54 protein-coding genes and 1 pseudogene (2 of these 55 only partly in view) are annotated in these 56,475 nt (G+C 66.3%); 38 read left to right on the plus strand and 17 right to left on the minus strand.

Annotation, left to right across the window (positions count from 1 at the left end):
- From tkt to ABD729_RS09510, 4 genes are all read left to right on the plus strand, one after another.
- Positions 1-516: the end of a transketolase gene (tkt, locus tag ABD729_RS09495; protein WP_344710000.1), read on the plus strand. The gene continues 1,524 nt to the left of window position 1, outside the view; the window shows 516 of its 2,040 coding nt (coding positions 1,525-2,040); the start codon falls outside the window, past its left edge; its stop codon occupies positions 514-516.
- Positions 517-626: 110 nt separating this feature from the next.
- The gene (gap, locus tag ABD729_RS09500) at positions 627-1,634 is read left to right on the plus strand and encodes a type I glyceraldehyde-3-phosphate dehydrogenase (protein ID WP_344710001.1); all 1,008 of its coding nucleotides are present in this window, start codon (positions 627-629) and stop codon (positions 1,632-1,634) included.
- 99 nt (positions 1,635-1,733) lie between these two features.
- A complete protein-coding gene (locus tag ABD729_RS09505) occupies positions 1,734-2,936 on the plus strand; it encodes a phosphoglycerate kinase (protein WP_344710003.1) in 1,203 nt (400 codons plus the stop codon).
- A 71-nt stretch (positions 2,937-3,007) separates the two neighbouring features.
- Positions 3,008-3,895, plus strand: a complete 888-nt coding sequence (locus ABD729_RS09510) for a fructose bisphosphate aldolase (RefSeq protein WP_344710004.1) — start codon at positions 3,008-3,010, stop codon at positions 3,893-3,895.
- A 7-nt stretch (positions 3,896-3,902) separates the two neighbouring features.
- On the opposite strand, the gene ABD729_RS09515 is transcribed toward ABD729_RS09510, so the two are convergent.
- Positions 3,903-5,060 (minus strand): winged helix-turn-helix domain-containing protein, encoded by a 1,158-nt coding sequence (locus ABD729_RS09515; protein ID WP_344710005.1) that lies wholly within the window; start codon positions 5,058-5,060, stop codon positions 3,903-3,905.
- Positions 5,061-5,156: 96 nt separating this feature from the next.
- Between ABD729_RS09515 and ABD729_RS09520 the strand changes: the two genes are divergently transcribed.
- Both ABD729_RS09520 and thiE read left to right on the plus strand, forming a co-directional pair.
- The gene (locus ABD729_RS09520) at positions 5,157-5,678 is read left to right on the plus strand and encodes a hypothetical protein (RefSeq protein ID WP_344710006.1); all 522 of its coding nucleotides are present in this window, start codon (positions 5,157-5,159) and stop codon (positions 5,676-5,678) included.
- 14 nt (positions 5,679-5,692) lie between these two features.
- A complete protein-coding gene (gene thiE / locus ABD729_RS09525) occupies positions 5,693-6,373 on the plus strand; it encodes a thiamine phosphate synthase (protein ID WP_344711393.1) in 681 nt (226 codons plus the stop codon).
- Here the strand turns inward: thiE and ABD729_RS09530 are convergent.
- Positions 6,360-7,016: an HAD family hydrolase gene (locus ABD729_RS09530; RefSeq protein WP_344710007.1), complete on the minus strand. Its 657-nt coding sequence runs from the start codon at positions 7,014-7,016 to the stop codon at positions 6,360-6,362. The two genes, thiE and ABD729_RS09530, sit on opposite strands and share 14 nt — an antisense overlap.
- A 112-nt stretch (positions 7,017-7,128) precedes the next feature.
- Here ABD729_RS09530 and ABD729_RS09535 point away from each other — a divergent pair, with 112 nt between their 5' ends.
- From ABD729_RS09535 to ABD729_RS09655, 25 genes are all read left to right on the plus strand, one after another.
- Entirely contained in the window at positions 7,129-8,253 is a 1,125-nt protein-coding gene (locus tag ABD729_RS09535) for a L,D-transpeptidase family protein (RefSeq protein WP_344710009.1), read from the plus strand.
- Between the two features lie 7 nt (positions 8,254-8,260).
- The gene (locus tag ABD729_RS09540; RefSeq protein ID WP_344710010.1) at positions 8,261-8,947 is read left to right on the plus strand and encodes a M23 family metallopeptidase; all 687 of its coding nucleotides are present in this window, start codon (positions 8,261-8,263) and stop codon (positions 8,945-8,947) included.
- Between the two features lie 60 nt (positions 8,948-9,007).
- Complete coding sequence (gene efp, locus ABD729_RS09545; protein WP_344710011.1) at positions 9,008-9,571, plus strand: elongation factor P; 564 nt, start codon at positions 9,008-9,010, stop codon at positions 9,569-9,571.
- Positions 9,572-9,674: 103 nt separating this feature from the next.
- Positions 9,675-10,490 carry an inositol monophosphatase family protein gene (locus ABD729_RS09550; RefSeq protein WP_344710012.1) on the plus strand — a complete coding sequence of 272 codons (816 nt, stop codon included), beginning with the start codon at positions 9,675-9,677 and terminating at the stop codon, positions 10,488-10,490.
- 157 nt (positions 10,491-10,647) lie between these two features.
- Positions 10,648-11,025, plus strand: a complete 378-nt coding sequence (gene ndhC, locus ABD729_RS09555; protein ID WP_344710013.1) for an NADH-quinone oxidoreductase subunit A — start codon at positions 10,648-10,650, stop codon at positions 11,023-11,025.
- A gap of 98 nt (positions 11,026-11,123) precedes the next feature.
- Positions 11,124-11,597 carry a NuoB/complex I 20 kDa subunit family protein gene (locus ABD729_RS09560; RefSeq protein WP_344711395.1) on the plus strand — a complete coding sequence of 158 codons (474 nt, stop codon included), beginning with the start codon at positions 11,124-11,126 and terminating at the stop codon, positions 11,595-11,597.
- Positions 11,594-12,484: an NADH-quinone oxidoreductase subunit C gene (locus ABD729_RS09565; protein ID WP_344710014.1), complete on the plus strand. Its 891-nt coding sequence runs from the start codon at positions 11,594-11,596 to the stop codon at positions 12,482-12,484. Before ABD729_RS09560 ends, ABD729_RS09565 begins: the two co-directional genes overlap by 4 nt.
- Complete coding sequence (locus tag ABD729_RS09570; protein ID WP_344710015.1) at positions 12,484-13,758, plus strand: NADH-quinone oxidoreductase subunit D; 1,275 nt, start codon at positions 12,484-12,486, stop codon at positions 13,756-13,758. The genes ABD729_RS09565 and ABD729_RS09570 overlap by 1 nt, the downstream gene beginning before the upstream one ends.
- A complete protein-coding gene (locus tag ABD729_RS09575) occupies positions 13,758-14,444 on the plus strand; it encodes a complex I 24 kDa subunit family protein (RefSeq protein ID WP_344710016.1) in 687 nt (228 codons plus the stop codon). Before ABD729_RS09570 ends, ABD729_RS09575 begins: the two co-directional genes overlap by 1 nt.
- Positions 14,441-14,578 carry a hypothetical protein gene (locus ABD729_RS09580; protein WP_344710017.1) on the plus strand — a complete coding sequence of 46 codons (138 nt, stop codon included), beginning with the start codon at positions 14,441-14,443 and terminating at the stop codon, positions 14,576-14,578. The genes ABD729_RS09575 and ABD729_RS09580 overlap by 4 nt, the downstream gene beginning before the upstream one ends.
- A gap of 1 nt (position 14,579) precedes the next feature.
- Positions 14,580-15,890, plus strand: coding sequence for an NADH-quinone oxidoreductase subunit NuoF (gene nuoF / locus ABD729_RS09585; protein ID WP_344710018.1), 1,311 nt, complete (start codon positions 14,580-14,582; stop codon positions 15,888-15,890).
- Positions 15,887-16,270: a hypothetical protein gene (locus ABD729_RS09590; protein WP_344710019.1), complete on the plus strand. Its 384-nt coding sequence runs from the start codon at positions 15,887-15,889 to the stop codon at positions 16,268-16,270. Before nuoF ends, ABD729_RS09590 begins: the two co-directional genes overlap by 4 nt.
- The gene (gene nuoG, locus ABD729_RS09595) at positions 16,263-18,275 is read left to right on the plus strand and encodes an NADH-quinone oxidoreductase subunit NuoG (protein WP_344710020.1); all 2,013 of its coding nucleotides are present in this window, start codon (positions 16,263-16,265) and stop codon (positions 18,273-18,275) included. The genes ABD729_RS09590 and nuoG overlap by 8 nt, the downstream gene beginning before the upstream one ends.
- Positions 18,272-19,318 (plus strand): NADH-quinone oxidoreductase subunit NuoH, encoded by a 1,047-nt coding sequence (nuoH, locus tag ABD729_RS09600; protein ID WP_344710021.1) that lies wholly within the window; start codon positions 18,272-18,274, stop codon positions 19,316-19,318. The genes nuoG and nuoH overlap by 4 nt, the downstream gene beginning before the upstream one ends.
- Complete coding sequence (locus ABD729_RS09605) at positions 19,318-19,689, plus strand: hypothetical protein (RefSeq protein ID WP_344710022.1); 372 nt, start codon at positions 19,318-19,320, stop codon at positions 19,687-19,689. The genes nuoH and ABD729_RS09605 overlap by 1 nt, the downstream gene beginning before the upstream one ends.
- A complete protein-coding gene (nuoI, locus tag ABD729_RS09610) occupies positions 19,686-20,168 on the plus strand; it encodes an NADH-quinone oxidoreductase subunit NuoI (protein WP_344710023.1) in 483 nt (160 codons plus the stop codon). The genes ABD729_RS09605 and nuoI overlap by 4 nt, the downstream gene beginning before the upstream one ends.
- Positions 20,169-20,183: 15 nt before the next feature.
- Positions 20,184-20,786, plus strand: coding sequence for an NADH-quinone oxidoreductase subunit J (locus ABD729_RS09615; protein WP_344710024.1), 603 nt, complete (start codon positions 20,184-20,186; stop codon positions 20,784-20,786).
- Positions 20,783-21,088, plus strand: coding sequence for an NADH-quinone oxidoreductase subunit NuoK (gene nuoK / locus ABD729_RS09620; protein ID WP_344710025.1), 306 nt, complete (start codon positions 20,783-20,785; stop codon positions 21,086-21,088). The genes ABD729_RS09615 and nuoK overlap by 4 nt, the downstream gene beginning before the upstream one ends.
- Position 21,089: 1 nt before the next feature.
- Positions 21,090-23,132: an NADH-quinone oxidoreductase subunit L gene (nuoL, locus tag ABD729_RS09625; RefSeq protein ID WP_344710026.1), complete on the plus strand. Its 2,043-nt coding sequence runs from the start codon at positions 21,090-21,092 to the stop codon at positions 23,130-23,132.
- A gap of 1 nt (position 23,133) precedes the next feature.
- Positions 23,134-24,678, plus strand: a complete 1,545-nt coding sequence (locus ABD729_RS09630) for an NADH-quinone oxidoreductase subunit M (RefSeq protein ID WP_344710027.1) — start codon at positions 23,134-23,136, stop codon at positions 24,676-24,678.
- Positions 24,678-26,105 (plus strand): NADH-quinone oxidoreductase subunit NuoN, encoded by a 1,428-nt coding sequence (gene nuoN / locus ABD729_RS09635; protein ID WP_344710028.1) that lies wholly within the window; start codon positions 24,678-24,680, stop codon positions 26,103-26,105. Before ABD729_RS09630 ends, nuoN begins: the two co-directional genes overlap by 1 nt.
- A gap of 19 nt (positions 26,106-26,124) precedes the next feature.
- Positions 26,125-26,826 (plus strand): biotin--[acetyl-CoA-carboxylase] ligase, encoded by a 702-nt coding sequence (locus ABD729_RS09640; RefSeq protein WP_344710029.1) that lies wholly within the window; start codon positions 26,125-26,127, stop codon positions 26,824-26,826.
- Positions 26,827-26,829: 3 nt separating this feature from the next.
- Positions 26,830-27,615, plus strand: coding sequence for a type III pantothenate kinase (locus tag ABD729_RS09645; protein ID WP_344710030.1), 786 nt, complete (start codon positions 26,830-26,832; stop codon positions 27,613-27,615).
- Positions 27,616-27,725: 110 nt separating this feature from the next.
- Positions 27,726-29,360 carry a ribonuclease J gene (locus ABD729_RS09650; RefSeq protein ID WP_344710031.1) on the plus strand — a complete coding sequence of 545 codons (1,635 nt, stop codon included), beginning with the start codon at positions 27,726-27,728 and terminating at the stop codon, positions 29,358-29,360.
- Positions 29,357-29,617, plus strand: a complete 261-nt coding sequence (locus ABD729_RS09655; RefSeq protein WP_344710032.1) for a DUF1467 family protein — start codon at positions 29,357-29,359, stop codon at positions 29,615-29,617. The genes ABD729_RS09650 and ABD729_RS09655 overlap by 4 nt, the downstream gene beginning before the upstream one ends.
- 3 nt (positions 29,618-29,620) lie before the next feature.
- Here the strand turns inward: ABD729_RS09655 and ABD729_RS09660 are convergent, their stop codons facing one another.
- Positions 29,621-31,915 (minus strand): hypothetical protein, encoded by a 2,295-nt coding sequence (locus tag ABD729_RS09660; protein WP_344710033.1) that lies wholly within the window; start codon positions 31,913-31,915, stop codon positions 29,621-29,623.
- Positions 31,916-31,985: 70 nt separating this feature from the next.
- On the opposite strand from ABD729_RS09660, the gene ABD729_RS09665 reads away from it, so the two are divergent.
- From ABD729_RS09665 to ABD729_RS09675, 3 genes are read left to right on the plus strand one after another with little or no spacing between them, the layout of a single operon-like run.
- Positions 31,986-33,167: a hypothetical protein gene (locus ABD729_RS09665; protein WP_344710034.1), complete on the plus strand. Its 1,182-nt coding sequence runs from the start codon at positions 31,986-31,988 to the stop codon at positions 33,165-33,167.
- Between the two features lie 25 nt (positions 33,168-33,192).
- Positions 33,193-34,227 (plus strand): hypothetical protein, encoded by a 1,035-nt coding sequence (locus ABD729_RS09670; protein ID WP_344710035.1) that lies wholly within the window; start codon positions 33,193-33,195, stop codon positions 34,225-34,227.
- Entirely contained in the window at positions 34,220-35,551 is a 1,332-nt protein-coding gene (locus ABD729_RS09675) for a sensor histidine kinase (protein WP_344710036.1), read from the plus strand. The genes ABD729_RS09670 and ABD729_RS09675 overlap by 8 nt, the downstream gene beginning before the upstream one ends.
- On the opposite strand, the gene ABD729_RS09680 is transcribed toward ABD729_RS09675, so the two are convergent.
- Both ABD729_RS09680 and gltX read right to left on the minus strand, forming a co-directional pair.
- On the minus strand, positions 35,548-36,828 hold the full coding sequence (locus ABD729_RS09680) for a citrate synthase (RefSeq protein ID WP_344710037.1): 1,281 nt from the start codon (positions 36,826-36,828) through the stop codon (positions 35,548-35,550). The two genes, ABD729_RS09675 and ABD729_RS09680, sit on opposite strands and share 4 nt — an antisense overlap.
- A gap of 3 nt (positions 36,829-36,831) precedes the next feature.
- Positions 36,832-38,241, minus strand: coding sequence for a glutamate--tRNA ligase (gltX, locus tag ABD729_RS09685; protein WP_344710038.1), 1,410 nt, complete (start codon positions 38,239-38,241; stop codon positions 36,832-36,834).
- Positions 38,242-38,422: 181 nt separating this feature from the next.
- Here gltX and ABD729_RS09690 point away from each other — a divergent pair, with 181 nt between their 5' ends.
- On the plus strand, positions 38,423-40,411 hold the full coding sequence (locus tag ABD729_RS09690) for a ComEC/Rec2 family competence protein (protein ID WP_425564883.1): 1,989 nt from the start codon (positions 38,423-38,425) through the stop codon (positions 40,409-40,411).
- 1 nt (position 40,412) lies between these two features.
- On the opposite strand, the gene ABD729_RS09695 is transcribed toward ABD729_RS09690, so the two are convergent.
- The 12 genes and pseudogenes from ABD729_RS09695 to ABD729_RS09750 form a co-directional block, all read right to left on the minus strand.
- A complete protein-coding gene (locus tag ABD729_RS09695; RefSeq protein WP_344710041.1) occupies positions 40,413-40,757 on the minus strand; it encodes a VOC family protein in 345 nt (114 codons plus the stop codon).
- Complete coding sequence (locus ABD729_RS09700; RefSeq protein WP_344710042.1) at positions 40,754-41,449, minus strand: cytochrome b/b6 domain-containing protein; 696 nt, start codon at positions 41,447-41,449, stop codon at positions 40,754-40,756. The genes ABD729_RS09695 and ABD729_RS09700 overlap by 4 nt, the downstream gene beginning before the upstream one ends.
- Complete coding sequence (locus ABD729_RS09705; RefSeq protein ID WP_344710043.1) at positions 41,442-41,888, minus strand: c-type cytochrome; 447 nt, start codon at positions 41,886-41,888, stop codon at positions 41,442-41,444. The genes ABD729_RS09700 and ABD729_RS09705 overlap by 8 nt, the downstream gene beginning before the upstream one ends.
- 57 nt (positions 41,889-41,945) lie before the next feature.
- Positions 41,946-42,848, minus strand: a pseudogene (gene mmsB / locus ABD729_RS09710) (3-hydroxyisobutyrate dehydrogenase); the annotation flags it as partial.
- A gap of 1 nt (position 42,849) precedes the next feature.
- Entirely contained in the window at positions 42,850-43,626 is a 777-nt protein-coding gene (locus ABD729_RS09715; RefSeq protein ID WP_344710044.1) for an enoyl-CoA hydratase, read from the minus strand.
- The gene (locus ABD729_RS09720) at positions 43,623-44,678 is read right to left on the minus strand and encodes an enoyl-CoA hydratase/isomerase family protein (protein ID WP_344710045.1); all 1,056 of its coding nucleotides are present in this window, start codon (positions 44,676-44,678) and stop codon (positions 43,623-43,625) included. The genes ABD729_RS09715 and ABD729_RS09720 overlap by 4 nt, the downstream gene beginning before the upstream one ends.
- Complete coding sequence (locus tag ABD729_RS09725; protein WP_344710046.1) at positions 44,675-45,817, minus strand: acyl-CoA dehydrogenase family protein; 1,143 nt, start codon at positions 45,815-45,817, stop codon at positions 44,675-44,677. Before ABD729_RS09725 ends, ABD729_RS09720 begins: the two co-directional genes overlap by 4 nt.
- A gap of 69 nt (positions 45,818-45,886) precedes the next feature.
- Positions 45,887-46,450, minus strand: coding sequence for a hypothetical protein (locus tag ABD729_RS09730; protein WP_344710047.1), 564 nt, complete (start codon positions 46,448-46,450; stop codon positions 45,887-45,889).
- Positions 46,443-46,892: a RidA family protein gene (locus ABD729_RS09735; RefSeq protein ID WP_425564884.1), complete on the minus strand. Its 450-nt coding sequence runs from the start codon at positions 46,890-46,892 to the stop codon at positions 46,443-46,445. The genes ABD729_RS09730 and ABD729_RS09735 overlap by 8 nt, the downstream gene beginning before the upstream one ends.
- Positions 46,832-48,058, minus strand: a complete 1,227-nt coding sequence (locus ABD729_RS09740; protein ID WP_344710048.1) for a hypothetical protein — start codon at positions 48,056-48,058, stop codon at positions 46,832-46,834. Before ABD729_RS09740 ends, ABD729_RS09735 begins: the two co-directional genes overlap by 61 nt.
- 137 nt (positions 48,059-48,195) lie before the next feature.
- On the minus strand, positions 48,196-49,698 hold the full coding sequence (locus ABD729_RS09745) for a CoA-acylating methylmalonate-semialdehyde dehydrogenase (protein ID WP_344710049.1): 1,503 nt from the start codon (positions 49,696-49,698) through the stop codon (positions 48,196-48,198).
- 80 nt (positions 49,699-49,778) lie between these two features.
- Positions 49,779-51,761: a M3 family metallopeptidase gene (locus ABD729_RS09750; protein WP_344710050.1), complete on the minus strand. Its 1,983-nt coding sequence runs from the start codon at positions 51,759-51,761 to the stop codon at positions 49,779-49,781.
- Between the two features lie 91 nt (positions 51,762-51,852).
- Here ABD729_RS09750 and ABD729_RS09755 point away from each other — a divergent pair, with 91 nt between their 5' ends.
- The 3 genes in view from ABD729_RS09755 to rnr are tightly spaced (at most 16 nt apart) and all read left to right on the plus strand, a layout consistent with a single transcriptional unit that may run on beyond the window.
- Positions 51,853-53,295, plus strand: a complete 1,443-nt coding sequence (locus tag ABD729_RS09755) for a M28 family peptidase (protein ID WP_344710051.1) — start codon at positions 51,853-51,855, stop codon at positions 53,293-53,295.
- Between the two features lie 16 nt (positions 53,296-53,311).
- On the plus strand, positions 53,312-54,241 hold the full coding sequence (locus tag ABD729_RS09760; protein WP_344710052.1) for a DMT family transporter: 930 nt from the start codon (positions 53,312-53,314) through the stop codon (positions 54,239-54,241).
- Positions 54,242-54,249: 8 nt separating this feature from the next.
- Positions 54,250-56,475, plus strand: the 5' portion of a protein-coding gene (gene rnr / locus ABD729_RS09765; protein ID WP_344710053.1) for a ribonuclease R. It continues 48 nt past the right edge of the window; the window shows 2,226 of its 2,274 coding nt (coding positions 1-2,226); its start codon is at positions 54,250-54,252; its stop codon lies off the right edge, out of view.

A 56,475-nucleotide genomic window follows, 5' to 3' on the forward strand; every position in this document is an offset into this window, starting at 1 on the left:
TCGCGCCAGAATCTGCGCCCTGTGCGGACCGACAAGGCGAACGAAAATCTATCCGCCCGCGGCGGCTATGTCGTTCGCGACGCGGCCGACCCGAAGGTCATCCTGATCGCCACCGGGTCCGAGGTCGAGCTGGCGCTCGATGTCGCCGAGCGGCTGGATGGGGAGGGCGTCGCGACCCGCGTCGTGAGCCTGCCCAACTGGCGCCGGTTCGAAGCGCAGGACGAAGCCTATCGCGAAAGCGTACTGCCGAGCGCGGCGCCCGAAGAGGTCCTGCGCGTATCGATCGAGGCGGGCACGACCTTTGGCTGGGAACGCCTGACGATGGTGCAGGGGCTTCGCTTCGGCCTCGATGGCTTCGGTGCGAGCGCCCCGGCCAAGGACCTCTACGATCATTTCGGGCTGACGGTCGACAAGATCGTGCCGAAGGTGCTGGCGCGCTTGCTGGATCTTGGGCACGTCCAGCCTGGCGCAACTGAACCTGCTGCACTGGCCGAAACCGAAGCGCATCCAAGTTAACCACGCGCCAAGCCCTCGTTCGCCCTGAGCGAAGTGGAAGGGCGCAGGCGCGAACACAAGAACCGGGTTCGACGTCGCTCAGCCCGAACGAGACTGGGAGAAGAGATACGATGACCAAAGTCGCCATCAACGGGTTCGGGCGGATCGGCCGCCTTGTCGCGCGGGCTATCCTGGAGCGTCCGGACTGCGGGCTCGAACTGGTCGCGATCAACGATCTCGCCGACGCCAAGAGCAACGCCTGGCTGTTCCAGCGCGACAGCGTCCACGGCAAGTTCCCCGGCGAGGTGAAGGCCGAGGGCGATGCCATCATCGTCAACGGCAAGCGTATCGCGGTCACCGCCGAGCGCGATCCGGCCAACCTGCCGCACGCGGAGCATGGCGTCGAGATCGCCCTCGAATGCACCGGCTTCTTCACCGACAAGGCGGGCGGCGAGAAGCACCTCGCGGCGGGTGCCAAGCGGGTGCTCATCTCGGCCCCGGCCAAGGGCGTCGACCTGACCGTCGTCTATGGCGTCAACCACGACAAGCTGACCGCCGACCACAAGATCGTTTCTAACGCCAGCTGCACCACCAACTGCCTGGCGCCGGTCGCCAAGGTGCTGAACGACGCGATCGGAATCGAGCGCGGGCTGATGACCACGATCCACGCCTACACCAACGATCAGAAGATCCTCGACCAGATCCACACCGACATGCGCCGTGCGCGCGCTGCCGGCATGAGCATGATCCCGACCACCACCGGCGCTGCCCGCGCGGTCGGCGAAGTGCTTCCGGAACTGAAGGGCAAGCTCGACGGCTCGGCCGTGCGCGTGCCGACCCCGAACGTGTCGATGGTCGACCTCACGTTCGTGCCCAAGCGCGACACCACGCTCGACGAGGTGAACGGCCTGCTCAAGGCCGCCGCGGAAAGCGGTCCGCTCGCCGGCATCCTCGATTATTCGACCGATCCCCTGGTCTCGATCGACCTCAACCATTCGCCCGCCAGTTCGACCGTCGACAGCCTCGAAACGGCCGTTCTCGAAGGCAAGCTGGTCCGCGTGGTCAGCTGGTACGACAATGAATGGGGCTTCTCGAACCGCATGGTCGATACCGCCGGCGCCATTGCCAAGCTCGCCTGAGGCCAGAGACTGAAGTCGTTCGCCCTGAGCGAAGTCGAAGGGCGCTCGCGCTGACGTGCTTCGACTTCGCTCAGCACGAACGAACGTAAGGATTGCGATTTGCCTTCTTTCCAGACTCTCGACGACCTCCCTTCCGAGCTGACCGGCAAACGCGTCCTCGTCCGTGTCGACCTCAATGTGCCGATGCAGGACGGAGCCGTGTCGGACGCGACGCGGCTCACGGCGGCGTTGCCTACGATCCTCGAACTGTCGGACCGCGGCGCGATCGTGCTGCTGCTCAGCCACTTCGGGCGGCCGAAGGGTCAGTCGCGCCCGGACATGTCGACCGCGCTGCTGGTCAAGCCGCTGGCCGATCTCACCGGCCGTTCGGTCCGATTTGTTGAGGATTGCCAGGGCGAGCATGCGGCGCGGGCGATCTCGACCATGACCCCGGGTTCGGTCGCGGTGCTCGAGAATACGCGGTTCCATGCGGGTGAGGAAAAGAACGATCCCGAGCTCAGCCGCGGCATCGCAGCGCTTGGCGATTTTTACGTCAACGATGCCTTTTCCGCCGCGCATCGCGCGCACAGCTCCACCGAAGGGGTCGCGCACCTGCTGCCGAGCTTCGCCGGGCGGGCCATGGAGGCGGAGCTGAAGGCGCTTGAGGCAGCGCTCGGCTCGCCAGAGCGTCCGGTCGCCGCGGTGGTCGGCGGAGCCAAGGTTTCGACCAAGCTCGCCGTGCTGCTGCACCTGGTCGGCAAGGTCGACCACCTGATCATCGGCGGCGGGATGGCCAACACCTTTCTCGCCGCGCGCGGGGTTAATGTCGGCAAGTCGCTGTGCGAGCATGAGCTCACCGGCCAGGCCGAGGCCATCCTCGAAGCCGCCGACAAAGCGAACTGCACCGTCCACCTGCCTTACGACGTAATGGTCGCGAAGGAGTTCGCCGCCAATCCGCCGAGCTTGCGCACCGTCAACGTCCACGAAGTCGCCGCGGACGAGATGATCCTCGACGTCGGCCCGTCGGCGGTCGAAGCGCTCGGTGACGCGCTCAAGACCTGTCGGACCCTGGTCTGGAACGGTCCGCTCGGCGCGTTCGAAACCCCGCCGTTCGATACCGCCACCGTCGCGCTCGCGCGGATCGCCGCAGCGCTGACGGTCGACGGCAGCCTGGTCTCGGTCGCCGGCGGCGGCGACACCGTGGCCGCACTCAACCATGCCGGCGTGGCGGGGGACTTCACCTTCGTCTCGACCGCCGGCGGTGCCTTCCTCGAATGGATGGAAGGCCGCGAACTGCCCGGGGTCGCCGCGCTAAGCGCCTAGCTTTGTTGCGCCTGGCCTGATGCCCGGTTAGAGCCCGCCGCATACGTATGCAGCAGGTTCAAGGGAGCGTCATGACGAGCGAAGAGATGCGGGCGAAGATTGCCGCGGGCCAAGGTTTCATCGCCGCGCTCGACCAGTCTGGTGGTTCCACGCCCAAGGCGCTCCAGGGCTACGGCGTCGAAGAACACGCTTATTCGAACGATGAGGAAATGTTCGGCCTCATCCACCAGATGCGCAGCCGGATCATCACCTCGCCCTGCTTTTCGGGTGAAAAGGTGATCGGCGCGATCCTGTTCGAAAAGACCATGGACGGCGAAGTCGACGGCAAGCCAACTCCCGCGGCGCTGATCGAGCGGGGCATCGTGCCGTTCATCAAGATCGACAAGGGCCTCGAGGAAGAACGCGATGGGGTCCAGCTGATGAAGCCGATCGGCGGGCTCGACGAGCTGCTGACCCGCGCCAAGGGCCTCGGCGTGTTCGGGACCAAGGAGCGCTCGGTCATCAACCAGGCCAACGAAGCCGGCATTTCAGCCGTAGTCGGTCAGCAGTTCGAGGTTGCGATCCAGGTCATCCGGCACGGCCTGATGCCGATCATCGAGCCCGAGGTGAACATCAAGAGCGCCGACCGCGGTTCTTCGGACGCGCTTCTGCGGGACGAGATCCTCCGCCACCTCGACCGCCTGCCCGAAGGCGAGCAGGTCATGCTCAAACTTTCGATCCCGGCCGAGGCCGGCCTGTTCGGGCCGCTGACCAACCATCCGCGCGTGCTGCGCGTCGTGGCGCTGTCGGGTGGCTTCAGCCGCTCGGAGGCTTGCGAGCAGCTCGCCAGGAACCCCGGAATGATTGCGAGCTTCAGCCGTGCGCTGTTGAGCGACCTTCGCCATCAGCAGTCCGACGAGGAATTCGACCAGACGCTGGGCACCGCGATCAACGAGATCCACGCCGCCTCGGTGGCGTAAACGTCCGCTAAGCCGCGAAGCGACCCCGCAGCACCAGCGCGAAGGCAAGGGTGAGGGCGGCGATGAAGATCGCCCCCTCTACCGCCCCGGCTCCCACCACCAACAGCGGTGACGTCCCGCCGAGGAGGCGGGCGAGCGGAGCGTCGGGGTGGGTCGCCGCCAGTCCGGCCAGGCTTCCGGCCATCAGCCTGCCGCCGCCAAGCGTCACCAGCAGGCCTGCGATTGCGCCAAGCAGCGCACCGCGGCCGACAAGCGCTGGAGTGGGTCCGCTCCGGTCGCGCTCCACCAGCCACAGTGCCACGCCGGCGATCGCGCCGATGATCAGCCCTTCGCTGCCACCGGTGATGGCAAGGGGGCGAGTACCGATCAGCAGCGAGAAGGCGTCGAGGCCGATCAGGCGTCCGAGGGCACCGACCATCAACCCGCCGAATGCCCCGCCGGCCATCAGCGGGAACAGCCGGCCGCGCGCGACCACCCGCCCGAGCGCCGCGCCGCTACCGACCGCCAATCCTCCGAGCAGGCCGATCAGCACGCACAGGCAGGTCATCACGAGGAGGATCGAGATCGCCCCAGTCCCGGACGGCGGATCGGTCGCCGCCAGCATTCCATAGGCAATTCCGCCGACCAGCCCGGCCCCCGCGCCGCCAACCAATCCCGCCGCCGCTATCAGCAACCACTGCGACCTCCCCGACCACGAGTTCAAAGGCGATTCATCTTTCAACTTTGCTGAGCTGTGCGACGATGGAGGGCTTACGGGACTGGTTTGAGTGGAGGGGCTATCCGGGAACAGCGCCGACGGGTCGCATGCCGGCGCCGCAGTAGGGGCCGTTGCGGCGTGCCCCGGAACCAACGCCTGCACGTCGGCAACGAAGCGATAGCCATGGCGCGGGACCGTCTCGATGAAGCGCGGCCGTGACGCCTCGTCGCCGAGTGCGCGGCGCAGGCTTCGAATGCATTGGGTCAGCGCTTCGTCGGTCACCGGCACACCGCGCCAGACCTCGGCCATGAACCTGTCCTTGGTGACGAGCTCACCCGGACGGCGCGCCAGCAGGAGAAGTGCATCGAGGTAGCGGCCGCTGATGTCGACGACAGCGCCATCGCGGGTCAGGCGGCGCTCTGCGGGCTCCAGTCGGAAGCCTTCGAACTCCAGCACGCCATTGCTCATCCCGCTCAGCAAACGCTCATCTCCCGATCATGCCTTTCACCAGAGGAAGGGCCAGCGTGACAAGCATCGAGACAATCAGTCACAGGATGAACAACGATGACCGAGATGACCGCTTCCATGCCCCGCCGCCTCATTACGCCTTGGCGCATTGCCGGATGGGGGCTGATCGCCATCTTGCTGGCGCTTCCGGCCATCCTGCGATTTCCGTGGACCGCGAGCGACTTCGTGCTTGCTGCGGTGATGCTTGGGACGGTGGGCGCGGGGATAGAGTTTCTCGCGCGGCTTTCGGGCAATGTCTTCGTCCGGCTTGGCGGGGTGGTCATGGCGGTAACCTGTTTCCTGACCATCTGGGTCAATCTGGCGGTCGGCATGATCGGCGACGACAACCCCTATAATCTGCTGTTTCTTGGCGTTCTTGCGGTGGCGGTCGGAGGGACGTTGATGGTCCGTTATCGGGCAGCCGCAATGGTCAAGGTGACGCTCGCCTGCGCGGTGCTGCAAGTGGTCGTGGGGCTGGGCGGTTACGGAATGGATCCGCGCGGCGCGATCTTCAGCGCCTTCTTCGGCCTGTTCTGGCTGATCGCCGCGGCCCTGTTCGCCGCCGGAGCGAGGCGCTAGGGCGTCGTCCCATGATGAATGAAGAGCCCGAACTTTCGATCACCGGCTTCAGCGACCGCTTCGAGCCGCAGGGCAGGGGCGATGCCGCACTCTACCTGATCAGCCCGCAGGACGTCGGGGGAGACTTCCCCGATCGCCTCCGCGCGGCGCTGGATGGCGGACCGGTGTCGGCTTTCCAGTTGCGGGTAAAGGGTGTCGACCAGCACCAGCTCGCCCGGCTCGCCGAACCGCTGCAGGGCATCTGCGCCGAGCGGGAAGTCGCCTTCATCGTCAATGACGACATGAGCCTCGCCAAGCGGATTGGCGCAGACGGCGTACATCTTGGCCAGGATGACGGCGATCCGCGCGAGGCACGCGCGTTGCTCGGGCCGACGGCACAGATCGGGGTGACCTGCCACGACAGCCGCCATCTCGCGATGGAAGCGGGCGAAGCCGGCGCCGATTATGTTGCGTTCGGCGCCTTTTTTCCGACCACGACCAAGCCGGTGAAGCACGTCCCGGAACTCGGCATCCTCGGCTGGTGGGCCACCCTGTTCGAGCTGCCGAGCGTCGCGATCGGCGGGATCACGCCCGACAATGGGCGTGGGCTCGTCGAAGCAGGGGCGGACTTCCTTGCTGTCTGCGGCTCGGTCTGGAACGCGGCCGATCCTGCGGCGGTGGTCGCCGCCTTCCAGCCACTGCTCAAGCGCGGCTGAGCGGACTGTCGTCGAAGCGGGCCAGCAGGTCCGCCACATCGTCGTAGATCGCGGCAGCCCCGACGAGTTCCTCGTCACTGAAGAGGCCTGAGCGGACCGCAACGGTGCGTATGCCAGCGGCGCAGGCTGCCTCGATGTCGTAGGGCGTGTCGCCGACCGCAAGCGCTTCGTCAGGCGCGGCTCCGGCTTTCCGTGCCGCGGTCGTGAAGACGTCGGGGCAGGGCTTGGAGCGGCCGACGTCGTCGGCACTGGTATAACCATCCACCAGGTCACGCGCGCCGATCCGGTCAAGATGATGCTGAAGTTCCTCGCCCCCGGCCGAGGTGGCGAGCATGACCTTCATCCCTTCGTCCTTGCACCGTTGGAGAAGTTCGCGGGCATGGGGAAAGGGTTTCACCCGGCGCAGATAGTGCTGCTTGAACAGCCGGCCGTGCGCATCGCCAAGTTCATCGACTTCAGCGTCCGTCGCGTCGGGCAGCAGCGCCCGGACGAAGTTGTCCGCACCCTTTCCGATCTGCACGTGAAGTGCCGCCAGGCGAAAGTCGTGCCCGGCCGCGCGAAACGCCTCCGCCCAGGCAAGCACATGGAACTGGTTGGAGTCGACGAGGGTACCGTCGACGTCGAAAAGAATGGCGCGTGGCATCGTACGTCAACGTAGGAAGACGGCGAAGCGTTTCGCGCCTTCTTTGCTGGAAATAAGCCGCGCGTCGGTCGTTACGGCAGGTAATCGAGACCTTCCCGAGGGATGTTTAGTGATGCGTAAAGCCGTTCTTCTTCTCGCCGCGACCGCAGGCATCGTTGCCGGCGGCCACGCGATCGCCCAGCAACGCCCCGCAGCGCCCGCCGCTGCCGAAACTGTCGCCGGACCCTGGGTGCCGCCCGGCACGCCCGGCTCGCCGATCGACGGCACCGTGTTCCATGCGCAGGTCCTGCTCGACGCCGCCGGTTTCCCGAGCGGCGTGATCGACGGCAAGAAGGGTATGGTATTCGGCCAGGCCCTGCGCGGTTTTCAGCAGAGCCGCGGGCTTCAGATTACCGGCGAACTCGACGGGCCGACGCGCGCTGCGCTGCGGCAGGACGAACGGCCTTCGACCCGAATGCTTCAGCTGACCGACACGGACATTGGCGGCCCCTTTACCTATCCCTTCCCCAAGGAGCCGGAGGATCAGGCCAAGCTAGACGGCCTCAACTATCGCAACATGCTCGAAAAGCTTGCCGAGCGCTTTCACACCACGCCCGCGACGATTGTGGCGCTGAACGGTCCCGACAAAACGATCGGCGCCGGCGCAGTGCTGCGGCTGCCCAACATCCTGCCTGCGTCACGCGACTATGCCGGCGCGATCGACGACAAACAGTCGCAGCTCCTCGGGCTTTACAATATCGACCCCAGTCAGCCGCGCGGCGATTTCGTGGTGGTCGACAAGAGCGAGGGCGTGCTTCGCGTCTACGCGGGCGAGGTCCCTGCGGGCCCCTACAGCAGCGAGAAGAACCGTGGCGCCCCGCCCAAGCTCAGCGACAGCAGCGGCAAGCTGGTGGCGCAGTTCCCGGTAACCATGGGATCGACCCATGACCCGCTCCCGCTGGGCAAGTGGAAGGTGCCGACCTTCGCCTTCAATCCGCCCTTCCACTATCAGCCGGACCTGTTCTGGGATGCCAAGGACAAGGGCGGCGACGACAAGATGCTGCCGCCGGGGCCGAACGGGCCGGTTGGTGTAGCCTGGCTCGACCTGACCAAGGAGCATTACGGCATTCACGGAACGCCCGCGCCCGAGACGATCGGCCGCGCCGAGAGCCATGGTTGCATCCGCATGTCCAACTGGGACGTGATCAGGCTGTCGCGCATGATGAAGCCGGGCTTCACGGCGATTTTCCAGGGGTGAGGCGAAGGTGAGGAGCCGTTCCTTCAGCGTCCTTGGCAATGCGGTGGTGTTCGCCGTGCTGGCCTTCGGGGCGTGGCTATGGTGGCGCAACGTCACCGACACGCCCGACCCGCCGTCTGGCGCTGGGGCGCTGATCGCCGAGACGGCCGCCAGGATCGGGGTCGATGCGGCCGGACGCGCTCCTCGGGCGCAGCCCCGGCCGACCTCGGCGCTGCTGATCACTGCGCCATCGGGGCTGATCCTGCCGGTGGTCGGCGTCAAGCCCGGCGAACTGACCGACACCTATACCCAAAGCCGGGCCGGCGGCGCCCGGGTCCACAATGCGATCGACATCATGGCCCCGCGCGGCGCGCCGGTCGTCTCGGCCAGTGACGGCACCGTGGAGAAGCTGTTCTACAGCAACGGCGGAGGCGGGATCACCGCCTATGTCCGCTCGCCCGACGGCGCGTGGATGCATTATTATGCGCACCTCGACGCCTATGCGCCGAGCCTTCGGGAAGGGATGCGGATCAGGCGCGGCGAACCGATCGGAACCGTCGGCTCGACCGGGAACGCCAGTCCCGACGGCCCCCATCTCCATTATGCGATCTACCGGATGGCGCCGGGGGAACGCTGGTGGCAGGGCGCCCCGGTGAACCCCTATCCTCAGCTGGTCGGACCCCGTAAACTTGCCGGGACGCGCGAGAGAGGCTAGGGGCGCGGGCCACGGTTTCGGCCGGGCTCTTTCAACCTGTAGAAGCGGAACAGCGGATCCATGAAGATCAGCGGCGTGGACATTCGTCCCGGCAACATCATCGAATATGAAGGCGGCATCTGGCGTGCGGTGAAGATCCAGCACACCCAGCCCGGCAAGGGCGGCGCCTACATGCAGGTCGAACTCAAGAACCTGCGCGACGGCCGCAAGAACAATGTCCGCTTCCGTTCCGCCGAGACTGTCGAGCGCGTTCGCCTCGACACCAAGGACTTCCAGTTCCTCTATCCCGAAGGCGACATGCTCGTCTTCATGGACAAGGAAACCTACGACCAGGTCAGCCTGCCGCGCGACCTGCTGGGCGATGCCGCCGCCTTCCTGCAGGACGGCATGGACGTGGTGATGGAGCTTTACGAGGAAGACGCCATCTCGGTGCAGCTTCCCGACACCATCGAAGCCACGATCGTCGAGGCCGATGCAGTGGTTAAGGGGCAAACCGCCTCGTCCAGCTACAAGCCCGCGATTCTCGACAATGGCGTGCGCGTCATGGTCCCGCCGCACATTTCGAGCGGAACGCGGATCGTCGTCGACGTTTACGAACAGACCTACGTCCGCCGCGCGGACTGAGCGTACCCCCTCCCGCGAGCGGGAGGATTGGGGGCGGGCCTGGCCTGCCCCCCTGTATTCCCACCCCCGTCCCCTCCCGTCAGCAGGAGGGGGGAGATAGTCCATGGTTTCCCACTCCGGCCTGATCGCCGTCATGCAGAAGGCCGCCCGAAAGGCCGCCCCCAAGCTCCGCCGTGACTTCGGCGAGGTCGGCGAATTGCAGGTGTCGAAGAAGGGCCCCGGCGATTTCGTCACCATGGCCGACAAGCAGGCCGAGGAGACGATCCTCGGTGAGCTCAAGGCCGCGCGACCCGACTGGAGCTTCCTGCTGGAGGAAGGCGGCGAAATCGCCGGCAACCCGGCAAAGCCGCGCTTCATCGTCGATCCGCTGGATGGGACTACCAACTTCCTGCACGGCATCCCGCACTTCGCCATCTCGATCGCGGTCGAGGAAAAGAAGCCGAACGGGCAGCCTGAAATCACCCATGCGGTGGTCTACCAGCCGCTGACCGACGAGACCTTCTGGGCCGAAAAGGGCCGCGGAAGCTGGCTCCACGACCGCCGCCTGCGGGTCTCGGCCCGCCGCTACCTCGACGAAGCGCTGATCGGGACCGGCATTCCCCACATCGGCCGCTCTGACGCGGCGCAGTGGACCAGGATCTACAATGCGATCGCCCCCGAGGTCGCGGGGATCCGTCGGTTCGGCGCCGCCAGCCTCGATTTCGCCTGGGTCGCGGCCGGGCGGATGGACGGTTTCTGGGAAGACGACCTCGATCCGTGGGACAGCGCGGCCGGTATGCTTCTGGTCAAGGAAGCCGGGGGCTTCGTCTCCGATTATCGCGGTCAGGACCGGATGATGGAGCGGCGCGAATATCTTGCCGCCAATGGTGACCTCCACAGCCGCCTCCACAAGCTGGTCGCGAGCGCGCTTCGGAGCTGACCTTCGCCATGCCGGACCAGGTTCGGCATTCACGGTCCTCGTTTCAACCAGGGGCAGGCTAGACACCGGATCAAGTCCGGGGTGAGGCCGTTCAACGGTTGTCTCTCCAACGGCCCTGTTCTAGAGGGCCGCCAAGCCTGTTTTGCGGAGTCTCTTCGTGGCCTCAACCGCCGCTCAATATCTGCCGATCCTGCTGTTCCTTGCAGTCGCACTGGGGCTGAGCGGGCTGTTCGTGGTGGCACCGATCATCGCGTCCAGGTTCACCGGCGTCGATAAGCCCTATGCCGAGAAGCTGACAGAATATGAGTGCGGCTTCCCCGCGTTCGAGGATTCGCGCAGCCAGTTCGACGTCCGCTTCTATCTGGTCGCGATCCTGTTCATCGTATTCGACCTCGAGGCGGCCTTCCTGTTCCCGTGGGCGGTCACGCTCAAGGACACCGGCTGGCTCGGATGGGGCGCGATGATGGTGTTCCTCGCCGAACTGGCGCTCGGCCTTGCCTATGCCTGGAAGAAGGGAGCGCTCGAATGGGAGTGATGCTCGATCCCAAGGCGAACCCCTATCCCACCGAGGAGGAGCTGGCCCGCGCCTATGGCCTGGTTCCGGGATCGCCGGAACACACCCGCCTGACCGAAATGGGCAAGGACCTTGACGAAAAAGGCTTCCTGGTCACCAGCGCCGAGGATCTGTTCACCTGGGCCCGAACGGGGTCGCTGTGGTGGATGACCTTCGGGCTTGCCTGCTGCGCGGTGGAGATGATCCACGTCAACATGCCACGCTATGACCTCGAACGCTTCGGCGTCGCCCCGCGCGCGTCGCCGCGTCAGTCGGATGTGATGATCGTCGCCGGCACCCTGTGCAACAAGATGGCGCCGGCGCTGCGCCGCGTCTACGACCAGATGGCCGAGCCGCGCTACGTCATCTCGATGGGCAGCTGCGCCAATGGCGGCGGCTATTACCACTACAGCTATAGCGTCGTCCGCGGCTGCGACCGGATCGTGCCCGTCGACATCTATGTCCCGGGCTGCCCGCCGACCGCCGAGGCGCTGCTGTACGGGATCATGCAATTGCAGCGGAAGATCCGCCGCGAGGGGACGATCGCGCGGTGACCCATTCGGCTCCCAGGACCGCTTCCGACGAGGGCGTGATCGAGGCTGCGCGCACAGCGCTCGGCTCGTTGATCCTCGAGGAGAAGCTTGCAGCGGACGAGATCACGCTGACCGTGCAGCGCGAAGGCGTGGCCGATGCCTGCCGCCTGCTGCGCGACACGCCGGGCCTCGAATATCAGCAGCTGATGGAAATTGCCGGGGTCGACTATCCCGAGAACCCTGAGCGTTTCGAGGTCAATTACCACCTTCTCTCGCTGACCCGGAACCGCCGTATCCGCGTCAAGGTCCGCACCGACGAGACGACCCCGGTGCCGACCGTCACCACCCTGTGGCCGGTCGCCGGCTGGCTCGAGCGCGAAGTGTTCGACCTTTATGGCGTGACCTTTGCGGGCAATGCCGACCTTCGCCGCATCCTCACCGACTATGGGTTCGAAGGATATCCGCTGCGCAAGGACTTCCCGCTGACCGGCTATACCGAGATGCGCTATTCGGAAGCCGAAAAGCGCGTGGTCTACGAGCCGGTGAGTTTGGCCCAGGATTTCCGCTCGTTCGATTTCCTGACGCCGTGGAATGGGCCGGAATATCGCCTGCCGGGCGATGAGAAGGCCGAGCCGCAGGCAGCCGGCGCGCCTTCGCCTGCGCCGGCGCCCGCCAAGCCGGAAGAGCCCAAGATGGTGCCAGCGGCCGGTGCGGGTGAGCGAAAGGGCGACAAGCCGTACAACACTGACAATGAAGATCGGGCGACTGCCGGCAAGGCCGAAGCATCGGCTGAGGCCCGCAAGTCAAATGCGGACAAGGCGGCGCAGCTCGGCGGCAAGACGACCGAGATCGACCAGCCGCTGCCCAAGGGACCCAACGTAACCCGCGACAGCGGGGAGGCGCAGTAATGGCAATCGAACAGGACGTCGCGACCGCGACCGAACTAGAGGCCGGCAAGGTCGAGAAGCAGCTGCGCACCGTCGAACTGGGCGTGCAGTCGGAGCCGGGCGACCAGGCGATCAATAATTATACGATCAACTTCGGCCCGCAGCATCCGGCCGCGCATGGCGTGCTGCGCCTGATCATGGAGCTCGACGGCGAGATCGTCGAGCGCTGCGACCCGCACGTCGGGCTGCTCCATCGCGGCACCGAAAAGTTGATCGAGTACAAGACCTACGCGCAGGCGATCCCTTATTTCGATCGCCTCGATTACTGCTCGCCGATGTGCATGGAGCACAGCTTCGTGCTGGCGGCTGAGAAGCTGATGGGCCTCGAGGTGCCGATCCGCGCCCAGTATATCCGGGTCATGATGGCGGAGCTGACCCGCATCAAGAACCACATGCTCAACCTTGGCTCCCACGTCATGGACGTGGGCGCGATGACGCCGAATCTGTGGCTGTTCGAACTGCGTGAAGACCTCATGCAGATCTACGAAAGCGTGTCGGGCGCGCGGATGCACGCCAATTACTTCCGCGTCGGCGGTGTCCACCAGGACATCACGCCCAAGACGTTCGACGAGATCGGCACCTTCCTCGACAAGCGCCTGCAGCTGTTCGAGGACGCGATCAGCCTGGTCGCCGACAACCGCATCTTCAAGCAGCGCAACGTCGACATTGCGACTGTGACCAAGGAAGACGCGATCGCCTGGGGCTTCTCGGGCCCGATGATCCGCGGTTCCGGCATTCCGTGGGACATCCGCAAGTCGCAGCCCTATGAGGTCTATGACCGGATGCAGTTCGACGTGCCGGTCGGGACGCGCGGCGACTGCTACGATCGCTTCATGGTCCGAGTCGAGGAAGTGCGCCAGAGCTGGCGCATCGTCCGCCAGTGCCTGAACGAGATGCCCAAGGGCGAGATCGGCAGCAGCGACCGCAAGGTGTTCCCGCCCAAGCGCGCGGAGATGAAGACCTCGATGGAGGCCTTGATCCACCACTTCAAGCTCTACACCGAAGGTTATCACGTGCCCGCGGGCGAAGTGTATGTCGCGACCGAAAGCCCCAAGGGCGAATTCGGCGTCTATCTGGTCAGCGACGGAAGCAACAAGCCGTACCGCTGCAAGATCAGGCCGACCGCGTTCAGCCACCTGCAGGCGATGGATTTCATGATGAAGGGTCACATGCTGGCCGATACGACCGCCGTTCTCGGCGCGATGGACATCGTGTTCGGGGAGTGTGATCGCTAATGGCCGAGCGTCACTTCGCCCCCGACGTCCCCGAGCTGCGCGAGCGCTGGGGCGGGTTTACCTGGGACAAGGCGCATGCGCCCGAAGCCGCGCGCGCGCTCGGCAAATATCCTGACGGCCGCAAGGCCTCGGCCGTGATCCCGCTGCTCGATCTCGCCCAGCGTCAGGTCGGCGTGGAGACGGGCACGCAGGGCTGGTTGCCGATCCCGGTGATCGAGTTCGTCGCGGCGGAATGCGGGCTGCCCCCGATCCGCGCGATGGAAGTCGCCAGCTTCTACACCATGTTCAACCTGGTGCCGGTCGGAAAGTATCACGTGCAGGTTTGCGGCACGACGCCGTGCATGCTGCGCGGCTCCGACGATGTGCTCAAGGCCTGCTACGCCAAGGGCATGAAGAAGGGCCACACGACGCCCGACGGGCTGTTCACCCTGACCGAGGTCGAGTGTCTCGGCGCCTGCGCCAACGCGCCGATGGTCCAGATCAACGACGACAATTTCGAGGATCTGACCGAGGAAAGCACCGCCGCGCTTCTCGATGCGCTGGCGGCGGGCAAGCCGGTCCGGACGGGTTCGCAGATCGGGCGCCAGACGAGCTGCCCCGAAGGTGGGCCGACCAGCCTCAAGAAGATGGCCGAGCGCAATTACGACTATCGGCCGCAATGGGCCGATGCGGGCGAGGGGGCATGAGCATCGTCGTCATCGTGGTCGGGCTGCTGCTCGCCTTTCTCGCGTTCCGCTTCATCACGGGCGTCGTGAAGTTCGCCGTGCTGGCGGCAATCGTCATCGCCGTCGTCTACTTCCTTTCGCAGGGCTCGCTGTAAGATGGGCTATACGGGACCGCTGTCCGACAAGGACCGCATCTTCACCAACGTCTACGGCTTTCAGTCGCCCGACCTCAAGGCGGCGCAGGCGCGCGGTGACTGGGACAATACCAAGGCGCTGATGGCCGTCGGCCCCGACGCGCTTATCGACGCGGTCAAGGCGTCGGGCCTGCGCGGGCGCGGCGGAGCGGGCTTCCCGACCGGCATGAAGTGGAGCTTCATGCCTAAGGAGCCCAAGCCCGGCAAACCCAACTTCCTCGTCATCAACGCCGACGAATCCGAGCCCGGATCCTGCAAGGATCGGGAGATCATCCGCCACGATCCGCACAAGCTGATCGAAGGCGCGCTGATCGCCAGCTTCGCGATGCGCGCGCGGGCCTGCTACATCTACATCCGCGGCGAATATATCCGCGAAGCCCAGGCGCTCGAGAAGGCCATTGCGGAGGCTTATGCCGCCGGCCTGGTCGGCAAGAACGCCGCCGGATCGGGCTTTGACTTCGACATCTTCTGTCACCGGGGTGCGGGTGCCTACATCTGCGGCGAAGAGACCGCGATGCTCGAAAGCCTCGAGGGCAAGATGGGCCGTCCGCGCCTCAAGCCCCCGTTCCCGGCCGGTGCCGGCCTCTACGGCTGCCCGACGACGGTCAACAACGTTGAATCGATCGCGGTGGTCCCGACCATTCTACGCCGCGGATCGGCCTGGTTCTCCGGCTTCGGACGCGAGAAGAACGAGGGCACCAAGCTTTTCCAGATCAGCGGCCATGTCGAAAAGCCGTGCGTGGTCGAGGAGAGCATGAGCATTTCCTTCCGCGAGCTGATCGACCGCCATTGCGGCGGCATTCGTGGCGGGTGGGACAATCTCCTCGCGGTGATCCCGGGCGGAAGCTCGGTCCCGCTGGTGCCAGCGGCCGAGATCATGGACGCGCCGATGGACTTCGACGGGCTGAAGGCGGTTGGCTCCGGCCTTGGCACCGCCGCCGTCATCGTCATGGACAAGTCGACCGATATCGTCCGCGCGATCAGCCGCATCAGCTATTTCTACAAGCATGAGAGCTGCGGCCAGTGCACTCCGTGCCGCGAAGGCACCGGCTGGATGTGGCGCATCATGGAACGTCTGCGCGAAGGCGACGGCAGCCCTGAATTGATCGACAAGCTCTACGACGTCACCAAGCAGGTCGAAGGCCACACCATCTGCGCGCTTGGCGACGCCGCGGCATGGCCGATTCAGGGCCTGATCAAGCATTTCCGTCCCGAACTCGAGCGCCGCATGGCGGAGCGGAGCGGCGGCGCGATGCTGGAGGCGGCCGAGTGAAACTTGGGCGCGCCCTGACTTTTCCTCTCGCGTTGCTGCCAATTGGCGGGCTGCTCGTTAGCGGCTTTCTCGGACTGATGCTGTGGCAGTTCAAGACTGAGCCCCAGACCTACGCGACGTTCAATTGCGGAGCGAATGCTACCGGCGACTGCTTGGGTTGGAGTATTGTTACTACGGGAGTCTTCTACCCGTTCTACCTCATCGCCTTCGGCGTCGCCTTCTCACTGGCCGTCCTGGTGGTTGTAGCGCCAATTGCCTTCGCTATCAGCCTGTGGCTGCGTCTGAGTTCGCCCGACGCCGAGACCGCCTCGAAGCCGCGACTAACAATCGTGCGTTTTTTCAAAATACTTTATGACGATGGACCGGGCCCCAATGCCTAAAGTCACTGTCGATGGACAAGAGATCGAAGTTCCCGCAGGGGCGACCGTGCTGCAAGCGTGCGAGCTTGCCGGCAAGGAGATCCCGCGCTTCTGCTACCATGAGCGGCTGAGTATCGCCGGTAATTGCCGGATGTGCCTGGTCGAGGTCGCCCCAGGACCGCCCAAGCCGCAGGCGAGCTGCGCGCTCCCCGCGGCGGACGGCCAGACGATCCGTACCGACACGCCGATGGTGAAGAAGGCGCGCGAGGGGGTGATGGAGTTCCTGCTCATCAACCACCCGCTCGATTGCCCGATCTGCGATCAGGGCGGCGAATGCGACCTGCAGGACCAGGCGATGGCCTATGGCCGCTCGTCCAGTCGTTTCGACGAGAACAAGCGCTCGGTCGACGACAAGTATATGGGTCCGGTCATCAAGACCGCGATGACCCGCTGCATCCAGTGCACCCGCTGCGTGCGCTTCGCCGAGGAAGTTGCCGGTACGCCCGAGATCGGCATGCTCTACCGCGGCGAAGATGCGCAGATCACGGCCTATCTGGAACGCGCGCTGACCAGCGAGATGAGCGGCAACCTCGCCGATCTCTGCCCGGTCGGAGCCTTGCTGCAGGCGCCGCAGAACTTCGAGTATCGGCCGTGGGAATTGCGCAAGATCCCGTCGATCGACGTGATGGACGCGGTCGGCAGCAACATCCGCCTCGACGTTCGGGGGCCGCAGGTGATGCGGATTTTGCCGCGCATCAACGAGGACGTGAACGAGGAGTGGATCAGCGACAAGACGCGGCATCACGCCGACGCTCTGGTCCGCAACCGCCTCGACCGTCCGTGGGTGCGTGAAGGCGGTAAGCTGCGCGCGGCGACCTGGGCCGAGGCGCTGGAGCTGTTCGCAAACAAGCTGAAGAGCGCTGGCGCCAAGGTCGCCGCGATCGCCGGCGACCTCCTCGACGCCGAGACGATGTATGCGGCGAAGAAGCTGCTTGAAGGGCAGGGCTCAGCGCTTCTCGAAGGGCGCCAGACCGGGCTCGACTATGATGTGACCTCGCTTTCGGCGGTGGCATTCAATTCGACACTGGCTGGGATCGAGAACGCCGATGCGATCCTTCTGATCGGTACCAACCCGCGCTGGGAAGCGCCGCTGGTCAACACCCGCCTCCGCAAGGCCGTGCGCCGTGCGGGTGCACCGGTGTTCAGCATCGGTCCGGTCGCCGACCTGACTTACCCCGTCACCGACCTTGGTGATGACCTGTCAATGCTGGGCAAGCTGCCCAAGGCCGTCACCGAGGCTTTCGCCAAGGCGGAGCGTCCGGCGGTGATCGTCGGTCCGGGCGCGCTTGGCGCCGGGGCCCTCGGCGCCGCGCTGGCGCTGGTCGTGCCGCTCGGTCTGGTCAAGGACGGCTGGAACGGCTTCAACGTCATCCACACCGCGGCCAGCCGGATGGCGTCGCTGATGCTCGGTTTCGCGCAGCCGGGCGGGATCGCCGACCTCGAGGCCGCTGCGCCTGAGCTGGTGCTCCTGCTTGGTGCCGACGAAGTGGCTCCGGAGCGTTTCGCGGGCGCCTTCAAGGTCTATATCGGCCATCACGGCGACAAGGGCGCCAGGCAGGCCGACCTCGTCCTTCCGGGCGCAGCTTACAGCGAGAAGCACGGGACCTTCGTCAACCTCGAAGGCCGCGTGCAGCGTGCCGAAAAGGCGGGTTTCGCGCCGGGCGAAGCGCGCGAGGACTGGACCATCCTGCGCGCGGTCTCCGATCTCACGGGCAAGCCGTTGGCGTTCGACCGCTTCGACCAGTTGCGGGCGGCGATGATTTCCGAAGTGCCTGCGCTGGGCGAGCCTGGCCTCATCGACCTGCCGTGGTCGCCCCCGGCACTTGCCGCGGAGGCGAAGGGTCCGGTCAACCTGCCGGTCAAGGACTTCTACCTCACCAACGCCATCAGCCGCGCCAGCCCTGTCATGCAGCGCTGCTCTGCCGAGCTGATCCATGGCCAGACCTTCGCCGAGGCCGCCGAATGACCGCTACCTTCCAGGGCTGGGGCCTGAACTACGACTGGTCGTGGTTCCTGGCGACCATCGCCGGCATCCTTTTGATCGCGCTTCCGCTGATGCTGGCGGTGGCGATGATCATCTATGCCGAGCGCAAGATCTGGGCCGCCATGGCGCTTCGCCGCGGGCCCAACGTGGTCGGTCCGTTCGGCCTGCTGCAAAGTTTCGCCGACGGCCTCAAGGTCTTCCTCAAGGAAACGATCGTCCCGACCAGCGCCAACAAGGGCCTGTTCCTGCTGGCGCCGATCATCAGCTTCACCGTAGCGCTGATCGTCTGGGCGGTGGTGCCGTTCGATGTCGGCGTGGTGCTGGCGGACATCAATGTCGGCCTGCTCTACATCCTCGCGGCGTCCAGCCTCGGGGTCTACGGGATCATCATCGCGGGCTGGGCGTCCAACTCCAAATATCCGTTCTTCTCGGCACTCCGGGCGGCGGCCCAGATGGTCAGCTACGAAGTGTCGATCGGCTTCGTCCTGATCTGCGTCGTGCTCTACGCCGGTACCTTCAACATGACCGAGATCGTGCTTGCCCAGAAGGGCAACATCTTCGGCATCCTGAACGGCTTCGGCTTCAATCCCCTGCTGTTCCCGATGGCGGTAGTGTTCCTGATCTCGTCGATGGCGGAAACCTTCCGCACGCCGTTCGACCTGACGGAGGCCGAGAGCGAGCTCGTCGCCGGTTTCCAGACCGAGTACAGTTCGATGAGCTTCGCACTCTTCTGGCTCGGCGAATATGGCAACGTCATCCTGATGACGGCGCTGAACGCCATCCTGTTCTGGGGCGGGTTCCTGCCGCCGATCGACTGGGCACCGCTTTATTACGTCCCGGGCATCATCTGGCTGTTCGCCAAGATGATGTTCTTCTTCTTCGTCTTCGGCTGGGTCCGAGCGACCGTGCCGCGGTACCGCTACGATCAGCTGATGCGGCTGGGCTGGAAGATCTTCCTGCCGCTGTCGCTGGTGTTCGTCTTCGCGATCAGCCTGTGGCTGATGCTGACACGGTATGGCGGCTGATGCTGCTTGCTGCCGCCTCCGTCCTCACGTGCGCCATGATCCCGGCCGAGGCTTCGGCCCGCCGGGCACTGGGCGCGAACAAGCTGACGTTCAACGTCGTTCTCGAGGATGATACCGCGCGCTCGATCGCCGCGGGCGAAGTGAAACCGATGCCGGTGCTCTTCGAGGGACAGAGGGCGCCGGCGAATGGCTGGATCGTGCATAACGCCGTCGATCCTACCGCGCCCGAACTCATGCTGGGCCGGGTCACCAGGGGCGCCGGCGGATTGCAGATGGCGTGGGGCAAGGCGACGCGCCGCGGCGGCGACTATGCTTTCGCCCAAACCATGCAGGGAAGTTGCCGGCTGGCCGGCGAGGAAGTGCTGAAATGATTGCCCAGTTCGTCAAGTCGTTCACGTTGTGGGAGCTGGTGAAGGGTCACGCCCTCACCCTGAAGTATTTCTTCAAGCCCAAGGCGACGATCAACTATCCCTACGAGAAGACCCCCTACAGCCCCCGCTTCCGCGGGGAGCATGCGCTGCGCCGCTATCCCAATGGCGAAGAGCGCTGCATCGCTTGCAAGCTGTGCGAGGCGGTGTGCCCGGCGCTCGCCATCACCATCGAGGCCGAGCCCCGCGAGGACGGCAGCCGCCGCACCACCCGCTACGACATCGACATGACCAAATGCATCTACTGCGGCCTGTGCGCCGAAGCCTGCCCGGTCGATGCGATCGTCGAAGGTCCGAACATCGAATTCTCGACCGAGACCCGCGAGGAACTGCTCTACGACAAGGCCAAGCTGCTCGCGAACGGCGATCGCTGGGAACAGGCCATCGCGGCGAACCTTGCCGCCGATGCGACCTATCGCTAGGCGCCCGGCAGTCTCATGATCGCGCTTCTCGCCTTCTATCTCTTCGCGGCCGTCACCATCGGGTCCGCGGTGCTGGTGATCTTCGCCCGCAACCCCGTTCATTCGGTGCTGTGGCTGATCCTTGCCTTCTTCAATGCGGCCGGCCTGATGCTGCTGGTCGGGGCCGAATTCATCGCCATGCTGTTGGTGATCGTCTACGTTGGCGCGGTCGCCGTGCTGTTCCTGTTCGTGGTCATGATGCTGGACATCGACTTCAGCCAGCTGCGTTCGGGCTTCAACCGCAACCTGCCGTTCGGGCTGCTGATCGCGGTCGTCCTGCTGGCGGAAATCGTCATCGCCATGTCGGCGCAGAGGGCGGGTCCGGCACTGGCGGGCGCGCCGCCAGTCCAGTCGGTGCACAATATCGAGGCCCTCGGTGTCGAGCTCTACAGCCGCTACCTGCTGCCGTTCGAGCTTGCCGGCTTCATCCTGCTGGTCGCCATGATCGGGGCGATCGTGCTGACCCACCGCAGCCGCGGCGACGCGCGCGGGCAGAACGCCAGCCGCCAGATCAGCCGCCGCCCGCAGGATGCCGTCCGTAACGTCAACCAGCCCGTCGGCGAGGGGATCGAGCTGTGATCGGCCTTGTGCACTATCTGACCGTGTCGGCGATCCTGTTCGTGATCGGCGTGCTGGGCATCTTTCTCAACCGCCGCAACGTCATCCTGATGCTGATGGCGATCGAATTGCTGCTGCTGTCCGTCAACATCAACCTGGTCGCGTTCAGCGCCTTCATGGGTGACATGAAGGGGCAGATCTTCGCCATGTTCGTGCTGACCGTGGCTGCCGCCGAGGCCGCGATTGGCCTTGCGATCCTGGTGATCTTCTTCCGTCGCCGCGGCACCATCGCGGTCGACGCCGCCGACCAGATGCGCGGGTAACATGCATTCCATCATCTTCATCGTCTTCCTGCCGCTGCTGGCCTCGCTCGTCGCGGGCCTTGGCGGGCGCGTGATCGGCAAGGTGCCGGCGAAGGCCGTCACCACCGGCGCGCTGTTCATCAGCTGCGCCTTGAGCTGGCCGATCTTCATCGCGTTCCTGAACGGTTCGGCCGAAGCCACCGTCGTCCCGGTTCTGGAATGGATCCGCTCGGGCAATCTGGCCGTCGACTGGAGCCTCAGGGTCGATGCACTGACGGCGGTCATGCTGGTCGTCATCACCACGGTCTCCAGCCTCGTCCACCTCTATAGCTGGGGCTACATGGACGAGGATCCCAGCCAGCCGCGGTTCTTCGCCTATCTGTCGCTGTTCACCTTCGCGATGCTGATGCTGGTGACGGCCGACAGCCTGATCCAGATGTTCTTCGGCTGGGAAGGGGTGGGCCTCGCTTCCTACCTGCTGATCGGTTTCTGGTACTACAAGCCGTCGGCCAACGCTGCGGCGATGAAGGCCTTCGTAGTCAACCGCGTCGGCGATTTCGGCTTCAGCCTCGGCATCTTCGGCACCTTCCTGGTGTTCGGCACCGTGTCGATCCCGGCGATCCTCGCCGCCGCGCCCGGAATGGCCGCTTCGACGATCGGCTTTGCGGGTATGCGGGTCGACACCATGACCCTGCTCTGCCTGCTGCTGTTCGTCGGCGCGATGGGCAAGTCGGCGCAGCTCGGCCTCCACACCTGGCTTCCGGACGCGATGGAAGGCCCGACTCCGGTCAGCGCCCTGATCCACGCCGCGACCATGGTCACCGCGGGCGTTTTCATGGTCTGCCGTCTGTCGCCGATGTTCGAAGTCAGCCCGACCGCGATGACGGTGGTGACCTATGTCGGCCTCGCCACCGCGCTGTTCGCGGCGACCGTTGGCCTGGTCCAGAACGACATCAAGCGGGTGATCGCTTATTCTACCTGCAGCCAGCTCGGCTATATGTTCTTCGCCGCCGGCGTCGGCGCCTATGGCGCGGCGATGTTCCACCTGTTCACCCACGCCTTCTTCAAGGCGCTGCTGTTCCTCGGTGCAGGCTCGGTCATCCATGCCATGCATCACGAACAGGACATGCGTTACTATGGCGCGCTCCGGAAGGAGATCCCGCTGACCTTCTGGGCGATGGTGCTCGGAACGCTGGCGATCACCGGCGTCGGGATCATCGGGGTGTTCGGGTTCGCGGGTTTCTATTCGAAGGATTCGATCCTCGAGAGCGCGTTCGCCAGCGGCAGCGTGCACGGCACGATGGCCTTCTTCGTCGGCGCCTTTGCCGCGCTGCTGACCAGTTTCTACAGCTGGCGCCTGATTTTCCTGACCTTCTTCGGCAAGGCACGCTGGGCGGGCTCGGAGCATATCCAGCACGCGGTACACGGCGATCATCACGATCACCCGGACGAGGAGCATGGTGACAGCAGCCATTCGACCGCGCAGCCGGTCGTCGGCACCGCTGGCTATCATCCGCATGAAAGCCCGTGGTCGATGCTCGTGCCGCTTGGCGTGCTCAGCCTCGGCGCGGTCTTCGCCGGATTCGGTTTCCACCATTATTTCGTCGAGCCGGAAGGCGGGCCGGAGTTCTGGCGCGGGGCGCTCGTCTTCAACGAGCACCTGATGCACGCCGCGCACCAGGTGCCGCTGTGGGTCAAGCTGACGCCTGCGTTCGTCATGCTGGTCGGGCTGGCGTTGGCCTGGAACAATTACATCCGCCGTCCGGACATGCCGGCCAAGTGGGTCGCCGCGACCGGTCCGATCCACCAGTTCCTGATGAACAAGTGGTATTTCGACGAGCTCTACGCCTTCCTGTTCGTTCGCCCGGCGCTCGCGCTTGGTCGCTTCTTCTGGAAGCGTGGTGACGTAGAGACGATCGATCGCTTCGGCCCGCATGGCGCGGCCTATGCGGTGGGCATCGGCAATCGCATGACCGCGAAGCTGCAGTCCGGCTATCTCAATTCCTATGCATTGGTGATGCTGCTTGGCCTGGTCGGCGGCGCCACCTGGGTGATGACCCGCTGATATGAGCTTTCCCATTCTCTCGACCATGATCGCGCTGCCGCTGCTGGCGGCGCTTGGCTGCCTGTTCCTGTCGGCCAATGGTGCCCGCTGGCTTGCGCTCGGCGGGACGCTTGCGCTCCTGGTGCTCGGCTGCCTGCTGTGGGCTGGCTATGACGTCGGCGGCGCCCAATGGCAGTTCCAAGAGCGGGTGAGCCTCGGCACGCCCTATCTCAACTGGGCGCTCGGCATCGACGGCATCGCGCTGATGCTGATCATGCTCAGCGTGTTCCTCATGCCGATCTGCATCGGCGCCAGCTGGCGCGCGATCGACAAGCGCGTGCCGGAATACATGGCCGCCTTCCTCCTCATGGAGGCGCTGATGCTCGGCGTGTTCATGGCGCAGGACCTGCTGCTCTTCTACATCTTCTTCGAAGCCGGCCTGATCCCGATGTACCTCATCATCGGCATCTGGGGCGGGGCGGAGAAGATCAAGGCCGCCTACAAGTTCTTTCTCTATACGCTGCTCGGCTCGGTCCTGATGCTCGTCGCGATGCTGGTGATGATTGGCAAGGCTGGCACCGGCGATATCCCGACGCTGATGGCCTACAATTTCGCGCCGGGCGTGCAGACCTGGCTGTGGCTGGCTTTCTTCGCGAGCTTCGCGGTGAAGATGCCGATGTGGCCGGTCCATACCTGGCTTCCCGATGCTCACGTCCAGGCCCCGACCGCGGGTTCGGTGATCCTTGCCGGCGTGCTGCTGAAGATGGGCGGCTACGGCTTCATCCGTTTCAGCCTACCGATGTTCCCCGAAGCAAGTGCGCAGTTCGTGCCGCTGGTGTTCGGCCTGTCGAGCGTCGCGATCGTCTACACCAGCCTCGTCGCCCTGGTGCAGGGCGACATGAAGAAGCTGATCGCTTATTCGTCGGTCGCGCACATGGCGTTCGTCACCTTCGGCCTGTTTGCCTTTAACCGGCAGGGCATCGAAGGCTCGCTGATCGTGATGCTGAGCCACGGCTTGGTGTCCGGCGCCCTGTTTCTTTGCGTCGGCGTCATCTACGATCGGATGCATACCCGCGAGATCGCCAAGTACGGCGGGCTGGCCAACAACATGCCAGCCTATGCGCTGCTGTTCCTGCTGTTCACCATGGCGGCGGTCGGGCTTCCCGGCACCAGCGGCTTCGTTGGCGAATTCCTGGCGATGATGGGCACCTATGAAGTGTCAACCTGGGGCGCGATCTTCGCTACCACCGGCATCATCCTCGGTGCCGCCTACATGTTGTGGCTCTACTGGCGCATCAGTTACGGAACCGCCCGGACCGAGGAATCCTCGGCAATGGTCGATCTCGACCGGCGCGAATGGGCGTTGCTTGCCCCGATCGCGGCTGTCGTGCTGTGGATGGGCGTCTATCCCGAAAGCTTCATGGCGCCGATGCGCGACGATGTCGGCCGGCTGCTGACCCGGATCGAGCGGGCCAAGCCTGCCGGTGACAGCCTGCCGACGGCCGGCAATCCAGCCGCTGCCGCTGCCGCCAAGTCCACCGAACATGGCGCCGGGGAGGCGCACTGATGAATTTCGCCCCGATCCTTCCCGAAGTTATCCTCGGTCTCGGTGCCATCGCGCTGATGATGGTGGCGGCATTCGTTCGCCGCTCGTCGCCCATTACCCACGTCGCCGCGATCGCGCTGCTGGTCGCCGCCTGTTTCGCGCTGATCGGCGCGCCGCAGACCGCCGGCTCGGTATTCGAGGGCATGTGGGCGGCCGACGGCTTCGCGGCTTTCGGCAAGGTCATCATCTATCTCGCCGCCGCCGTCGCGGTCGTGATGGCGGCGGGCTGGTTCGACCACGAATTCGAACATAGCGCCGAATATCCTGTGCTTATCCTCCTCTCTGCGCTGGGCGCGTCGGTGATGGTCAGCGCGTCGGACTTGATGATGCTCTACGTCGGCCTCGAGCTGCAGAGCCTGTCGGCCTACGTCCTCGCTTCCTACCGCCGCCATGACGAGCGTTCGGCCGAAGCCGGCCTCAAATATTTCGTTCTCGGCGGTCTTGCCAGCGGCATCCTCCTTTACGGCATCAGCCTGCTCTACGGTTTTGCCGGAACGACCGCGTTCAGCGGCATCGCGACTGCCTTCGCTGGGCCCAACGGCGCTAGCCTCGGCCTGCTGTTCGGCCTCGTCTTCACGCTTGCCGGTATCGCCTTCAAGATTTCCGCTGTGCCGTTCCACATGTGGACCCCCGACGTTTACGAAGGCGCACCGACCCCGGTCGCGGCCTTCTTTGCCGCCGGGCAAAAGGCCGCTGCGATCCTGCTTGCCACCCGCGTCTGCCTCGACGCCATGGGCCCGGCGACCGTCCAGTGGCAGCAGATCGTGATCTTCGCGGCGCTCGCCTCGATCGTGCTGGGCGCGGTCGCGGCCTACGGCCAGACCAACATCAAGCGCCTGCTTGCCTATTCGTCGATCAACAACGTCGGCTTTGCGCTGGTCGGCCTCGCCGCGGGCGGGCGCGAAGGCGCGGTGGCGGTGTTGGTCTACTCTGCGGTCTACGTCATCATGACGCTCGGCGCCTTCCTGTGCATCATGCGTATGCGCGACGCTGAGGGCCGTCCGCTCGAAAGCCTCGCCAGCCTGTCGGGCCTGTCGCAGACCCGTCCGCTGCTCGCGCTCGCGATCGCGATGTTCATGTTCAGCCTGGCGGGCATTCCGCCGCTGTTCGGCTTCTGGCCCAAGCTGATGGTGTTCAACGCTGCCATCGCCGCCGGCCTGCAATGGGTTGCGCTGGTCGCGGCGGCACTGACGGTGATCGGCGCCTATTACTATCTGCGCGTTATCAAGGTGATGTACTTCGACGCGCCCGCCGAGCCCTTCGCCCCGGCCAGCGGAAAGGTCGAGACGGCGCTGATCTTGCTCACGGCCTTGGCGATCAGCCCGCTCGGTTATCTCCTGATCAACCCGCTGACGACCGCCGCGGCCGACGCGGCCAGCGTCTTCTGATGCGCCGCGGGGCGCGCGGTTGAGCCGCATCCGCTTCGTCGAGCGTACCGGGTCGACCAACAGCGACCTGCTTGGCGAAACGCATGCGCCGGAAGGCGAGTGGCTGGTCGCCGCGCGGCAGGATCATGGTCGTGGCCGCCAGAACCGCCAGTGGGAAAGCGTGTCGGGCAACTTTCACGGTTCGACTCTCGTTCGCTTGCGCCCAACTGACCCGTCACCCGGCATCCTCGCCCTTGCTGCAGGCCTCGCTCTGATACGGGCGATCGAAGCGGCGGCACCGGCGACCGGGCTGATGCTGAAGTGGCCCAACGACCTGCTCTTGGGCTCGGCCAAGCTCGCCGGCATCCTTCTCGAACGACAGGGGGACAGGGTAGTGGCAGGCTTTGGCGTCAACCTCGCCCATGCCCCGGTGATCGAAGGGCGCGAAACCGTCGCCCTCTCATCCGTTGCGCTGGTCAGCCCCGAAGCCTTCGCGCCGCTGCTGGCTGCCGCCTTCAGCCGTGAACTTCAGCGTTGGCGTGACGATCCGCAGGCGCTCACCGCGCTCTGGCTCGAAAGCGCTCACCCACAAGGTACACCGCTCTCGGTCCATATCTCGGCCGACGAAAAGCTTTCCGGCACCTTCGCCGGCCTAGCGCAGGACGGCGCGCTCCGGCTCGCCTTGCCCGGCGGCGAAGAGCGGCGCATCCATGCCGCTGACGTGATGCTTGGGAGCGCTTGAGCCATGTTGCTCGCCATCGATGCCGGAAACACCAATGTCGTCTTCGCGCTGATCGCGCAGGACGGCAGCATTGCGGCGCGCTGGCGGATCGCCACGGACCCGCGCCGGACTGCCGATGAGTATGCGGTCTGGCTGCATCAACTACTCAGCCTTGAAGGGTTCGGCCGGGGCGACGTGAGCGGTGTCATCATCGGCACCGTAGTCCCGCGCGCTCTTCATAACCTTCAGGTGCTGAGCGAGAAATATTTCAAGCAGGAAGCCCTGATTGCAGGGCAGGGCGCGGCGCAGTGGGGGATCCGCCTCGACGTCGACGAACCGCACAATGTCGGGGCCGACCGCGCACTCAACGCGATCGCCGCGCATGCAAGCTACGCGGGCGACCTCGTGGTGATCGACTTCGGCACCGCGACCACCTTCGACGTCGTCGACTATGACGGCGCCTACAAGGGCGGAATCATCGCTCCGGGCATCAACCTCAGTCTCGATGCGCTGGTCGCTGCCGCCGCGAAGCTGCCGCGTATTGCGATCGAGGCGCCGGCCGACCCGACCGTGATCGGCCGCACCACCGCAAGCCAGATGCTGTCGGGAATCTACTGGGGTTATGTCGCCATGATCGAGGGCCTGCTTGCCCGCGTGAAGGCGGAGATCGGCCGGCCCGTGACCGCCATCGCGACCGGCGGCCTTGCCACCTTGTTCCAGCAGCACACGCCCGTTTTCGACGCGATCGAACCCGACCTTACCATTCGCGGGTTGGCATTGCTGTGGAAGCGGAGCCAAGGCCCGCGCTGACTGACATTGCGAGGAGCGAAGCGACGAAGCGATCCACGCCGCCGCTCCTGTCGAACCAAATGGATTGCTTTGCTGCACTCGCAACGGCGGGTGATTAGAACGGAATTGAAGTGACCCCAGGTAAAGAATTGTTGTTCCTGGCCCTCGGCGGCTCGGGCGAGATTGGCATGAACGTCAATCTCTACGGCACCGACGGCAAATGGCTGATGGTCGATTGCGGGATGACTTTTGGCGAGGCGGACTATCCCGGCATCGACCTCGTGCTTCCCGACCTCGATTTCATCGAGAAGCGCCGCAAGGATCTCGTCGGCTTGGTGCTGACCCACGGTCACGAGGATCATATCGGAGCGATCCCCTATCTGGCGGCCGATCTCCAGGTGCCGCTCTACGCGACGCCCTTCACCGCCGGGCTGATCGCCCACAAGCTGGAGGAAGAGGGGCTGACCGGCCAGGTGCCGCTCAAGCTTATCCACCCCGGCGACGTGCTCGACCTCGGGCCGTTCCGCGTCACCCCGGTCCCGCTCGCCCATTCCATTCCGGAATCGAACGGCCTGCTGATCGAAACCGCCTATGGCCGCGTGTTCCACACCGGCGACTGGAAGCTTGATCCGACCCCGGTGCTCGGCAACCCGACCAGCCCCGAGAAGCTGCGTGCGATCGGCGACCTCGGCATCGACGTGATGGTCTGCGATTCGACCAACGCCTTTACCGACAAGGTGTCGGGTTCGGAGGCCGAGCTGTTCGACGGGCTGCTGCAGGCTGTTAACGAATCGCCCGGCCGCGTGCTTGTCACCACCTTTGCCTCTAACGCGGCCCGGCTGCACACGATCGGCAAGGTCGCGGAAGCCAGCGGCCGCAGGGTTGCCGTCGCGGGCCGTTCGATCGAGCGCTACCTGAAGGTCGCCAAGGCTACCGGCTACCTCACCGACTTTCCCGACACCGTCCGCTACGACGAGGCGATGCGGCTGCCGCGCCGCGACCTCATCATCATCGCCACCGGCGGGCAGGGCGAGCCGCGCGCCGCCTTGGGGCGGATCGCGTCAGGCCAGCATGAGCTCAAACTGGGCGAAATGGACACGGTCATCTTCTCCTCGCGCCAGATCCCAGGCAACGAGAATGCCGTCGGCCGCGTGATGAACCAGCTGGCAGAGCTTGGCGTCCGCACGGTCACCGAGCGGCAGGCCCATGTCCACGTCTCCGGTCACCCCGGACGCCCTGAACTGGTGCAGATGTACGACTGGATCCGGCCCAAGCTGCTGGTGCCCGTTCACGGCGAGCGCCGCCACATGCTCGAGCATGCCCGCCTTGGCATCGAGAGCGGCATTCCCTCGACGCTTGTGCAGGAAAATGGCGACCTCATCCGGCTCCTCCCGGGCAATGCCAGAAAGATCGGCGAGGAACGGGTCGGACGACTGGTCCTCGACGGCGATGTCATCCTTCCGGCCGATGGGACGACAATCAACGAGCGTCGCCGCATCGCTTTCCAGGGCGTGGTCGCGGTCAGCCTAGTCATCGGCAAGTCGGGCAAGCTTGCCGCCGATCCGGTGGTTCGCACCCTCGGCGTACCGGTCGAAGAGGATCGCGACGACTTCCTGCGGGATGCTTCTGCCACCGCTGCGAAAGCCACCCAGACCGGGCAGGACGACGAAAAGATGCGCGAAACCGTCCGCCTTGCCGTGCGCCGCTGCGCGACGCTGTGGACCGGCAAGAAGCCCAATGTGGAAGTGCTGGTGACCCGCCTGTGAGCATCGGCAGCGGCCTTGCGGTCTACTTCCTGATCTTCGTCTTCACGGCGTTCCTGATGCTTCCGTTCGGGATGCGCACGGACGAGGAAGTCGGGGCGGCAAAGGTTGCCGGCCAGGCGGAAAGCGCGCCGCATCGTTTCGACCTGCAGCGCCATCTGATCCGGGCCGGACTGGTGTCGGCGGCGCTGTTCGTCCTATTTTACGCCAACTGGACGCAGGGCTGGATCACCGCCGAGGACCTCGACTTCTACAGTTAGGGACTAGCGCCGCCGCTCCAGCACCTGCGCCAGCGCGGTGTAGAGCCGGCCCATGTCGCTCGACAGCAGGGTGACGGCCATCATGCCCCCTTCCTGCTCCGCCGACACGCGGCGAAGCATGGCTTCGAAATCCTGCACATAGCGGGTGACCGAGGCGGCGAATTCGGGATCGCTGCCGAATTGCTGGTCGACCAGCCGCAGCTCTCCGGCGGACAGCAGCCGGACCGCCTTGCGGGTGAACACGCCGCGGTCGCCCTTCAGATAGGCGGCCCAGGCGCGGTCATCGACCTCGTCGCTGAGGATGCGACCCACATCGATCGAGGCCGAATGGAGCGAGTCGATCAGAACCGCCGCACGGCGGGCAAAGGCTTCGCTTTCGACCAGTCGGTCGTCCTCGCGAACCTTCTCAATATGCTGTTCGAGCGCGCTTGCGGTGCGGCCGATGTTGAGCATCTGCTGCGACAGGCCGGTGGATGCATGACGCGCGGCCTCAAGCGCTCGGGAGGCGACCCGCTCGACCTCGCCAAGTTGGCCGGTGACGCTCTCTTCCACCGCGCGGGTCAGGGCTGCCCGCGCTTCGGCCGAGAGTTGCTGCGCGGTTTCGGGCACGACGGCGGCAAGGGCTTCGCGGGCGCGCGTGGCGGCCTGGGCTGCGGCTTCGCGGATCTGAACCATCGCCTGGACGAGGGCAGGGCCCGTCTCGGCCTGGAGGCGGTTGGCGTCGGCGGCGGCTTCGGTCAGCGCCGCGCGAAGGTCGGCAAGACGCTGCTCGGCGCCGCCAACCCCGGTCTCGACGCTCGACAGCAGGCTGGCGAGCCGCTCCTGCTGGCCGGCGAGGCCCGATGTCCCCGCCTCGAGCTTGCCGGTCACGCTTGCTGCCGCCTCGCTCATCCATTCGACATCGGGACGCGCGGCCTGGACCGCGGCAAGCAGCCGTTCGGCGCCGCCTTCGGCCTGTCCGAGCGCGCCGGTCAACTCCTCGCCGCATTCGCGCTGCAAGGCGGCGACGGCGGTACGAAGGGTTTCGGTGCGCGTGCTCAGATCCTCGAGCGTCCCGCCGCTCGCCGCCTGCTGTGCGCCGAGCCCGTCGAGTTCGCGGCGCACGCGCTCGATCGCGGTCGCGACCGCCTGGGCACGAAGGTCCCCTTCCGCGGCAAGGTCGACGAAGCGCTGGTCGACTTCGGCAAGCTGGCGTTCGAGGCCCGCCACTAGGGCAGTGACCGCCCGGTCCTGCTCGGCGACGCGGGAGGCAAGGCCGTCGAGTGCCTGCCCCGCAGTGCTGAGTCGGCTGCCGAGCTGGATCGCGGCTTCCTGCCCGGCAATGCCGAGCGCGGCGGCACTCTGGTCGATCAGCCCGCGCACGGCGGCGGCCTGCTCGTCGATTCCCGACCGGATCGCGGTCAGCGCTGAGCCGGTATGCTCCAGCAGGGCATCGACCTGCGCCGAAGCGGTGCTGCCGGCGTCCGAGACGCGGGTAGCCGCGGCCGCGCCGGCGCTTTCGATCTGGGTAAGGTGGGCAACCAGCCGCTGGGCCGAGCCACCGACCTGATCTTCGGCTTCACGGGCGCGGCCGCTGATCGCAGCCAGTTGCGCTTCGAGCGACGCGGCCTGGGCGCTCGCCTCCCGGCCCGTCTGGCGCAATTCCTCGCTCATCGCGCGGCTGCTCGCCTCGGCGCGGGGGAGGTCCTCGAGGAGGACGCCGATGTCCGTCCGTGCGCTTTCCGCCGCCCGGTCGAGCAATGCTGCATGGCGACTCAAGGTCTCGCTCCCCGCAGCAAGGTCACGGGTAACGCTGCCGAGCCGGTGCCCGGCCTCGTCGCCCAAACCCATCAGCCGCTCCGCGTGGCTGGAAAGAGCCGCCTGTTCGTCGTCGAGCCGCTGGCGGAGCACGCCGAGCAATTGTTCGAGGCTGCGCGCCTCGGCCTTCATCACCTGCACGCTTTCGGTGAAGCGCTCGGCCTCACGGCGGCGGGTGCGGCCAAAGATCAGCCAGACGAGGCCGAGCAGCACGAGCGGCGCTGCCGCAATCGCGAACCATTGGGCAAAGGCCGCCGCAGTGGCGGGAGCCGAGGTTCCAGCACTCCAACCGACAAGGGCGACCCAGGCCAGGGCGAGCAGCCCCAACGACCAGGCCAGCACCTTGCGGCCATCCGCCCCGCGGTCGGCGGCCTGGCGCGGGATGTCGACCCACACCGGCTCGTTGCGATGATCCTCGACCGGGACAGGCTGAAGCGGCTCGGTCAGTTCGAGCGGTTCGGCCAGGGGGTCTTGCGACGAGCGGGGCTGGAGCGGCGTCATGACCCCATGTTTACCACCTTTGCTCGCCTACGGAAGCGTGCAAGAGGAAGGCGGAAGGGAAGGGGAGGGAATGGCGCTCGGCGCGTTGATCGCGGCGCATGACGAGGATGACCGGGGCGGACTGCACGCCCTTGCCCCGCTCGCTGGCCGCACCTTGATCGAATACCAGGCCCGCTGCGCCGCCGCGATCGGCGCTGCGCCCATCGTCGTGCTGGTCGAAAAGGTCCCCCCTGCGCTCCAGACCGCGTTCGAACGGCTTCGCTCGGACGGAATCACCGTGGTGCCCGTCAGCGACGCAATGGAGGCGGCGGCGCGTTTCGATCCTGAACTTGCGGTGATGCAGATGGCCGACGGGGTGGCGCCGTCCGCGCCGCTCCTCGCCGACCTGATGGAAGAGGCCGCACCCGCGATTCTCACCGTGCCCGATGACGAACAGCATGCCGGCTTCGAACGGATCGACAATTCGCACCGCTGGGCCGGGCTGTCGCTGCTTCCCTCGAAGCTGCTGACGGACACGGCCCGGATGCTCGGCGACTGGGACTTGCAATCGACCCTCCTGCGCCGCGCGGTCCAGGAGGGTGCCCGACTGGTCGCCGCGCCGGACGGTCTCACGCCCTATATCGCGGCCAGCGAGGGAAGCGGCGACGCATTTGATCGCCATCTCCTCCAGAGCAGCCGCCACCGACGTCGCGACTGGCCGAGCCGTTATCTGCTGCCGCCGGTCGAGGATTTCCTCACCCGCCACCTCATGGGGGCACCGGTCAGTCCGGCGGTGTTGTTGTGGACAGCCCTTGCGATGGTACTGCTTGCGGCGTTGCTGTTCACCCGCGGGCTGCCGTGGTGGGCGATGGGGATGCTGCTCGCCGCCAGTCCGCTCGACCGCCTGTCGGAGCGGCTTGCCACCGTCCGCTTGCGGCCCGTCTCGAGGCAGTCCGCGGGCTTCAGGCTGCTTGGCCCGGCGCACGGCGCGGCGCTGCTCGGCCTGGCCTGGTTCGAGACCAATCATGGCGGCGGATGGGGAGCGCTGGTCGCGGCGGCGGCGGCGATCGCGTTTGGCGAAGCGGCCCGGGTGGAGCATCGCGGGCGTGAACTTGGCCCCGACCTCTGGCTGTTCAGTCCGAGAAGCGCCCTGTTCCTGTCGCTGCCCTTTGCAGCCTTCGGCGCGTGGAGCCTGCTCACCGTCGCGCTGGCGGTCTACGCCGCGGCCAGTTTCTTCATCATCCAGCAGCTCGTGCTTACGACACGCGATTGACGCGCCGTTAACGCTCACCTTGGTAATGGGTCCTGACATGCCCGCCGAGTGGCCCATCTCCGCGCTTGCTTCCAGCGAGCGCTCGAAGCGCCCTTCGTCCGCCCTTCCCGCGGACGGAGACCGCCCGATCGCGGCCATCGTCCAGGACCTGTTCCTTGCCCCCGGCGCGCGCCTGACCGAGCAGGAACGCTCGCTCATGTCGGCGATGCTGCACGGCCTGATCGAGCGAATTGCGATCGAGCTGCGCGCGCGGCTCACACCCGAAGTCGCGGCGAATTGTGCGGCGGGGTCCGCCGAACTTATCGCGGACCTGTCGCGCGCGGGGCTGATCCAGGACGAGACGCTGGTGAAGCTGCTTCTTCGCCGGGCCGACATCCAGCGGCTTGCCGCCGCCGGCAAGGGTGGGCGGACGACCCTTCAGCGCTGGACGGCCGATGCGGACGCCGACGTCGCAGCTGCGGCCATGACGCTGGTCGCCGCACGCGGGCGAGGACGGGACCGCTTCGGGCGCGTGGCGCTCGACCTTTCCGATCTGCCCGCGCCACTGGCCTATGGCCTGACGGTCGCCGTATCCGCATCGCTTGGCCTGCGCTGCGACGTCCCGAGCGATTCCGAAGTCGTCGAGGCGATGGCCGAACTCTTTGCCAGCCGTGCCGAGGTCCGCCCGCTCGAGCAGCTCGAGGCTGATCTGGTCCAGGCGTTGAGCCCCGATCTTCGAAGGGCGCCGGGGCTTCTGGTGGCACTAGCCGAAGAAGGCGATGCGTCGCTTCTGTCGACTTTCCTCGCGATCGAAGCGGGCATCCCTGCTGATGAATCCTGGTCGTTGCTGCTTGGCGGCGCGGAGCAGTTTGCTGTTCTGCTGCGGCTCGCCAACGTTGCCCGAACCGAGGCCGCGGCACTGCTCGCCGCGGCTGGTCCGGTGCTCGGAATCGCCGACCCGGTGCGGGCGATCGACGTCTATGACCAGCTGACAGCCGACCAGGTCGAGGAGGCCCGGACCGAGCTCGCCTTGCCCGCGCCCTATCGGACGGCACGCAGGATCATCGGCCGGCATGGCTAGCCTCCCGCTACAGCCTCCCGTCACCGCGCGGATCGACTCGGCCGGCCGCCTGGTTGCGGCCGACCCGCCCCTGCTTGCGCTGCAGGAGCAGGCCGGATCGAAAATCGGGGCAGGGCTGGTCGTCCCGCAGCTCGCGGCGCTCGCCCGCCTCGCCTCGCGCCTTGCCGTTCCGATCACTCGCCCGGTCACCGCCGCCAACGAGCAAGAGGATTTCGACCTCATCGTGCGCGCCGAGCCTGATTCCGACGGGGTGACGTTGGTGGTCGAACGCTGGGTCGCGCGCCCGCCCTCCCGCTCGCGCTGGCTCAGCGGGACCCGCGTCGGCGACGAAGCCGAAGCCGAAGTGCGCGCTGCGTCGGAAGACCTCGTCACCGATCAGGCGTTGCGGATCGTCAGCGTCAGTCCCGGTCTTGCGCGGCGCATCGGCCAATCGGCGGAGCTGGCCGGCCAGCCACTCGCAAGACTGGTCCGTCCCGTCGAGGATTCCGAAGGCAATCTGCCCTTGCTGGAGTCCTTGTCCGCGCGCACCGAATTTGCCGGTCAGCCAGCCCTGCTGCGGCCCGACGACGTCGCGGTCCTGCTCGACGGTGAGCCGCGCCACGAGGAAGGGCAGTTCGCCGGTTACGCCATTCGCCTGCGCAATCCCGAAGCCCCCTTGGCTGGCAAAGGCATGGATCTGCCGCCGCTCGATACCTTGCTGATGGAGCCGCTGGCCTCGATCATCGGCCAGGCGGAGGAGATCGCCGGACGCAGCCAAGGGCCGCTCAAGACAGACTATGCCGGCTATGGTTCGGATATTGCCACTGCGGCGCGGCACCTCCTCGACCTGCTGACCGCACTTGGGGATGGTGCCTCGGGCGGTGCGAATGCGGGGGCTGCCGGCGAAACGGTCGATCTCGCGGAGCTCGTACTCGACGCGGCAGGCCTCCTTCAGGCGGATGCGGCGCCGCGCCGGATCACGCTCGACGTGGGCGGCGAGGGACGGCTCCCGGCGCTGGGCCAGCCGCGCGCCATCACGCAGATCCTCGTCAACCTCATCGGAAACGCGGTTCGCTTTTCGCCCGACGGGGGCACGGTCACGATCACGCTGGAGCGCGGTGACCAGGCGAGGGTGACCATCGCCGACGAGGGGCCAGGCGTCGCCCCCGGCGATCGCGTCCGCATCTTCGAGCGTTTCGAACAGGGCAGCGACACGCGCGGCGGAAGCGCCGGCCTTGGCCTCGCCATTTCGCGCCGCCTTGCCCGCGACATGGGCGGCGAGGTCGATTTGCTCGACCTCACCGCGCCAGGTGCCGCGTTCAGGCTGGCCCTGCCACCTGCCTAGCGGGCGCCCACCTCGACATAATCGCGCTGAGTCGCACCGGTGTAGAGCTGGCGCGGACGGCCGATCTTCTGCTCGGGATCTGCGATCATCTCGTTCCACTGCGCGACCCAGCCGACGGTACGGGCAAGGGCGAACAGCGCGGTGAACATCTCGGTCGGGAAGCCGATCGCGTTCAGGATGACGCCCGAATAGAAATCGACGTTCGGATAAAGCTTCTTCTCGACGAAATAGCTGTCGCTGAGTGCGATCCGCTCCAGTTCCTTGGCGACGTCGAGCACCGGGTCGGAGATGTTGAGCTCGCGCAGCACCTCGTCGGCGGTCTGCTTCATCACCTTCGCGCGCGGGTCGAAATTCTTGTACACGCGGTGGCCGAAGCCCATCAGGCGGAAGGGATCGTCCTTGTCCTTGGCGCGGGCGATGTACTCCGGAATGCGGTCGACGTGGCCGATCTCGCGCAGCATGTTGAGCGCGGCTTCGTTGGCGCCGCCATGCGCCGGACCCCACAGGCAGGCGATGCCCGCCGCGATGCAGGCAAACGGATTGGCACCCGAAGAGCCCGCGAGGCGAACCGTCGAGGTCGAGGCGTTCTGTTCGTGATCGGCGTGGAGGATGAAGATCCGGTCCATCGCCTTTTCGATGATCGGGTTCACCACATAGTCCTCGGCCGGAACGCCGAAGGTCATGCGCAGGAAATTACCGGTGTAGGACAGCGAGTTGTCGGGATAGAGGAACGGCTGCCCGATGCTGTACTTGTAGGCCATCGCGGCGATGGTCGGCATCTTGGCGATCAGGCGGTGCGAAGCGATCTCGCGCTGCTTGGGATCGGTGATATCGGTGCTGTCGTGGTAGAAGGACGACAGGGCGCCGACCACGCCGCACATGATCGCCATGGGGTGCGCATCGCGGCGGAACCCGCGGAAGAAGGTCGCCAGCTGCTCATGGAGCATGGTGTGGCGGCTGATCGTGTAAGTGAACTTGTCCAGTTCGTCCTTGCTCGGCAGTTCGCCGTTCAGGAGCAGCGCGGCCACTTCCATGAAGGTCGACTTTTCGGCCAACTGGTCGATCGGATAGCCGCGGTGCAGCAGGATGCCGGCCTCGCCATCGATATAGGTGATGGCGCTGCGGCAGCTGGCGGTCGACGTGAAGCCCGGATCATAGGTGAAGACGTCGGCCGCGCCGTAAAGCTTGCGGATATCGACCACGTCGGGCCCGACGCTGCCGCTCAGGACCGGCATGTCGAGGGCCTTGTCGCCCAGGGTCAGATTGGCATTCGACATTCTTCAGGCTCCGTGTTCGATTTCGTTCATCTGATCGGCGATGCGAGCAAGGCTTTCGGCCTGGCCGAGCAACACCAGCACGTCAAAGATGCCGGGGCTGGTGGCCCGGCCGGTCAGCGCTGCCCGTAGCGGCTGCGCCAATTTCCCAAGCTTCAGCCCTTCCGCTTCGGCAAGCGCCTTGACCGCGCTTTCCGTTCCGTCGTGCGTCCACTCGGCCGTACTCAACGCGGCATGGAGCCGCCCGAGCAACTGGCGCGCATCGCCGTCGAGCAGGCCGGCGGCCTTTTCGTCGAGCGCGAGCGGGCGCGAGGCGAACAGGAAATCGGCATTGGCGCTGAGCTCGTTCAGATCCTTCGCGCGGGCCTTGAGCTCGGGCATGGCCCGCTCGAGAAGCGCGAGGTCCTCGGCCTCAAGCCCGCCGCGGCGGGCCGCGACCAGCACCGCAAGGCGGCTGTCCTCGGCATGGCGGATATAGTGGCCGTTGACGTTCTCGAGCTTCTTCAGGTCCATCCGGCTCGGCGACTTGCCGACATGATCGATATCGAACCATTCGATCGCCTGCTCGCGGCTGATGATCTCGTCGTCGCCATGGCCCCAGCCAAGGCGGAGGAGGTAGTTGAACAGCGCTTCGGGCAGGATGCCCATCTCGTCGCGATAGGCATCGACGCCAAGTGCGCCGTGGCGTTTCGACAGCTTCGCGCCGTCGGCACCATGAATCAGCGGGATGTGGCCGTAGGTCGGCTCCGGCCAGCCCATGGCGCGCACGATCACCAGCTGGCGAAAGGCGTTATTGAGGTGATCGTCGCCCCGCAGGACGTGGGTGACACCCATGTCATGGTCGTCGACCACCACCGCCAGCATGTAGGTGGGGGTGCCGTCGGAGCGGAGCAGGACGAAATCGTCGAGCTCCTCGTTGCGGACGACGACCCGGCCCTGGACCAGATCCTCGATCACAGTTTCGCCCTCGCGCGGGGCCTTGAGGCGGACCACGAAGGGCGCATCGGGGGCAGGAGCATCGGCACGATCCCGCCATTCGCTGACGATGCGGAAGGGCTTCTTCTGCGCCTGCGCTTCCTCGCGGCGGCGGGTGAGCTCCTCGGGCGTCAGGTAGCAGCGGTAGGCGGCGCCGCGCTCGATCAGCTGATGCGCGACTTCGGCATGGCGCTCTTCATACTGCGACTGGAAGTGCGGTTCGCCGTCGCCTGAGATGTCGAGCCACGACAGGCCGTCGAGAATCGCCTCGATCGCCTCGGGCGTCGAACGCGCGCGATCGGTGTCCTCGATCCTCAGCAGATACTTGCCGCCGTGATGGCGTGCGAACAGCCAGTTGAACAAGGCGGTGCGCGCCCCGCCGATATGCAGGTAGCCAGTCGGGCTTGGCGCAAAGCGCGTGACGATGGTGCTTGCGCTCAAGCGCGCTTTCCTCTTTCTTCAATGCCGCCGGATCGCATGCCTTCAGACAGGGAGGCAGCTGATGCACGTGGCCGCTTCCCCGGCAGACATACCGGCACCGCCGCACTGGCAAGCCAGAGCGTTCTTCGCAAGTGCGGAAAAACTCCTTGAGGCCGAACGTTCCCAACTTGCGCCGTGGGCGGTGGTCGCTTTCGGCGGTGGAATCGTATCCTGGCTGGTACTGGCCGAGCCTCAGGCCTGGACCGCGCTCCTGCTTTCATGTGCCGGTCTGCTCACTCTCGGCTTTGTTTTCGGAGGGCGAACGGGCCAAGCGATCGCTATCGGCACCGCCTGCATGGCGCTTGGCTGCCTGCTGATCTGGTGGCGGAGCGACAGGGTCGCCGCCCCGCGGCTCGATCGCCCGGCGATCGCCGCCTTCGATGCCGACGTGCTCGCCGCCGAACGATTGGTGGCCCGCGGCAATCTCCGGCTGACGCTCGCGCCCCGGGATCCGGCGCTGCCGCCGCGATTGAGGGTGTCATTGCCGCTCGAGGACGCCGAGTCGCTCGGCACCGGCCTCGGCGTCGGGGCGGTGGTGCGCCTGCGGGCCCGGCTCGCCCCACCGATGCCGATGGCGCTGCCCGGCACCCACGACTTTGCCCGCGACGCCTGGTTCATGGGGCTTGGCGCTACCGGCAAGGCGCTGGGCGAGGTGAAGATCCTGTCGCCAGCGCACGAAACCGGGCTCGACCGCATCCGCCGCAGCCTCGACGCGCATATCCGGGCCCGGCTGCCGGTCAGCGAGGGCGGAATTGCGACTGCGCTCGTCACCGGCGATCAGGGTTCGCTGCCAGAAACGGATGCCGAGGCGATGCGCCGCTCGGGCCTTGCGCACCTGCTTTCCGTCAGCGGCCTCCACATCGCGGCAGCGGTGGGTTTTTTCTATCTCTTGACCCTACGTTTGTTTGCGCTTGTCCCGGCGTTGGCGCTGCGCTGGAACCTCGTTGCCATCGGGTTTGGCGTCGGCGCACTGGCCGGCATCGGCTACACGTTGCTGACGGGCATGCAGGTGCCGACGGTGCGAAGCTGCATCGCCGCCTTGCTGATCCTCGCTGGGACCCTCCTTGGCCGCGAGGCGATCAGCATCCGGCTGATCGCGACCGGCGCTCTGCTGGTGCTCCTGATCCGGCCCGAGGCAATCGCCGGCGCGAGCTTCCAGCTGAGCTTCGCGGCGGTGACGACGCTCGTCACCCTGTACAGCTACCCGGCCTACAAGCGCTGGTTCGAGCGGCGCGAGGAAGGGCGGGCGCGGGCGGCGCTGCGATCGCTTGGAGCAATGATCGCGACCGGACTTGCGGTCGAGATCGCGTTGATGCCCTTCGCCCTCTATCACTTCCACCGCTCGGGCCTGTACGGCGTGGCGGCAAACCTCCTTGCAATCCCGCTCACCACCTTTGTCATCATGCCGCTGGAAGCGGGCGCCCTGCTGCTCGATGCGGTCGGGCTCGGCGCCCCGCTGTGGAGCCTTACGAGTTGGTCGATCGGGCTTTTGCTGTCGATCGCGCACAAGGTCGCAAGCACCGCCGGCGCGGTCGCGATCCTGCCCGACATGCCGCGCGTGGCGTTCGGGATGATAATCGGCGGCGGGTTGTGGCTGGCGCTGTGGACGCAGCCGTGGCGACGCTGGGGCCTGGCTGCCCTCGCCGCGGGCACCGTCCTGACGCTGGCCGAACCGCTCCCCAGCCTCCTGATCACCGGTGACGGGAAGCATCTCGCGGTGATCGACGAGCAGGGGACGCCATGGCTCCTTCGCGATCGTGCCGGCGATTTCGTTCGGGACATGATGGCCGAGAATGCGGGCTTCGATGGCGATCCGCCCCCGCTCGCCGCCTATCCGCGCGCCCGATGCAGCGCCGACAGTTGCATCGCCGACTTGGGGGCGTCGGGCCGGACCCTGCTTGCGGTCCGGTCGACCCAGCGGCTCGACTGGGCCGAGCTCACCCGCGCCTGCGCCGCTGCCGACATCGTCGTCGCCGATCGCCGCCTGCCGCGCGCCTGCAAGGCCCGCTGGCTGACCCTCGATGCGCCGCGGCTGCGGGTTACGGGGGGGATGGTCGTCCACGCCGGCGAGGGCAGGGTGGAAAGCGTCGCCGGCTGGCTCAAGCGCCTGCCGTGGGCCGGTGGGACCTAGGTCAGGCCGTCTGCCAGACCGCCAACTCGTTCCCGCCGGGGTCGATGAAATGAAAGCGCCGCCCGCCCGGAAACGCAAAGATCGGCTTGGCGATGTGCCCGCCCGCCTTCACCACCGCGTCGAATGCCGCCTCAAGATCCTCGACCCGGACGATCGGCAGCGGTGCGGACAGGGCTTCGACGGGATCGCCCTGAAGGCCGACCGCTGCGCCTTCGCCCTCGCGTGCGCTGTAGGTCGGGCCATAGTCGGCAAAGGTCCAGCCAAAGGCCTTGGTGTAGAAAGCGCGCATCAGTTCGTGCGCGCTGGCACTGGGCAGCTCGACATAATCGATATGCGCGTTGCTCATAATCTCGGGGCTCCGTTCCAAATCCACCACGTCACGCCGCCCGCGACTGCCAGGCACAGCAGCAGGCGTACCGGGCCCGCAGCGACCATCGTCTGGGCCACCGCGCCATCACCGACGATCCGCCCGGTCACCATCGCCCGGGTCAGCCGCTTGCCGCGCAGGCGATAGTAAAGGATCGCCGCGACATGCAGCGCAATCAGCGCCTGGACCACGGTGAAGAAGCGGTGATGCCAGTGGTGCGCCCATTCCGCCGTCTCGAAGCTGACCAGCGCATTCAGTGGCCCTGAGTAAATCCCGTCCTCGTCGCTGATCGGCAGCCCCAGCGAAACCTGGATGAGCAGCACGGCAAGGATCGCGATCACGCTCAGCGCGCCGAGCGGGCTGTGCCCGATCCCGCGCCAGCCGGCCGGATCACCAATATACGCCATCAGCCGGCCAGGCCCGGTGACGAACGAGGAAAACCGCGCCGTCGAACTGCCAAGAAATCCCCACAGGATCCGGAACAGCAGCAGGAACAGCACCGTCATGCCGCTCCATATGTGCCATTCGAGGCGGTCATTCTCGGCCGACCACCAGGAAAAGCCGATCAGCGCGACCAGGCTCCAATGGAAAATCCGGATGGGCAGGTCCCAGACCGGCACCGCCAACGCCGCATCGGCAGTCGTGACGGCGGTCGTCGCCTCCTCAGTCATCCTTCAGGCGGTAGGACTGGTGGCAGGCGCTGCAGGTCTGGCCAAGCTTGCCGTGGGCAGCCTTGATCGCCGCCATGTCTCCGCCGTTGGCGGCCGCCTGGAACGCCTGGGCCGCCAGACCGAAGTTACGCATCTTTCCGTCGAAGTCGGCGCGGTTCTGCCAGATATCGGGCTTGGCGTGAGTCTTACCGGCCTCGGGGCCGCTTCCAGCCGGGAACCAGCGCGGGGCCTGGCTCGACAGCGCCGCGATCTGGTTGGCGGCACCCTTCACGGCTCCCCCGTTGCCCTGGTCGATCGCCTGCTTGGCCGCGCGCATCGCCTTGCCGAGCTGCTCATAGCCTTGATGGCGCTGCTTCTGCACCGCGAGCATGTTGGGGGCGGCGATGGCCGCGGTCCCGAACAGGGCAGCCGCACTGGCAATCAGCATCAGGTCGCGCATGGTCACTCCGTCAGTTCAGGCCTTGAGGCCGCCAAGCATCGCGAGAGCCTAGTGCGATCAGGCAGGCGGCGTCCAGCTATCGTCGATCATCTTGATGATGGCCGAGAAATCCTTGCCGCCGCCGCCACGCTGGACGAAGCGCTCGTACAGTTCCTCGGCCCCGCCGCCCATCGGCGTGTAGGCGTTGGCCGCCTGCGCCGCTTCCATTGCGAGCTTCAGATCCTTCAGCATCAGCTGCGCCGCGAAACCGCCGTCATAGCCGCGATCGGCCGGGGTTTCGGGCCCGACGCCGGGCACCGGGCAATAGGAGGTCATCGACCAGCTTTGCCCTGAAGCCTTGGACGAGATGTCGAAGAACACCTGCGGGTCGAGGCCGAGCTTCTGGGCGAGCACGAAGGCTTCGCAGGTCCCGGCCATGGTCACGCCGAGCAGCATGTTGTTGACGATCTTGGCCGCTTGGCCGGAGCCGCTGCCGCCGGCATGGATGACCGCCTTGCCCATCTGCTCGAGGATCGGGCGCGCGCGTTCGAAACCGGCGGACGAACCGCCAACCATGAAGGTGAGGGTACCACCCTCGGCCGCCGCGATCCCGCCGGAGACGGGTGCATCGACCATTTCATAACCGGCGGCGCGAGCTTCTTCTTCCACCGCACGGGCGGTGGCAACATCGATGGTCGAGCAATCGAGCAGGATGGCGCTGACCGGGGCCTTGCCGAACACGGAGGCGCGATAGACCTCGGCGACGTGGCGACCGGCGGGAAGCATGGTCACTACCGCCTCGGCGCCCTCGACCGCCGCCGCCGCGTCTGCGATCCGGCTGCACCCGCGCTCCTCGGCCTTGGCCAGCGCGGCTTCGCTGAGGTCGAAGGCGCGGACCTCATGCCCCGCCTTCGCCAGGTTCGCGGCCATTCCGCCGCCCATGTTGCCAAGTCCGATGAAGGCGATCCGCATGCTTACGCTCCTACTTGCCCGTCCACTTGCCCGGGCGCTTCTCGACGAAGGCCGCCATGCCTTCCTTCTGGTCCTCGGTCCCGAACAGGCCGTGGAACAGCCGCCGCTCGAACCGGATGCCCTGCGCCAGCGGAAGCTCGAACGCGGCGTTGACCATTTCCTTGGCGGCAAGGGCGGCGAGCGGGGGCATTGCGGCGATCTCCGCCGCGGCCTTCAGCGCTTCTTCTACTAAGGAAGATGCAGGAACGACGCGGGCGACGAGGCCGGCTTTTTCGGCTTCCTCGGCATTCATCATCCGGCCGGTCAGGCACATTTCCATCGCCTTGGCCTTGCCCACCGCCGCTGCAAGCCGCTGCGAGCCGCCCATGCCCGGTGTCACGCCAAGCTTGATCTCGGGCTGACCGAACCGCGCATTGTCGCCGGCGATGATGTAGTCGGCCATCATCGCCACTTCGCATCCGCCGCCCAGCGCAAAGCCGCTGACCGCAGCGATCCACGGCTTGCGGGTGTCGGTCACGCGCTCCCAGCCGGCGAAGAAATTCGAGCCGTACATGTCGGCAAAACCGTGCGCCTGCATCTCCTTGATGTCGGCGCCTGCGGCGAACGCCTTCTCGCTTCCGGTCAGGACCAGGCAGCGCTGGCTGTCGTCGGCGTCATAGGCGGCAAAGGCGTCGATCAGCTCGGCCAGCACCTGGCTGTTCAGCGCGTTCAGCGCCTGCGGGCGGTTGAGGCGGACAAGCGTCACGGCATCGTGCCGCTCGACGAGCAGGGTCGTGTAATCGGTCATGCAATCTCCGGAAACGGCGTCCAGGCCTCCTCGGGCGGAAGCTCGACGAACAATTGGTCGACCGTGTCGTCCAGCACCGCTTCGGGCACTGCCGGCTTCCAGTCGGGATCATTGTCCTTGTCGATCAGCAGCGCGCGCACGCCCTCGACGAAATCATGCGTGTGCACGACGCGGCAAGCGAGGGCATATTCGGCGCGCATCTCGTCGGCGAAGGTTTCGCGTTCGGCGCCTTCGCGAAGCAGGCGAAGCGAGACCTTGCACGAGAGCGGGCTCTTGGAACGAAGCGTGGCGAGCTCGGCGCGGGCCCACTCGCTGTCCTCGGCCTCGAGGCCGGCAATCACCTCTTCGAGCGTATCGGGTGCGAACAGCCGGGCGATGTCAGTAAGGTTCTGCTCGATCCGCGCGGTCGGCGGCACCCCGGCGAAGTTTCCGGCCGCACCGGCTGCGCGCGCCGGGGCAGCGGCAAGCCGTTCGACCAGGTCGGCAAGGGACGCCTGCGGCACGTAATGGGTGGCAAGGCCGAGATACTTGCACTCCGCACCGTCCAGCCGCGCGCCGGTCAGCGCCATGAATTGGCCGACCCGGCCCGGCAGGCGCGACAGGTACCAGCCGCCGCCGACATCCGGGAACAGGCCGATCCCCGTCTCCGGCATGGCGAGCCTAGTCGCCTCGGTCGCGATCCTCACTTGGCAGGGCAGGGCAATACCGACCCCGCCGCCCATGGTGATCCCGTCCATCAGCACAATGGTCGGCTTGGGATAGGTGAACAGCAGGTGGTTGAGGCGATATTCGGCATGGAAAAAAGCTGCGGCCTCCTTGCCGTCGCCCGCCCCCGAGCGCGCCAGTGCGACCACGTCGCCCCCGGCGCAGAAGCCTCTGCCTTCGGCATGGTCGATCAGCACCGCTTCGATCGCGGGATCGTTCGCCCACGCCAGCAGCGCCTCGCTCATCGCCTCGCACATGGGCTGGTTCAAGGCATGGATGGCGCGCGGCCGGTTGAGCCGGATGCGACCCAGCGCGCCCTCGGTCGTGACCAGGACGTCGGCGGTCACTGGCGGAGCATTTCACGGGCAGTGATCATGCGCATCACCTGATTGGTGCCTTCAAGGATGGAGTGCACCCGCAGGTCGCGCCAGAAACGCTCGATCGGATAGTCCATCAGATAGCCATAGCCGCCATGCAGCTGCAACGCGCGGTCGGCGACGGAAGAGCCGGTATCGGTCGCAAGCCGCTTGGCCATCGCCGCGAAGCGCGTCTTGTCGGGCGCATTGTCGGTCACCTTCGCCGCGGCGAGGTAAAGGAGGGCGCGGGCGGCCTCCAACTCGGTCGCCATGTCGGCAAGCATGAATTGGGTGTTCTGGAAATCGGCGATGGCGGTGCCGAACTGCTTGCGATCCTTGGTGTAGGCGACCGCCTCGTCGAGGCAGCGCTGGGCTCCGCCGAGCGAGCAGGCACCGATATTGAGGCGCCCGCCATCGAGGCCCATCATCGCAATCCGGAAGCCCTCGCCTTCGCCGCCGACGCGGTTTTCGACGGGCACCCGAACCTCGTCGAAATTGACCTGCGCGGTCGGCTGCGAATGCCAGCCGAGCTTGCGCTCGTTCGCGCCGAAGCTGACGCCGGGCATGTCCTTTTCGATCACCAGGCAGCTGATGCCCTTGGGTCCGTCCTCACCGGTCCGGACCATGGTGACGTAGATCTCGTTCTCGCCGCCGCCCGAGATGAAGGCCTTGGACCCGGACACGACATAATGATCGCCGTCGCGTACCGCGCGGGTCTTGAGCGCCGCGGCATCCGACCCGCTCGACGGCTCGGTCAGGCAGTAGGAGCCGAGGCGCTCCATCCCGATCATGCTCGGCAGATACTTGTCCTTGACCGGCTGGCTTCCGAAGCGGTCGATCATCCACGCGGCCATGTTGTGGATCGAGATGAACGCGCTGGTCGACGGACAGCCATAGCTCAACGCTTCGAAGATCAGGGCCGATTCGAGCCGGCCGAGGCCGATCCCGCCGCTTTCCTCCGAGACGTAGATCGACCCGAAGCCGAGCTCGGCCGCGGACTTGATCGTCTCGCGCGGGAAGATGTGCTTCTCATCCCACTCGGCGGCGTGGGGGGTGATCTCGGCGGCGGTGAACTGCCGCGCCATCTCCTGGATCTGGCGCTGGTCGTCGGTAAGGTCGAACTGGGACATGGGAGGAGCAACTAGCGAGGGCGGTCGCGACTTTCCAGCTATCCCTTTTTCATAGCCTGGCGATGCCGATCACAGCGCCGGGCAGGCGGTGTAGGTAAGGTCGACCGGGCCTTCCTCGCCGCCCTTCTCGATCCGGCGCAATTTGTCGCCATTGCGTTCGAAGCTGATCCGACGCTCCCAGCTCATTCCTTCGCCCGTGAAGGCGAAGTTGGCGGTCACCTGCTTGTCGAAGTCGGATGTCACGACATTCTTCAGGGTCGCCCGGCTTTCGTAGAAGGTGAGGCGGCGGGGCTCGATCACCAGCAAGCCCTTGGCGTCGCTCCGGCCGGGCTGGCAGTCGTTCGCGGTCAGCCCCCACCGGCCCTGAAAGACGGTGGCCATGCCAGGCGGCGGCAGAAGGTTGGCGGCCGAGTTGGTGACGTTTTCCGGCGCCGGCTCGATGCCTTTGTTTATGTCGTGCGGGATCGGGCCCTTGTTGGCGCCCTTTGCGACGGGCGATCCGACCCGCCCGGTGGGGCCGTCACCGACGCCGGCGTCGCGGGCGATCGCCTCGCCCGAATCGGCTTTGTCCCCGGCGGGGGTACAGGCGAGGAGGGGAAGGACGGCAAGCAGGGGCAGAAGTCTATTACGCATCACCCTGCACCAACGCCTCCGCTTCGATCTCGACCAACCATTCGTCACGCAGCAACGCTTTCACGACCACCATGGTCGCAGCGGGACGAACATCGGCGAAGATTTCGCCATGGACGGCGCCGATCGTGTCCGCGTCGGCCGGATCGACGATATACATGCGGGTGCGGACCACATCCGATGCGGTCCCGCCAAGGTCACCGATGGCCTTGGTGATGATCGCGAAACATCGCCGCGCCTGCGCTGCCGCATCGCCCGGCGTCGAAGATCCATCGGCTTCGACCGGCGCGGTGCCCGACACAAGGATGCGCTCGCCGACCCGCACCGCCCGCGAGAAGCCATAGAGCGTCTCGTAGGGCGACGTGCCCGCGGTGCGGGCTCGTCTCAGCGTCCGCCCTCGGATTGCTCTGCAGGGGCGAGGGCCATCTCCTCCGCGCCCGGCCAATCGTAGCGGCCCATGGTGACGGACGCGCAGCTGTAGGACGCGCGGTTGCGGATCGGGGCCTCGACCAGCTTTCCTGCCAATTCGGGTTGAATCCTAGCGAGCTCGGCCTGCGCCAGCGCGAGGTTGCGGGTCAGGACCATCGTCGAGGTCTTCGAACCGTCGCCAAGCTGGGCTCCCATGACGGGCGTGGCGTCGGCGATATAGGCATATTCGCCGGCTTTCACGCTGAACATCGGGGCGCCGAAACAATTGCTGCTTGCCGGGGGCGTGTTGACCCCGACCGTCCAGCCGCCAAGGACATAATCGCCGGCCGTTACCGGGATGACCCGGAGCTCGTAATTGGCGCGGCGGTCACCGGCCGGGACCGGGACCACATAGGTCGTCAGGTCGCCCTTTTTCTTCCAGTCGCGCGGCTGGTAGTGAAGATCGCCCTTCGCCGCGTCGTAACGATAGAGATCGAGGCGGCCGAAGCGGTCCTTCGCCGCGGGATTGTTGCGATTGTAGGCGACGACGATCGCGCCCTCGCCGGGCTTCAGGACCGGCATGACGGCCTTGGCCGGATCCTTGTGCAGCCACAGGGTGGCCGGACCGGCAAGGCCCGGCGCGACCTTCAGCGCTGCATCCTCGACCGGCGTGAAGCTGTCCATCTTCTCGACTTCGCCGCTGACGTCGGCCGCACCAACGATTGAGTTGAAATAGTCCTGCTTGGCCTCGTCGGTCATCGCGGCCACGACGGCCGCCCTGTCCGCCGGCAGCTTGACCATGCGCCAGCCGCGGATCAGCAGGCAGCGCTTGCGATTGTCACGCCGGGCCTGTCCTTCAGCGATCGCGGCAGCGATGGCGCCGCCAATTCCGCCCCCGATACCGGCCGCCAGCGGCGAGATGGACGGATTGTAGAGTGCGGGATTGTAGAAGGTCGACGATCCGCGCGGCAATCTGCTGCCACGCGCGATCAGCCGGCAGTCCTGCCAGTCGGCGTCATATTGCGCGCGTGTCGCGCCCGGCTTGTTATAGAAGCGGCTGTCCTTGAGGTCGCGCGCGGCGTCCTTGGCGATCTCTTCCGGGCTGTCCCCATTCTCGACCTTCGGCTGCGCCGCGGCGGGCGCGGCCATCGCCGCCAGGATTGCCGCCGTCCTGATCAGGCCCGCGCGCACGAATTTGCTCATGAAAAAATCCCCCACAGACCGACCGAGCGGGCCGGCATATGCGGGGGATTAGAGCCAAGCGATGTGACAAAGGTCAACCACATCAATGACTTTGCGGTGACACTGAAGCAGTCGCGCCACACCGTAAGATCGTCAGCTCACCCCATGGTCGGGATGATGAAGGCGTTGCCGCCGTCGCCAACGCCGCCGTCCGGCCAGCGCGCGGTGACCGTCTTGACCTTGGTCCAGAACTTCACGCCTTCCATGCCGTGCTGGTTGGTGTCGCCGAAGCCCGAGCGCTTCCAGCCGCCAAAGGTGTGATAGGCGACCGGCACCGGGATCGGCACGTTGATGCCGACCATCCCGACATTGACCCGCGCGGCGAATTCGCGCGCCGCGTGGCCGTTGCGGGTGAAGATGGCGACCCCGTTACCATACTGATGCTCGCTCGGCAGGCGCACCGCTTCGTTGAAGTCGGCGGCGCGGACGATCTGCAGGACCGGCCCGAAGATCTCCTCCTGGTAGGAGCGGAAGTGCGGCTTCACATGGTCGAACAGCGTCGGGCCGACGAAATAGCCCTTCTCGTGACCCTGCAGGGTGAAGCCGCGGCCATCGACGACCAGTTCGCCGCCCTCGTCGGCGCAGGTCTGGATCCAGTCCTCGACCCGGTTCTTGTGCGCTTCGTTGACCACCGGGCCGTAGTGGGCGTCGGGGTCGCTCGAAACGCCGACGCGCAGCGCCTCGATCGCGGGGATCAGCTTTTCGCGCAGCGCGTCCGCGGTTTTCTCGCCGACCGGCACCACCACCGGAAGCGCCATGCACCGCTCGCCCGCCGAACCAAAGGCCGCGCCGGTAAGGTCGCTGACCACCTGGTCGAGGTCGGCGTCGGGCATGACGATGCCGTGGTTCTTGGCCCCGCCGAACGCCTGCACGCGCTTCCCGTTCGCGGTGCCGCGCGAGTAGATATACTGCGCGATATCGCTCGATCCGACAAAGCTCACCGCCTTGATGTCGTGATGGTCGAGGATCGCGTCGACCATCTCCTTGTCGCCGTGGACGACGTTGAGGATGCCGTCGGGAAGGCCGGCTTCCTTCATCAGTTCGGCAAGGCGCACCGGAACGCTCGGGTCGCGCTCGGAGGGCTTGAGGATGAAGGCGTTGCCGCAAGCGATGGCGACGCCGAACATCCACATCGGGATCATCGCCGGGAAGTTGAACGGGGTGATGCCCGCGCCGATGCCGAGCGGCTGGCGCATCGAATAGACGTCGATCCCGGGGCCTGCCCCTTGCGTAAATTCGCCCTTCAGCACGTGCGGGATGCCGCAGGCGAACTCGATCACCTCGAGCCCGCGCTGGATATCGCCCTTGGCGTCGGCGATGACCTTGCCATGCTCGGAGGCGAGCGTCGCCGCCAGCTCCTCCATGTTCTTCTCGACCAGTGCCTTGAAGTTGAACATGACGCGGGCGCGGCGCTGCGGATTGGTCGCTGCCCAGCCGGGCAGGGCCGCGTTCGCCGCATCGATCGCCTTCTGCAGGTCGGCCGCGGTGCCGAGGCGGACGGAGGCCTGCGGCTCGCCCGCGCTGGGATTGAAGACGTCACCCGAACGGTCGCCGCTGGCGACGCTGCTGCCGCCGATGAAATGGTCGATTTGACGAAGCATGCCGATGCATCCTGACTAGGGGAGGGGTATCTGCCGCTCCCCTAGACCTTGCCCCGACCGCTTGCCAATGCTCGTAAGGGTCAGCGCGCCGCTTGCGCCATTTCCGCCTTGTAGGCATCGATGCTGATCGGCCGGCCAAGGAAATTCTGCACCAGTTCGGCTGCCGGCTTCGTCCCGCCGGGGGCAAGCACGAGGCGGCGGTAATCGGCCGCCGTCCTGGGATTGCGCAGGCCTTCCCTGGCGAAACGGGTGAACAGGTCGTCCGCGATCACCTTGGACCAGCGATAGGTGTAATAGCTCGCGCCATAGCCGGCGAGGTGGCCGAAGCTGTCCTGCCCCTGGTTCCACTCCGGCAGCGGGATCATGCTGTAGGTGTTGACGTACTTGCGATAAGCCGCGCCAAGGTCGGCGGGCGCAGGGTTCTGGTAGAAGCGCAGCGCCGCCTCGCTGTACCCCAACTGGCCCATGTCCCCCATGCCAAGGTTGAAGTGCCGCGCGCGGTTCATCTGTGCGACCAGGTCCTGCGGGATCGGCTTACCCGTCTCGTCGGTCGCGAAGCGCTTCAGGGTGTCGTAATCGTAGACCCATTCCTCCAGCATCTGCGAGGGTGCCTCGGTGAAATCGGCTTCATTGGCGAAGCCGGCCTGACCCGACCAGCGCTGGTTCTGGCCGCCGAAGATCGCGTGAAGCAGATGGCCATATTCGTGGAGGAACGTCTCGACGTCGCTATGCTCCATCAGCCCGTCGGGCGCGTTCATCACAAGCGCCGCAACGGGCAACTGGCCGCGCATGCCCTGGCGGATCGGAACGACGTTGGCATGCTCGTACTTGCCTTCGCGCGGGTGCATGTCGAGGAAGAAGCGGCCGATCACCTTGCCGCCTTCAAGCATCTCATAGGCTTCGGCCTTGGGGTGCCACAGCGCGGTCTTCCACGGCCGGATGTCGACCCCGAACAGGTCTTCGCTCAGCTGGAGGATGCCATCGCGCACCTTGGGATAGCTGAAATAGCGCCGTGCTTCCTGCCGATCAAAGCCATAGCTCTGCTTCTGGACGATCGGGGTCAGGTAATTATTGTCCCACGGGTTGATCTTGGTCGCCTGCGGGTCGGTCTGGCGCAGGACGGCAAGCTTCTTGGCATAGTCTGAATCCGCCGCGGGCTTGGCCGCCGCTGCCATTTCGGACAGCAGCGCCTCGACCTTGGCCGGCGTGTTCAGCATGCGCGATTCAAAGTCCATCGTCGCAAAGTCAGGCCGCCCGATCAGCCTGGCGAACGCCTGCCGGGCGTCGATCAGCTCGCGAAGAACCTTGTCGTTGGCCGGGTAGGCGACCTGCGAATAAAGGCGCTGATAGCGCTCCCGAAGCGCGCTGCTCTTCGCATAGGTCATCACCGGCACGAAGTCCGCCGAATCGCTGCTCAGCGTTACCATGCCGTCCGGCCCCGGCTTGTGGGCGGCAATGAAGTCCGCCGGCAATCCGTCGAGCTCGGCGACGCTCGCCGTCATGGTCCGGCGCCCCTTGGGGATGTTGGCCTGGAACTCGGTCGTCAGCTCGGAAATGCGGTCGGCAAGCTTGCGCGCCTCGGCCCGCTTGTCGGTGTCCAGCGCAACGCCGGACAACTCGAACTGCTGGAGGGTGCGCCGGAGGTAGAAGGCAGTGGCCTTGTCCGCCTGCGGGGGCACGGCCTTCAGCTTCTCGTAAATGGGACGGGACAGCGACAGCGCGTTGAACTCGGTCCCGACCTTGACCTCGCAGTCCTGCGCCGCATCGCGCGCCGCCTTGTCGACGAGCACCTCGCGGTAGAGGCCCGCCTCGCCGGATGCTGCGTAAAGGACGTTCACCAGCATATCGAACTGCTGCAATGCCGCGAGACCCGACGCCTTGGCCGTCGCTTCTAACTGCTTGCGAAGGTTCGCGCTGCGGGTCAGCAGTTCGTTGCAGCGCGCGTTGACGGCGGCGGCGGTCGGCGCGCCGGTCAGGACCGGCGGCAGCGCCTGGGCGCCCGCCGCGTTGGCAACGAAGCTGACGGCCGCACCCGCGGCCAACGCGAAACGCAACTTGATCATGATTTCCGATCCTCGAGAAATGGCCAGCTAGACCGGCACTGGCGAACAACTTATCGCTGCATGTGACCGCATGTTTCCGGAGTTTACAAGCATGAAGCCGTCGGCGCTGACCTTGCCCCTTCTTCTCCTTGGCGGCACTGCCGCCGCCGCCCCGACGCACGAACAGCAAATGATGGGCGCGGCGCGTCAGGTCAGCGAAGCACGGATGCGGGCCGATGTCGCCCGGCTGGTCGGCTTTGGGACACGCCACACCTTGTCCAGCCAGACCGACCCCAAGCGCGGGATCGGTGCCTCGGTACGCTGGGCAGAGGGTGAACTGAAGGCGCTCGGGCTGCAGACGATGCAGACCTGCGACACGGTGACCGGTCGCCGGGTTCCGGCCCCGACCAGGGTCTGCAATGCCGTCGGCATCCAGCGGGGGACGGAGCGGCCCAACGATGTGGTGATCATCACCGGCCACATCGACAGCCGCGTCAGCGACGTCATGGATTCGACCAGCGATGCGCCGGGTGCCAACGACGACGGCTCGGGCACCGCCGCCGTGCTCGAGGCCGCCCGCGCGCTCGCCGGTCGCAAGTTCGCCGGCACCATTGTCTATGGCGTCCTGTCGGGTGAGGAGCAGGGGCTACTCGGGGGCAAGATCCTGTCCGACTATGCCAGGGCGCAGGGCTGGAACGTGGTCGCGAACCTCAACAACGACATCATCGGCAACAGCTGCGGTTCCGATGGCGTGTGCGACAACAAGACGGTGCGGGTATTTTCCGAGGGTCCGCGCTGGCAGGGGCGCGACGCCCTGGCCGCCGCCCAGCGCAGCCTTGGCGGCGAAAATGACAGCCCGAGCCGCAATATCAGCCGCTTCCTCGACCGGCTTGCCGAGCGTTTGCCGGATATCGGCCTCGACGTCCGCCAGGTCTGGCGCAACGATCGCTTCGGCCGCGGCGGCGACCATACCGAATTCCTTAACGCAGGCTTCCCTGCCGTCCGCTTCTCGGTGGCGGTCGAGAACTACAACCAGCAGCACCAGGACCTGCGGGTGGAGAAGGGGGTCCAGTTCGGCGACACCCTCGACAAGATGGACTTCCCCTATCTCGCCAAGGTCACCCGGCTCAACGTTGCGGCGCTGATGGCGATCGCCAATGCGCCCCCGCCGCCCGCGCCGGTCGCCGAAGGCGCGGTCAGCACCGACACCACAGTCACCTGGGCGCCCATCACCGGTTCGCCTGCCTACATGGTGCACTGGCGCCGCACCGACGAGAACAACTGGACCAAAGGCTCGAACGCGGTCGCCGACATCATCAAGGTGACCGAGCGGCCGGCCACCGGCGCTGCGGCCAATCCCAATCAACCCTCGAACAACGCCAGCATGGGCCGCGTGCCCGATGGCAGCATGAAGCAGTCGGTCCTGAAGGGCGTCCGCGTCGACGACTGGGTGTTCGGCGTCTCGTCCGTCAGCAAGGACGGTTGGGAAAGTCCGGTCGCCAGCGCGGTCCCCGGCGGCGCGTTCAAGCCGTTCGTCGCGCCGGAGCAGAAGTGATCGCCGCCTGCCCAGAGTGACAGCCGAAGACACCGATCGTCCCGCGGCGCAGCGCCCGCTCGCCGGGGTGCTGCTGCGCCTGCTGACCGCGCTTCTCCTCGCGATCATGTTCGCGCTGGTGAAGATCGCCGGAAGTCGCGGTGTGCACCTCGTCGAATCGCTCTTCTACCGGCAGATCGGCTCGGCGGTGTGCGCGGCCGGGTTGGTCCTCGCCGGTCCCGGGCTCGCCTCGCTCAGGACCCGGCGCATCGGGGCGCACATCGGGCGGATGGCGCTCGGGATCACCGCGATGGGGATGAACTTCCTCGCTTTCCTCCTCCTCCCGCTGGCCGAGGCGACGGCGATCGGGTTCACCGTGCCGATCTTCTCGACCGTGCTCGCAGCCCTCGTCTTGGGGGAGGCGACTGGCCGCTGGCGGTGGGGTGCGGTGGTGGCGGGGTTCGCCGGCGTAATCCTGATCGTACATCCGGGCGGGGAAGGGGTGCCGCTGACAGGTGCCGTGGTCGCGCTTGTCGCTGCTGGTCTTACGGCTGCCGTCACCATCGTCATCCGCCGCCTCGGTGCGACCGAGCGGGCGTCCACTACCGTCTTCTGGTTCGCCGCCAGCAGCCTCGTGCCGCTCGGGCTCTTGATGCTTCACTTCGGCCGGGCCCACGACGGCGCGACCTTTGCGATCCTCGCCGTCATGGCGCTGGCGGGCGGCCTTGCGCAGTTGACCCTCACCGCCAGCCTGCGCCTTGCCCCTGTCGCGCTGGTCATGCCGATGGACTATACCAGCCTCATCTGGGCAACCTTGCTCGGCGCCTGGCTGTTTGCGGAACTGCCGTCTTCCTCCGTCTGGGTCGGCGCGCCGGTGATCATCGCCAGCGGCCTCGTCATCGTCTGGCGGGAACATCATCTGGCGCGGCGCGCTGCCCTAGAGGCGCGTGCTGAGACCAGCAGCTAAGGACAAGAATGCCTCGCAAACCCGCCCCGAAGGGTCTGCCGACCCCCAAGCAGATCCTCGACTTCATCCAGCAGTCGGGCCAGCCCGCCGGAAAGCGCGAGATCGCGCGCGCCTTCGGCCTCAACGGCCATGACAAGATCATGCTCAAGGCCTTGCTCAAGGACATGGCCGACGAAGGGCTGATCGACAGCGCACCGGGCCGCGCCTTCCACAAGGCAGGTGGGGTGCCGCGGGTCACTGTCCTGAGGGTAGTCGCGGTGGAGGAGGGGGCCGTCGCCGTTCCTGACAACTGGCAGGGGGAGGGGCCTCCGCCAAGGCTTCGCGTGATCGAGAAAGGACGCCGCTCGGCGCTCGCCCTCAACGATCGCATCCTCGCCCGCACGGAGGAGCGCGGGCAGGGCCAGGTCGCGCACCTGATGAAGAAGCTGCAGCGCTCGGCCGACCTCATCCTCGGCGTCGTCCACGAGGACGAGGACGGCCGCAAATGGCTAAAGCCGGTCGACAAGCGCGAACGCCGGCAATTGCCCCTGTCCGACCTAGGCGAGGCTCAAACCGGCGACCTTGTCCTGGCCGAGCCGTCGGGCCGCCCGCCGCGCGTTTCGGCCAAGGTCGATGCCGTCCTCGGCGACCCCTTCGCCCCGCGCAGCTTCAGCCTGATCGCCATCCACAAGCATGGCCTTCCCCACGAATTCGCGCGCGAGACGGTCGAGGAAGCGCGGGAGGTCTCGCGGACCCCGCTCGGCTCGGATCGCGAGGACCTGCGCCATCTTCCGATCGTCGCCATCGACCCAGCGGACGCCCGCGACCACGATGACGCCATCTGGGCGAGTTCCCGGGAGGATGGCGGGTGGGACGCGATCGTCGCGATTGCCGACGTCAGCTTCTACGTCCGCCCCGGCAGCGATCTCGACCGCGAGGCGCGCCGCCGGGGCAACAGCGTCTATTTCCCCGACCGCGTCGTCCCGATGCTCCCGCACGAACTGTCGTCCGACATCTGCTCGCTGAAGCAAGGACAGGACCGCGCCGCGCTCGCCTGCCATCTCCATGTCGGCCCCGACGGCGCGCTGAAATCCCATCGCTTTACCCGCGCCGTGATCCGCGTCGCCGCCAACATTGCCTACGAGGACGCGCAGCGAGCAATCGACGCGAGCCGCGAAGAGCGCACCGAAGTGTCTTCTTCACCCTGCTCCATGCCCGAGATTGAGGGTCCGGTTCCTGCCGAACTGGTGGACCGTGCGCTGAAGCCGCTGTGGGACTGCTGGGCCGCGCTGTTCGCCGCCCGCCAGAAGCGCGAACCGCTCGAACTCGACCTGCCCGAACGCCAGGTGGTCCTCGACGAGAAGGGCCGCATCATGTCGGTCGCTCCGCGCGAACGGCTCGACGCGCACAAGCTGGTCGAGGATTACATGATCGCCGCCAACGTCGCCGCGGCCAAGGCGCTCGAGGCGAAGAAGGCGCCGGTCATGTACCGCGTCCACGAAACGCCGGGCCGCGAGAAACTGGTCGCGCTCAGGGACTATCTTGCCACCTTCGACATGGAATTCGCCTTAGGGCAGGTCGTGCGCCCTGCCACCTTCAACCGTATCCTCGAGCGGGTCGGCGACGGCGATGCCAAGCCCGAGATCACCGAGCAGGTCCTGCGCACCCAGACGCAGGCCCGCTATTCGCCCGATCCGCTCGGGCATTTCGGGCTGGCGCTGCCCTCCTACGCCCACTTCACCTCGCCGATCCGCCGCTATGCCGACCTCCTCGTCCACCGCGCGCTGGTCAGCCATTACAAGCTCGGCGAAGGGGGCCTGCCTCCCGAAGACGCCGCCCGCTTCACCGAGATCGGCGAGCATATCTCGATGCTCGAGCGCCGCGCGATGGAGGCGGAGCGCGAGACCATCGACCGTTATGTCGCGGCCTATCTCGCGGACCATGTCGGCCAGCTGCTCGACTGCCGCATCTCGGGCGTCCAGCCGTTCGGCTTCTTCGCCACCGTCGATGGTCTCGGCGGCGACGGCCTCATCCCGGCCGGTGAACTCGGCCGCGAATATTTCCGCTACGACGAGGCCGCCCGCCAGCTGATCGGGGACGAAACGGGCGAAACCTTCCGTGTCGGCCAGCGCCTCCAGCTGCGGCTGGTCGAGGCCAACCCGGTCAGCGGCGCGCTTCGCTTCGAACTTCCGGAAGGCAGCTACGGCCGTGGCCCCACCGAGCGCCGCGACCGCGTCCGCAAGCCCGTGATGGGC

Source organism: Sphingomonas humi, assembly GCF_039536725.1.
GTDB classification, from domain to species: Bacteria; Pseudomonadota; Alphaproteobacteria; order Sphingomonadales; family Sphingomonadaceae; genus Sphingomicrobium; species Sphingomicrobium humi.

Coding starts and splice junctions, on each gene's coding strand:
- ABD729_RS09580 (WP_344710017.1), top strand. CDS start 14,441: ATGAGCATCGTCGTCATCGTGGTCGGGCTGCTGCTCGCCTTTCTCGCG.
- ABD729_RS09570 (WP_344710015.1), top strand. CDS start 12,484: ATGGCAATCGAACAGGACGTCGCGACCGCGACCGAACTAGAGGCCGGC.
- ABD729_RS09520 (WP_344710006.1), top strand. CDS start 5,157: ATGACCGAGATGACCGCTTCCATGCCCCGCCGCCTCATTACGCCTTGG.
- nuoL (WP_344710026.1), top strand. CDS start 21,090: ATGCATTCCATCATCTTCATCGTCTTCCTGCCGCTGCTGGCCTCGCTC.
- nuoF (WP_344710018.1), top strand. CDS start 14,580: ATGGGCTATACGGGACCGCTGTCCGACAAGGACCGCATCTTCACCAAC.
- ABD729_RS09510 (WP_344710004.1), top strand. CDS start 3,008: ATGACGAGCGAAGAGATGCGGGCGAAGATTGCCGCGGGCCAAGGTTTC.
- ABD729_RS09755 (WP_344710051.1), top strand. CDS start 51,853: ATGAAGCCGTCGGCGCTGACCTTGCCCCTTCTTCTCCTTGGCGGCACT.
- ABD729_RS09730 (WP_344710047.1), bottom strand. CDS start 46,450: ATGCGTAATAGACTTCTGCCCCTGCTTGCCGTCCTTCCCCTCCTCGCC.
- nuoI (WP_344710023.1), top strand. CDS start 19,686: ATGATTGCCCAGTTCGTCAAGTCGTTCACGTTGTGGGAGCTGGTGAAG.
- ABD729_RS09550 (WP_344710012.1), top strand. CDS start 9,675: ATGGTTTCCCACTCCGGCCTGATCGCCGTCATGCAGAAGGCCGCCCGA.
- gap (WP_344710001.1), top strand. CDS start 627: ATGACCAAAGTCGCCATCAACGGGTTCGGGCGGATCGGCCGCCTTGTC.
- ABD729_RS09715 (WP_344710044.1), bottom strand. CDS start 43,626: ATGACCGATTACACGACCCTGCTCGTCGAGCGGCACGATGCCGTGACG.
- thiE (WP_344711393.1), top strand. CDS start 5,693: ATGAATGAAGAGCCCGAACTTTCGATCACCGGCTTCAGCGACCGCTTC.
- ABD729_RS09645 (WP_344710030.1), top strand. CDS start 26,830: ATGTTGCTCGCCATCGATGCCGGAAACACCAATGTCGTCTTCGCGCTG.
- ABD729_RS09675 (WP_344710036.1), top strand. CDS start 34,220: ATGGCTAGCCTCCCGCTACAGCCTCCCGTCACCGCGCGGATCGACTCG.
- nuoN (WP_344710028.1), top strand. CDS start 24,678: ATGAATTTCGCCCCGATCCTTCCCGAAGTTATCCTCGGTCTCGGTGCC.
- ABD729_RS09705 (WP_344710043.1), bottom strand. CDS start 41,888: ATGCGCGACCTGATGCTGATTGCCAGTGCGGCTGCCCTGTTCGGGACC.
- ABD729_RS09740 (WP_344710048.1), bottom strand. CDS start 48,058: ATGAGCAAATTCGTGCGCGCGGGCCTGATCAGGACGGCGGCAATCCTG.
- ABD729_RS09535 (WP_344710009.1), top strand. CDS start 7,129: ATGCGTAAAGCCGTTCTTCTTCTCGCCGCGACCGCAGGCATCGTTGCC.
- nuoH (WP_344710021.1), top strand. CDS start 18,272: ATGACCGCTACCTTCCAGGGCTGGGGCCTGAACTACGACTGGTCGTGG.
- ABD729_RS09700 (WP_344710042.1), bottom strand. CDS start 41,449: ATGACTGAGGAGGCGACGACCGCCGTCACGACTGCCGATGCGGCGTTG.
- ABD729_RS09695 (WP_344710041.1), bottom strand. CDS start 40,757: ATGAGCAACGCGCATATCGATTATGTCGAGCTGCCCAGTGCCAGCGCG.
- ABD729_RS09660 (WP_344710033.1), bottom strand. CDS start 31,915: ATGACGCCGCTCCAGCCCCGCTCGTCGCAAGACCCCCTGGCCGAACCG.
- ABD729_RS09750 (WP_344710050.1), bottom strand. CDS start 51,761: ATGATCAAGTTGCGTTTCGCGTTGGCCGCGGGTGCGGCCGTCAGCTTC.
- ABD729_RS09745 (WP_344710049.1), bottom strand. CDS start 49,698: ATGCTTCGTCAAATCGACCATTTCATCGGCGGCAGCAGCGTCGCCAGC.
- ABD729_RS09670 (WP_344710035.1), top strand. CDS start 33,193: ATGGGTCCTGACATGCCCGCCGAGTGGCCCATCTCCGCGCTTGCTTCC.
- efp (WP_344710011.1), top strand. CDS start 9,008: ATGAAGATCAGCGGCGTGGACATTCGTCCCGGCAACATCATCGAATAT.
- ABD729_RS09725 (WP_344710046.1), bottom strand. CDS start 45,817: ATGTCCCAGTTCGACCTTACCGACGACCAGCGCCAGATCCAGGAGATG.
- ABD729_RS09560 (WP_344711395.1), top strand. CDS start 11,124: ATGGGCAAGGACCTTGACGAAAAAGGCTTCCTGGTCACCAGCGCCGAG.
- ABD729_RS09665 (WP_344710034.1), top strand. CDS start 31,986: ATGGCGCTCGGCGCGTTGATCGCGGCGCATGACGAGGATGACCGGGGC.
- ABD729_RS09605 (WP_344710022.1), top strand. CDS start 19,318: ATGCTGCTTGCTGCCGCCTCCGTCCTCACGTGCGCCATGATCCCGGCC.
- ABD729_RS09575 (WP_344710016.1), top strand. CDS start 13,758: ATGGCCGAGCGTCACTTCGCCCCCGACGTCCCCGAGCTGCGCGAGCGC.
- ABD729_RS09680 (WP_344710037.1), bottom strand. CDS start 36,828: ATGTCGAATGCCAATCTGACCCTGGGCGACAAGGCCCTCGACATGCCG.
- nuoG (WP_344710020.1), top strand. CDS start 16,263: ATGCCTAAAGTCACTGTCGATGGACAAGAGATCGAAGTTCCCGCAGGG.
- ABD729_RS09615 (WP_344710024.1), top strand. CDS start 20,184: ATGATCGCGCTTCTCGCCTTCTATCTCTTCGCGGCCGTCACCATCGGG.
- ABD729_RS09630 (WP_344710027.1), top strand. CDS start 23,134: ATGAGCTTTCCCATTCTCTCGACCATGATCGCGCTGCCGCTGCTGGCG.
- ABD729_RS09515 (WP_344710005.1), bottom strand. CDS start 5,060: ATGAGCAATGGCGTGCTGGAGTTCGAAGGCTTCCGACTGGAGCCCGCA.
- ABD729_RS09530 (WP_344710007.1), bottom strand. CDS start 7,016: ATGCCACGCGCCATTCTTTTCGACGTCGACGGTACCCTCGTCGACTCC.